Raw genomic sequence first — 56934 nt, 5'->3', positions numbered from 1 at the left:
CACAGCAGGACGCTGCGATCAGGTACTTCTCCGACGCGGTCTCCTCGGTCAACGCACTGCGCGTCGGCGATGTGGATGTGGTGTGGTCGCTGCAGGCCCCTGAGCTGCTGCAGACGCTTCCCGACGATTTCGATGTTCAGGTGGGCACCACCAACGGCGAAGTAGTACTGAGCCTCAACAACCGGCGCGCCCCCTTCGACGACCCGGCTGTGCGCCGCGCGGTAGCCTACGCGATCGATCGACGCGCACTCAATGACGTCGTCTGGTCTGGGATGGCCACCGACACCGGTGGCGCACCCGTACCGCCGACAGACCCGTGGTTCACGGGGCAGGATTACTATCCCTTTGATCCGGACAAAGCCCGCGAGCTTCTTGCCGGCCGCGAACCCGAGATCACACTGACCATCCCCTCGCTGCCCTACGCCCAGGACGCGGCGGAGCTGATTTTCTCGCAGCTATCCGATGTCGGCTTTCACGTGAAGCTGGAGACCGTCGAGTTCCCCGCCGTGTGGTTGGGTCAAGTGCTCAAGCAGGCGGATTACCAGGCCTCGCTCATCGCGCACGTGGAGCCGCGGGACATGCAGAACTTGTTCGGCAATCCGGAGTATTACCTCGGCTACGACTCTGAAAAGGTACGCGAGGATTTCGCCCTCGCCGACGCCGGTGACCAGCAAGAGCAGGTCGCAGGGATGCAGGCAGCGGTGAACACCATCATGGCGGACGTGGGCGCCCTGACGTTGGTCAATGCCCCGAACATCGTGGTCACTGCACCCGGAGTGACCGGCGTAGACCCGAACGTGGTCACTGACGGTCTCGACCTAGCGGGGGTGAAGAAGAAATGAAGCAGATCGGACTCGCTCTGTTGCGGTTCGTGCTCATGCTGTTCGCCGCCAGCGTGATCATCTTCGTGCTGCTGCGCGCAGTTCCGGGCGACCCGGCGCGCATCGCGCTCGGCGTGACCGCAACGGACGAGGATGTCGCGGCGTTGGCGGCGCAGCTCGGCACCGACCGGCCGCTTGTGGTGCAGTACTTCGACTGGATCGGTGGCCTGCTCACCGGTGACTTCGGCGTCTCCCTGTCCAGCCAGCAGGACATCACTCCCCTGGTGTGGGACCGGGTGCAGGTCTCGCTGATCCTGACGGTGTCCGCCATGGTGCTCTCTTTGCTCATCGCCATCCCGCTGGGCACATTGTTGGCGCGGCGGAACTCGGCGATGCTCGGGGCTCTGACGCAGATTGGCATTGCTGTGCCCAGCTTCCTTGCCGGCATCCTCGCGATCGCGGTGTTTTCCGTGTGGCTCGGCTGGCTCCCGGCGAACGGCTGGTCGCCGCCGAATGCGGGATTCGGGAAATTCCTCTCCCACCTCGTGCTGCCAGTGGTGTCTTTGACGCTGGTGCAAGCGGCCATCCTCACCCGATACGTCCGCTCTGCCGTCGCAGAAGAAATGGATAAAGACTACGTGCGCACGGCACATTCCATCGGGCTGTCCACGCGCGAAGCCCTCTACCGGCACGCACTGAAAAACGCGCTCTTGCCGGTACTCACCGTTGCTGGTCTCCAGATGAGCACGCTCATTGTGGGCGCCGTCGTCATTGAAAGAGTCTTTGTCATTCCCGGTGTCGGCTCGATGCTTCTCGACGCTGTAGCCACCCGCGACCTGACTACCGTCCAGACCATCATGATGCTGCTGGTCGTGTTCACCCTGGCCGTTACTCTCTTGGTGGACCTGCTCTACCGGCTGGTCGACCCGCGTTTGAGGAGGCAAGCATGAGACGTTTCCCTGCGACCTTCTGGGTGGGCGCGGTGCTGGTCGGTATCGTCGTCACGCTGGGGCTCATCGCGCTGGTGTGGACGCCGTACAACCCTGTCCAAGGGAACCCCGAACAGCGACTGGAGGCGTTTTCCGCCACCCATTGGATGGGCACGGACCAGTACGGCCGCGACATGCTCAGCCGCATCATGGACGGTGCCCGCATCTCGCTGCTGGTCGCGTTCGGCTCGGTCGCGTTGTCAGCACTGATCGGAGTGCCGCTGGGCATGTGGGCGGGCATGTCCCGCGGCTGGATTGAGACACTCATCATGCGCTCCAACGACCTGCTGTTGGCCTTCCCCGCTTTGCTGTTGGCCATCGTGTTCACCGCGGTGTTCGGCGCGTCAATGTGGATCGTGGTGCTGGCGATCGGCATCGCGGGCATCCCCGGCTTCGCACGCGTGGCGCGGGTAGGCACACTGCAGGTCATGGCGCAGGACTACATTCTCTCCGCCCGGGTCTCTCGCGTGCCCGGCCCGGTCATCGCGTGGCGGCACGTGCTGCCCAATATCGCTGCGATCCTCATTGTTCAGGTCTCCGTCGCGCTCGCGCTGGCCATCCTCGCTGAGGCCGGTTTGTCCTTCCTCGGATTGGGCACGCCCGCCCCGTACGCTTCCTGGGGCAGGATGCTGCAGGCTTCCCAGGCCTATCTGGCCACCGCACCCCACCTTGCGCTATGGCCTGGGCTGGCTATCGCGGCGACAGTCCTTGGGCTCAATCTGCTGAGCGACGGCCTCCAGACCGCCTGGAAGGTGAAACGATGACAACTCCCTTGGTGCATGTAGAAAGCCTCTCGATCCCCCGGATCCTGGAGGACATTTCCTTCGACATCTCCCCCGGTGAGCGCGTGGGCCTGATCGGTGAGTCCGGCTCCGGCAAATCCATGACCGCCATGTCCATCATGGGCTTGGTCGACCCGCGGCTGAAGGTCTCCGGTTCGATCACCGTGCATGGCCAAGAAGTGACCCGCAGCATGCGCGGCACCACCGTGGCCATGGTCTTCCAGGAACCGATGACCGCACTTGACCCGCTCATGACGGTCGAGCGCCAAGTCGCTGAGGCCAGCTCGCTAGATCGCGCGCGCGAACTCCTGCGCGAGGTCGGCATTGAGCGCACCGCCGCCTATCCGCACGAGCTCTCCGGCGGCCAGCGCCAGCGCGTGCTCATCGCCCTAGCTATTGCCGGCGACCCGGACCTGCTTATTTGCGACGAGCCAACCACAGCCCTCGACGTGACCGTTCAGGCGCAGATCCTCGATCTGCTCGACCGCCTGGTCCGGGAGCGCAACATGGCGCTGCTGTTCATCACCCACGACCTTGGCGTCATCTCCCGGATGACGGACCGGATCATCGTGCTCAAGGACGGGCGCATCGTTGACCCCGACGCGGACCTGAAGAATCCGCAGGTGGACTACACAGCACAGTTGGTCGCGGCGTCGCGGCCGGGGGAACCGGCGCTGGTGCGCGACGCGGATAAGCCGATCGTTGAACTTGACCACGTCACCTGGCGCCGCGGTGACACGCTCGCGCTTGATGACGTCTCTTTGACCGTCCGCAAAGGCGAGCGCCTCGGCATCGTCGGTGGATCGGGCTCGGGCAAGACTTCGTTGCTGCGACTCATCGCAGGTCTAGGTGAGCCAGATAGTGGCACCGTGCGTGTCGACGGCGGCTTGCAGATGGTCTTCCAAGACCCCTACTCCTCGCTGAATCCGCGCCGGAAAGTGCGCGATTCGATCCGTGAATCCGGCACCGATAAGCAACGCGCGGATGAGGTGCTGGCCCAAGTCGGCCTGGAGGGCACGGGCGATCGTCTTCCCAACGAGTTCTCCGGCGGGCAGCGCCAACGCATCTCCATTGCGCGCGCCGCTGCCCCGCGCCCGGAAATCCTCATTGCCGACGAGCCAGTTTCGGCGCTCGACGTGTCAGTGCGGGCTCAGGTGCTCGAGCTTCTCGACGACCTTGTGGTCCACGACAAACTCACCCTCATCTTCGTTTCCCACGACCTGTCCGTCGTACGGCAGGTGTGCCCCACGATCGCGGTGCTGCACAAGGGCCGCATCGTGGAGACCGGCCCGACCGAAGACGTGTGGGCGAACCCGCAGCACAAGTACACGCGCAAGCTGCTGGCCTCCATCCCTGCGTTCGAGTATTAGCGCTCAAACGCAGGAAGGAGATCGCCGCTAACGCAGAACGGTGACCGATCCGTCCTGGTTGACGTTGACCTTCGCAGACGTCGCCGCGGCCAGGTTGACGCGCTGCCAGGAACCGCCCTCCGCTTGCCAGTCCAGCGGGTTGCCCGGCGCGGTGGCGGTCTGCGCAATGACCTGCGCGCGCTGGTGGTAGTTGAGCTCGGGGAAGCTCGCCGCGATGAGCGTCGGCGCTGCCTGCGGGACGATCATCGGGGCGTCGGTGCGGTAGATCGGCTTGAAGTCGTAGGTGTTCCACTTCGTGGTCTGCTCCACGGCCGTCGCGGTGGGCACATACGGTTTATCGGATGCCACCAGCTCCGGAATGGACTTGCCGGTGCGCCACTGCATCTCGGCGCGCAGCTCAGCGGCAGCCTGGTCGAACGCGTTGCGCATCTTCGGGTCATTCAGACGATCCGCAGCAGCAGCCTGGCCGGACATGCGCCCGCCGATGACATCGAGCGGGTAGTGCACCCCCAGCACGATCCGGCTGTGACCGGCTTCAGCACCACGGTAGTGGAGCTGCGGGGCAGCCTCCGGGACCATGTACGCCAGCAGCGAAGTGACTAGCGCAGCCTGGTTGGTGTGGCCGGACGGGAAAGACTTCGAGGTCAGGTACAGGTCCTCCCCCGGCGGGTTGTAGCGCTTGATGCGATCCGGGGCGACCACGTGCGGGCGGTTGTAGTTGAAGATCTGCTTCTCGGCGAAGGTGGAGCTGGCGATGCCGCCGGAGCGGGCCAGGTAGCCGTTCCCCAGCAGGTACTGCGTCTTGGGTAGGCGGCCTTCGCGCAGGGCGTCGCGGAACTGCTTGCCGAATTCCTCGCCAAGACCCTCCGACAGCGTCACCAGCAGCTCGTCGGAGGAGGCGACAGCGTCGACCTGAGCGCGGCGCACCAGCTCCGGGTCGGAGGATGCAGCATTGTTGATGGCGATGACCTGCTGCAGGTTGGAGTCCATCACGTCGGGGCGGTTGTCGCGCAGGGACGGGAAGAGGCGGTTGACCTCGGCGTAAATGCCGTACTGGTAAGGCGAGATATCGGAAATGTAGCCGGCCAGGTAATCCGGGCTGAACGGCACCGGTTGCGGGGCGCCGCTGGCCTCGCGGGGAACCTGTCCGGTCGAGGATCCGGTGTTCGGATCGCGCAGCTGCGGCACTGTGACCTTGGAGTTCGGCGGGAGGTTGAAGTTCACGTGACCCAACGGCTGAGCGTGAGCCGGGGCGGCGGTGAGCGAAACAGCAGGAACGGCAACGGCCAGTGCGGTGGAGAAAATGGCAGGGAGGAGACGCTTCATGCGATGAGAGTAACCCGGCCCCGCACACCCTGCAGTACTTCCCTACCCTGGGGGTATGGCAGAGATTGTTGTGGTCGGTTCCATCAACGCAGACCTGACCGTGGGTGTCGCGCGCCACCCCCATCCGGGCGAGACTCTTCTGGGCACTGGCGGGGGCATCTCCGCTGGCGGCAAGGGCGCGAACCAGGCCGTTGCCGCCGCGCGGCTGGGCAGTTCCGTCGCCATGGTCGGCGCTGTCGGCGACGACACCAACGCCGAGGACGCGACCGCTCTACTGAAAGAAGCGGGGGTAGATCTCAGTGGAGTTATCATCGGCACGGAAGTCACTGGCTTAGCCGTGATCACCGTCGCTGAGGACGGAGAGAACACGATCATCGTGGTGCCGGGGGCGAATGGGGAGATGGGGGCTGGTGCCGTCGAGAAGCAAAAAGCTCTCATCGAGACAGCGGAACTTGTCCTGCTGCAAGGCGAAATCCCTGCTGACGGTTTCAAGCGCTCGGTCGAGCTGAGCCGTGGGCGCGTGGTGATCAATCTAGCGCCGGTCATCGACGTCGACCAAGACGTTCTCCTGCGGGCCGATCCGCTCGTGGTGAACGAGCATGAGGCTGCCGGCGTGCTGGAGATGCTCGGCCACGCCTCCCCAGACGACCCGCAGAAGCAGCTGGACGCGTTGATGCAGGCTGGCTTTGCTTCCGTGGTGATCACGCTCGGCGCAGACGGTGCACTCGTCGCAGCCGACGGCATGAGCGAGAAGATCGACTCTCCGCGTGTGCAGGCGGTGGACACGGTCGGGGCGGGCGACGCGTTCACGGGTGCGCTGTGCCACCAGCTCGTCCACGGCGCAGACATCGTGGACGCCGCGCGCTTCGCCGCGAAGGTCGGCGCATTCTCCGTGACCCGGCACGGAGCCCAAGCCTCCTACCCGCTAGCAGGAGAGCTCTAGCAAGCCCCGGCTAGCGGCAGATGTAGAACAACAGCGCGGGGTCGAGGACGTGCTCTTCGGTGTACTCAAACATGGCATCCAAAGTCTCGAACATGGTGTCCATGCCGGATAGTTTAACCCTGCGAAGCACCCTCGCCGTGCATTGCGTCATAAATCCCACGGAACAGTTCTGCGCCGTGGGCATAGATCGCGTCATGGGCCCAATCGGGGTGCGACCAGACCTTCATGTTCCCAATCTTCGCTGCGTTCTCGCAGGCCATCTCGAAGGGAATGAACATATCTTGCTCGTATAGAGCAACTACTGCCGGGACCTCGTTGACGTAGAGCTGCTCCTCGTTGAACACCCGGGAGAAGTCCGTCTTCTGCGCGAGCTTGTGCACCTCTTCGCGGAACGGGATCAGTGCCGGATCTTCGTCGAAGTGGTGTTTGAAGAAGTAGTTGCCCAGCAGGTAGTACGGCTCGTCCAGGTTCGTCGGGTCTGCGTCAAGCCGAAAGCCCGGCCGTCCGGCCATCGTGCGTTCCGCCGCCCAGTTCGGCGCCTGCCCCGGCCAGCCAAAGAGCGTTTCGTGCAGCACCGCCCACAGCGGGTTGCGTTCCAGCGAGACAAAGTCATTGACCATCGCCAGGAAGTCTTTGCGCAACCGCTTGTCCGCGTGACGACGGTCAAACGGCTCCTCCAACAAAATCGCCAACGAATGAAAACCCTGCTCCTCGCCGAGCGCAACACCTACGAAACGGAAACGGTTCGCGGTGAGCCGCTCACCCGTGGGCAGGAATTCCTCGACGTTGTTCAAATGGTCGCAGATCTCCCGGACGCGCTCTTGCGCATTCGGCACCGTGGCGTAGAAGTCCTCGATGCGCGCGTGGAAAAGGCCGAGTGTGACCTCGTTGTACACCTCGGGCGACCAGCCCAGCTGCGGCAGCGCCCCGGTGAGATACGCGTGGCCGATGCCGCCCGGTGCCCACGAGAGGTAACTTCCAGTGCACAGCGCGCCGAACGAGTTGCCCAGCACGTCCCACTTCGCAAACCCCAGGTGCCGGCGCAAATCCTCCGCGTCAGCGACGACATCGGGACAGCGGAGTTTGGACAAGATGCGTTCGTCGATAAGCTCCGGCGTGCCGCGGTCGATCTTGCCGGAACGACCCGTGCCGCGTTCATCCATGAGGAAGATGCGGTAGTGCTGCAACGCCTCCGGAATCCAGCCCTGCATGAAGCGCGGTGCGGGGTTGCCGGGGCCGCCTTGGAGAAACAACAGTGGCGGAAGGCTCTCTCCGTCCCCGTGCGCGTAGAGCTCGCGCGCGAACAGCTCGAAGGTGCCCAACTCCGGGCGCTCGCGGTCCCACGGGACCTGAAGCGTATGTTCCCGCGTACGCGCGTTCGGGGGGATGATTGTGGAGATCATCAGATAAGTATGCCAGAACCTGGTTGAATCTTGAGCACACCTAAAACCCAGGAAGGCGATACTTCATGTCCAGCACGAGAAGCACACGGCCCTCCGGCAGCCCCCTGCCGAAGCCGATCCGCTCGGTGATGCACCCCGACGCCAGCCGAAAGGCCCGCGACAAAGACAAGTACCCCGACGGGATGCACCCCGGTCTGATCCGCGGCATCAGCGTTGAAGAGCAGCGCTACGAATTCGGAGTGGACAAGGTCGTCTTCGGTGTCGCGGCAGCGCTCATCGTGGGATTCATCGCGTGGGGTGTCTACAGCCCGGAATCGGTTTCGGAGACAGCAGGTGAAGCATTCGCCTGGGGCATGGAGCACGCCGGATGGCTGTTCAACATCGTGATGTTCGTCTGCGTGCTTCTCGTTGCGGTGATTGCGCTCAGCCGCATGGGCCAGATCCGTCTGGGCAAGGACGACGAGGAACCGGAGTTCGGCCGCTTCTCGTGGGTGGCCATGATGTTTGCCGCAGGCATCGGCGTGGGCATCTTCTTCTTCGGCCCGTCTGAACCGCTGCAATTCTTCCTCGATCCACCACCGCTGACAAACGAGGCCGGCACCGAGACCGCCATGCACCAAGCGCTCGCCCAGTCCAACTTTCACTGGGGTTTGAACCCGTGGGCGATCTACTCCCTCGTGGGCGCGGCCATCGCCTATTCCACCTACCGCCGCGGCCGCCCGCTGTTGATGTCCTCACTCTTCGCGCCGCTGATGGGCGAGTCGAACAACGGCACCATCCTCAGCCGCACCATCGACATCATGGCTGTGGCCGCCACCCTGTTCGGAACCGCGGCATCGCTCGGTATCGCCGCCCTGCAAATCGGGGAAGGTCTCGGCATTGTCACCGACCTCGAAGTGGGCAACCCGATCCTGCTGACCATCATCGGGGCCCTCACCTTGGGCTTTGTCATCTCCGCGGTCTCTGGTGTGTCCAAGGGCATCCGCATCCTGTCGAACACCAACATCACGCTGACTTTCGCGTCAATACTCTTCATCTTCCTCACCGGCCCCACCCTGTTGCTGATCAACCTGATCCCCTCGGGCACGCTGTACTACTTCCACGAGTTCTTCAACATGGCGTCGCGCTCGCTGTCCTGGGGCGAAGAGACGCTGGCGTTCCAATCCGAGTGGACTGCGTTCTACTGGGCATGGTGGATCTCCTGGGCGCCGTTCGTCGGCACGTTCCTGGCAAAAATTTCCCGCGGCCGCACCCTGCGCGAATTCATCCTCATGACCGTGGCCGTGCCTACCGGCATCCTCATCCTGGCGTTCAGCATCTTCGGCGGCACTGCGATCTCCTTCTCACGCGAGGGCGTCCCCGGGTTCGACGGCGAGTCCACGCCAGAACAAGTGCTTTTCTCGCTTTTCGACGCGCTTCCGCTATCCAACTTCACCCCCTACCTGCTCATCGCTATCCTGGCCGTCTTCTTCATCACCACCGCAGACTCTGCTTCCGTGGTCATGGGCACCATGTCCTCGAAGGGCGACCCGGAATCCAACAAGATGGTCTCCATCTTCTGGGGCCTGTGCATGATGGGCGTGGCCGTGGTGATGCTGCTGGCCGGCGGCGAGGATGCCCTAAGCGGCCTGCAGTCGCTGACGGTGTTGATTGCCCTGCCCTTCTCGCTGGTGGTGTTGGGCCTGTTGTTCTCCTTCGTCCGCGACCTGACCACTGATCCGCACACCATCCGTGACCGTTACGCGGAGTCCGCGCTGCAGTACGCGGTGTGGCACGGCCTTGAGGATTATGGCGACAACTTCGAGCTGGTAATCAAGGAGTCGCGCTACGGTGACGGTGCAGGCAAGGACTTTGACTCCTCCGATGACAAGTACACCAGCTGGTACGAGCGTTATGACGAAGACGGCAACCGCGTCGGCTACGACTACGAAACCGACACATGGGAAGACGGCTACACCCGCGAGGAAGTCGACGACCGAGTCGACGAGGACGACCCTGATTCCGATGTCGAATCCGAAACGGGCGAACAAACGGCAGACTCCGAACGTTAGACAGGCATGAGCTTGCCTTACCACCGGCTCGCGCGGACACACCGGCTGGGAAAGTACACGCCGTGGCACCCGTTCATCGAGCTGATCCTGCTGACAGCCTTTAGTTTCGCCTTGATGCTCGCGTTCATCCTTGTCGTCGGGTTCGCACTGGTGGCTGTCGATTATCCGCTTCCACTGAGGGGTACCTTCGAAGAACTCGACGAATCCGACCCGGCAATGAAGTTCCTGCTCTACGGCAGCCTGGCTGCCATGATCCCCGCCCCGTTTCTCGCTGCCCGTATCACTGGGCGCCGCCCGCGTGCTCTGTGGTCGGTGGACAACCGATTCCGGTGGGGCTTGTTCGGGCGGGCCGCGCTCGTAGTCGCTACCTTTCACATCGTCACATCGCTCCTGGATGCCGTTTTCGCCTCCACCGGCACCTTCTTGCCCGATTTTGACGAGCGTTCCCTCATCATCCTGCTCATCGTGGCCGCCTACACCCCGTTGCAGTGCGCCGCGGAGGAGATCATCTACCGCGGGGCATTACCGCAGATCGTCGGGGCATGGATCCGCAAACCCTGGTTGGCGTACCTGCTGCCCATTCCCTTCTTCGTGTTAGCCCACGATTACGACCCTGCCGGCCTGTTCTTCGTCGCCATCTTCGCCGTCTTCGCGTCCATCCTGGTCCACCGCACCGGCGGCTTGGAGGTGGCCATCGCCTTCCACGCGGGCAACAACATGTCCGTCGAGTGGTACGCCCTGATGGGAATCGACGCCGACATCACGGAGCGCCCCTCGCTGATCTTCATTTCCGAACTGTCCACGTGGGTCCTGTTCGCCATTCTGCTCATCGTGTTCTGGAATTTCTCGCCGCCAGCCCGCGAACCCGCCCCGGCCCGACCCCAGCCCGGTGTGCACTACCCCGCCGTTGCGCCACCTCCGTACCCGCCGCACCCTGCACTGCAAGGCCACGTTCCGCCGCACCAGATGCCGCAGCCGCAACACCCCCAACAACCGGTTCCGCAGCCCCTGCAGTATCCCCCATCGCGGAATCCTCTACCGGTGCAGTACCAGCAGCCACAGTATCCCCCGCCTGCGCAGTACCCGCCTGTGCCGCCGTACTACAGGTGAAAGCGCTCAAGGACCTCGTAGCGGGGCCCTCCGCCGCGACCTTCCCCGAGGTGGGATTGGACAAGACACAGTTCATCGCAGGTGAATTCCGGGCCGCGGTAGACAGACAATGCGCGGACGATGTCCGGGATGGCGTAAGGGTCGCGGGAGCGTTTCCCGGCCCTGCCGACCGTCATGTGCGGCCGCTGTCTCACATCCATATCCGGCAGGGCGCACTCGGCCATGAGCTCTTTGATCGGGTCGCCCCCGAGCCCCATCCACAATGTCCTCTGCTCAAACGCCCCGGCGCCGGAGACGTGCAACGTCGGCGCGGTATGGAAAGCGCTCACCTGTGCGAGGTGCTCACTAATCTGAGCTCCATCGTTCGGCTGATCGCCGTAGAACGCCAGGGTCACGTGCCAGTTGTCGGGGTCGGTCCAGCGGATCTCCTGCCGGGAGAATTTCCTGATTGGACGCAGCGCCGCAACGAGGTGCTCGCGCGCTTCCTCCGAAGGAAACAGTGCAGCGAAGAGCCGGATCACTATTCCTCGTCGGTCGACAGCGCCGCGACGAACGCTTCTTGCGGCACGGTGACCGAGCCGATGTTCTTCATGCGCTTCTTACCGGCCTTCTGCTTCTCCAGCAGCTTGCGCTTACGGGAGATGTCACCGCCGTAGCACTTGGACAAAACGTCCTTGCGCAGCGCACGGATGTTCTCGCGGGCGATGATCTTCGAGCCGATGGCGGCCTGGACGGGCACCTCGAACTGCTGGCGCGGAATGAGCTCTTTGAGCTTCTTGGTCATCTTGTTGCCGTACCACTGCGCGGAGTCGCGGTGGACAATCGCAGAGAACGCATCCACCGGCTCGCCCTGGAGGAGAATGTCGACCTTCACCAGGTCTGCTTCCTGCTCGCCGGCATCCTCGTAGTTGAGGGAGGCGTAGCCCTTCGTGCGGGACTTGAGCATGTCGAAGAAGTCGAAGATGATCTCACCGAGCGGCATGATGTAGCGCAGCTCCACACGCTCCTCGGAGAGGAACTCCATGTTCTTCATGGTGCCGCGCTTGGACTGGCACAGCTCCATCGTCGTGCCCACGAATTCCTGCGGGACGATGATGGTCATGTTGACAACGGGCTCGTAGACCTCCTGCAACTTGCCGCCGGGCCAGTCGGAGGGGTTGTGCACGAGCTGCTCGGTGCCGTCTTCCGCCACCACGCGGTAGGTCACGCTCGGCGCGGTGGAGATCAGGTCTAGGTCGAATTCGCGCTCGAGGCGGTCGCGGGTGATTTCCATGTGCAGCAGGCCCAGGAATCCGCAGCGGAAACCGAAGCCGAGGGCGACGGAGGTCTCGGGCTCCCAGGTCAAAGAAGCGTCGTTAAGCTGCAGCTTTTCCAGGCTCTCGCGCAACGTGGGGAAGTCTTCCTGGGACACGGGGAACAGCCCCGAGTAGACCATGGGCTTGACGTCTTCGAAGCCCTCGAGCGGCTCGTCGGCACCCTTGTTCGCCCAGGTGACAGTATCGCCCACACGGGTCTCGCGGACGTCTTTCACGCCGGTGATGAGGTAGCCGACCTCGCCCGGGCCGAGCCCCTTTGCCTTTTGCATGGTCGGCGAGACAATGCCGATTTCCAGGATCTCGTGCTGGACCCCGGTGTTCATCATCTTCACCTTTTGGCCGGACTCGAGCTTGCCGTCCATCATGCGGATGTAGGTGACCACACCGCGGTAGGTGTCGTAGACAGAGTCGAAAACCAGCGCGCGGGCGGGCGCGTCGGCGTCGTTAGTTTCACCGTCTTCACTCCGTGAGGACGGTGGCGGAATCAGTTCCACGACCTTATCCAGCAACTCCGGCACACCCATGCCGGTCTTTCCTGAAACGCGCAGCACCTCATCCGGTTCGCAGCCGATGATGTGGGCGATTTCCTCGGCGTACTTTTCCGGGTCAGCGGCCGGCAAGTCGATCTTGTTCAGGACCGGGATGATCTCCAGATCGTTCTCCATGGCCATGTAGAGGTTGGCCAGGGTCTGGGCTTCAATGCCTTGGGCTGCGTCGACAAGCAAAATGGCGCCCTCGCACGCATCGAGCGAACGAGAGACTTCGTAGGAAAAGTCCACGTGGCCCGGGGTATCGATCATCTGCAGGATGACCTGTTCCCCTTCGTGGGGTCCGCTGGTTGGGATCCACGGCAGGCGGACGTTCTGCGCCTTGATGGTGATGCCGCGTTCGCGCTCGATATCCATGTTGTCGAGGTATTGGTCGCGCATATCGCGCGCGTCGACAACATTGGACAGCTGCAGGATGCGGTCCGCCAACGTCGACTTGCCGTGGTCGATGTGCGCGATAATGCAGAAGTTGCGGATCTTGGACGGATCCGTGAACGTCTCCAACGCGAAATTTGTTGCCCTAGCCACGCAGGTCACCTTACCGCAGTGCCGGCAACCACAGACTCAGCGCCTACCCGGCCCGAGAGCTCTGCCACGGACACCATGATTCACCGACGCATAAATGCTTGTTCCGGAATCTGTCGGGCATTAGGCTAGGTGGCTATGAAGTTGTGGCGCCGCGAATCGGCAGATTCCGCGGACGAACGCGGCCTTCTCCGGTGGGTGAAAAACCGGGACAAACGGGATAAAGAGGCCTCGCCGCTGGATCAAGGTCTGGACTTGATCAATGAGCGCCTCGGGTACACCGAGGCGAACCAGCACCGCCGCGCAGCCCGCACCCGTGTCGTGCCCACCGGCGACATTGCCCGCAGCATTTTCTACGCTCCCGACATGGACGGCCAAGCCGAGCCCGGGGAGGTCGTGTGGTTCAACGTGCCCACCACCCCACCGAAGGAGCGCTCCATGCTCGTTGTCGGCCGCGACCGCCACGACGTGCTGGGCCTGCTCATCTCCGCCGACGAGAACCACGCTGACGAAAAAGACTGGATGCCCATCGGTTCCGGCGAGTGGAAACCCTCCGGCGAGCCGTGCTGGGTGCGCATGGATAAGACGCTGTCCATTCCGGAAACAGACCTGCGCCGTCGCGGTGCCCTATTCCCGGCGCGGCGCTTCGAGCGCGTGGCTGAGCACTTGCGCAAGCGCTTCGACTGGGCATAGCTCGTCTTCACCGTTTTGGGTGCGCGGGGGTCGCACTGCTAGGGTGTTCACGTTGTTTGCACCGTTTGCCGTTTCACGTCGGCATGGACCGCGGGCAGGACCTTGGGTTCGCGTGAGGTGCGTACAGAATCGCACAAGATCATCACAAAGCTAAGAGGTATTTTTCATGGCTAACATCAAGCAGCAGAAGAAGCGCGTTCTCACCAACGAGAAGCGCCGCCAGCGCAACAAGGCAGTCCGTTCCGCAGTGCGCACCGAGATCCGCAAGTTCAACGAGACTGTTGAGGCCGGCGACAAGGCAGGCGCTGAAGAGCAGCTGCGTGTTGCTTCCCGCAAGCTGGACAAGGCAGTGTCCAAGGGTGTCTTCCACCGCAACAACGCTGCCAACAAGAAGTCCAACATGGCCCGCGCCCTGAACAAGCTCGGTTAAGCTCCGGCTGCGTTCACCGCTTACCCGCCCTCCGCAACTGCGGTGGGCGGGTTTTTGCTGAAAGTTTGATGAATTCGCGGGGGTTAAAGTGACAGCCCGGGGGCCCCGTCGTATAATCCCCTCATGAATTTTAAACGACGGGGTGCAGCAGCACTCATGGCGGCTGCACTCAGCGTCGCAGCAGGGGTGCCCGCAGCGGGTGCGCAAAGCTCTTCGGACATCCCTAACCTGTCCTCCCAGACGAACCTGAACCAGCTGACGCAGATGTCTTCTGACCTGTTGGATTTCCTGCCCAAGGCGGGTGCCGGGGCCGGCTCGCAGACGATCAAGCGCACCGTCCAGGTGGGGGGAATGCAGCGCCACTACACCGTGGTCGTTCCCCAGGGATATAACCCAGGCCAGGCCTACCCCGTCATCATCGGTTTCGGCGGATGGCAGCACAACGCCGACCAGGCCCGCGGCTATGAGAAGCTCGAGTCTGCGGCCGGGAGCCGCGCCATCATCGTCTACGCCCAGGGCGTCAACAACGCCTGGGGCGGTGCACCGTACGCCAACACCTCGGTGAACACTGACGTCACTTACACCCGCGCGGTGGTCAACGACCTGGCGCGCACCCACAACGTCGACCGTAGCCGTGTTTACGCGGCGGGCTTGTCTAATGGCGGCGGCATGGCGCTCGCTCTGGCGTGCCATGCCCCTGACCTGGTCGACGGCGTGGCCGGTGTCTCCGGCGCGTACTACAACCCGACGGTGACCAACTGCGCCTCAGGCCGTGTGAAAACACTCATCATGCACGCCGACAATGACGACATAGTCTCCTACAACGGCGGAAACCGCCACGGCGGGCAGTACCGCGACGTGCGCAGTGTCTTCTGGGACTTCGGCGGGAAGAACGGCTGCAACATGAACAGCGTGAACAACCGCCGGGTTGGCAACACCACTGTCTTCGACCCGCAGGGGTGCAAGGCGAAGACCCAGGTGCAGAAGGTCAGCGGCGGCGGCCACACCTGGTTCACCAACCCGAGCGCCACCCGCGAGACGGTGAACTTCTTTCTGGGCTAACCCGTTACCCCACGGATGACTAATCCGGAGCCGGCCGCGATGAAGAACGCGCCGGCTCCGATGTCTATGGAGGGACCAGCACCGAGCAACTTACGGCGCACTCGTTTGGTGGACACCACGACGCTGATGAGCAGGAAGATCAGCAGTGCGGGCAGCCATAGTGCCACGATCACCAGCAGCGCCGTGCCAAGCGACGGACTCGGCGGCAGAAGCGGGGCAATGAGTGCTGCGAGAAACAGAACGATTTTCGGGTTGGACAAGTTCGTGGCCAGCCCTGTGAAGAATGCCGCGCGAACTGATCCGAGACGATCTACTGCGTCCTGAAGATCTGCAGGCGGCTGGCCGCGGTCACGCATGCCCTGCCGCACCATCGCCACCCCCATGAACACAATCCAGGCTCCGCCGATAACCTGCAGCAGCACCAGCACGCGCGGAAACGCCGTCAACACCGCCGCCGCGCCAAGCACAGTGAGAGTGATCCACATCAACGCGCCCAGCGAGATACCGAGCGATGCCGCCGCGGCGTGCTTGCGCGACCGAGTGGCCAGCCGCGTGATCAGGACGACATCCGGCCCCGGGGTGATCACCCCGGCGAGATTGAGCAGGAAGAGGACCGCGAAGTCGGCGGGATTCACCCGCCCATCAACTCCACCAAGTCGTCGCGGCCGAACATCCGAGCAGTGTCGATGGCGGAGGGGGCGCCAGCGTGCGGGTCAGCTCCAGCGTCGATAAGCACCTGCACGATCGCGTCCTCCTTCTTGAACACAACGCCTGCGAGCGGAGACTGCCCACGCGCATTTTGCTTATCGACGTCCGCCCCGCACGCAATCAACCCGCGCACCACCTCCAGCTGGCCCGCGTAGGCGGCGAGCATGAGCAAACTATTGCCATCCTGGTTGCTCAAATCCGGGTCAACGCCCTGGTTAACGTAGTCCAGCAGTGTCATGTCGCCGGTACGCGCCATGTTGAACAGGCGGGTGGCGAACTCTTGAACATCGTCTGGGATCTGCTGGTTGTCGGTCACGGTCCGCAGAATAGCACGCACCGTTAGGCGGCGAGCTGGGCGATGCGGCGCACTGCGTCCTCGATGGCGAAGTCCGGGTCACCACCCTGGCCTTTGACCTCCGCGTCGAGTTCCGCGACGATGATGACCGCCCGGCTCACCGCGTCCCCCGACCAGCCGCGGGCAATCTGCATTGTCTTCTTGGCCACATACGGGTTCATGCCGATGGTGCGCGCGACCTGGTCCGGGTTGCCGCGAGTCTGGTAGAGCTTGGCGATGTCGCCCACCTTGTGCGCCAACGCTGCCGCGATCGCTACCGGGCTTATGCCCAATTGCAGCGCGCGCCGTGTGCTCGCCAGTGCACGGTCTGTGCGCCCGGCAACGGCTTGGTCGGCGATATCGAAGCCGGACACCTCGGCCACGCCGGTGTAGTAGGCCCGCACGTCGGCGACTGTGATCTCACTGTTGGTGCCGCTCGCGTCTTTGGTGTCGGCCACCAACTGCGCGATCGCAGAGGCGAGCTCACGTAGATCCGAGCCGACCGATTCGAGCAGCGCCCCGACGACGTCGGGGGTGGGGCGGATGCCGTGGCTGCGGAATTCGTTCATCACCCAGCCCTGGCGGTCGCGCTGATTCAGCGGGTCCGCGGCATGGACTTCCGCCACCTTGCGGAACTTCTGCACGTAGGACTTATTGCGACCCTTTCCGCTGTGCACGATGATCAACGTCATGCCCGGTGCGGGATCCACGGCCGCTTGGAGCAGCAGCTCGGTGGGCTCTTTGCCGGCGAGGTCGGTGTCTTTGATGACTACGACGCGCTCTTCGGCGAACAACGAGGGGCTGGTCGCCTGCAGCAACTCACCCTCGGTGACGTCCCCGGCGCGCAGAGTGGTCACCTCGGCGGCTGGGCTGACCTGGGCGATGATGTTCTGCGTCGCGCGCTCAGCGAGGAAGTCATCCTCGCCGACGACGAAGTGGACCGGGTGGAGCATGACCGTCATTGTATGCCCTCCCGTCCTGTGTAGATGACCGGAATGCCGCTGCGGGTGAACACCGGCCGTGACTGTTGGCCAGCTTCCCGATCAAGCACGACCACCAATGTCGTGCCGGGTGGAACCGGCTCCACGTCCTCTTCTGTGTTCACGACATGTGCCTGTTCTGCGTCAACATCCCCTGGATCGTGCCACCCCGGGGAGTTCGTGGTTCCTCCGGCTACTGCGATGGTGAGAACTACCGCCCCGCACGCCACGGTCAGTCTCGGCCGCCTGGCCCAAAAGCCCGCGATGATCCATCCGTAACACACAACCACCACCAGTGGCGCGGCGCGGGCAGTCGCGCCCGGTAGCCCCGCACCGATCTCAGCCACGGTGCGGATCCACCCCGCCATCGGCGCTACGAACCACAGCACCGGTGCCGCGAGGGCAGAATGAATCTGCGCAAGGATCGCTGCCGCCATGCCCAGCACCGTCACCGCCCCCGTGACGGGGCTGACCACAACGTTGGCTATCACAGACACCACAGAGACCCGCCCCACCATCCCCGCGATGATTGGGGCGGTAGCCAGATCGGCTGCCAACGCTACCGATAGTGCCCGGTTGAGAATGTCCGGCCATCCAAGGGGTGCGAGCATCCGGTAGAACAGCGGTGACACCGCGACGATGCCGGCTGTCGCCGCCACCGATAACGCGAAGGCGAAGTCCACGGCGAGATCCGAGTCGACCAATACCAGGCCGATGACGGACAGGCACAGTGCGTGGATGGGCTCGGCCCGGGTTGAACTAATGACCGCCACAAACCCGACCAGGCCCGACACGGACGCCCGCAGCACGCTCGGCTCCGGTCCGACCAGTCCCGCGTAGACGAGCAGCGCACACCCAGCGGCGACGAGCTGCACGCGCAAACCCGCCCGCATCATCCGTGCCGCCAATAAAGCCGATGTAGCGACGTACATGCAGTTCGCTCCGCTCACCGCGCTCAAGTGGCTCAAGCCCGTGTCGACATACGCTTGCTGCTCTGTGGCGGATTGCAGTGAGACATCTCCGAGAACCATGCCGGGGATGAGGCCTTGGGCATGCTCGCCTACAGCGTTCTCGACAGCGACCGCGAACTTTTCCCGCACGTCCCCCGCCCAGGCGGCGAACCCCGTTGGTGGCCCGAGCACGGCCACGTCCCCGTTGATGACAACCGTCCCCACCCCGGGTCGGCTGCTCTCCCCCACCTGGCCCGACACCTCCACAAGGGATCCAGCAGCAGCGCCATCCGGTACCGTCTCCGTGAACACCGGAATCGCCGCGGGATACCCGTTCACGGACAGCTTCACCAGCCAGCCTCCGCCGGTCACTTCCCGTGGTGTGCCGCTGATGGTCCCGACGACAGTGTGCCCGATCTCATACGCCTGCGCTGCGACAATCCGCGCCCATGTCACCGCCAGCGCGCAGGCGCCTAACCCAGCAGTGAGCATGGCATGCCCCGGTTGTCGAAGCGCGAGAGCTGCCAGTGCGATGGCAACCACGAGAAGCGCTCCAGGCTGGATCCCGAACATAATGGCCACGAGAGTCACGGCCCACACGGTCGCGGCGGCGGGCACAAGACGCAGCTCGGACATTCTCCCCTCCCCCTCTTGCCCGGTTCTCGTTAGAGGGTCACTAGGTCCTTGACCGCGTCGAACTTCGCCGGGCCGATGCCCTTGACATCCATCAACTGCTCCACAGCCGTGAAAGGCCCGTTGGCTTCCCTATGAGCGACGATCGCCGCGGCAGTAGCTTCACCAACCCCGGGCAACTCAGTCAGTTCACCGGCAGAAGCGGAATTCAATGAGATCCCACCGCCTGAATCACTCCCGCTTCCGGCTCCCCCGGGGCCTCCCGCTGGGTCGCCTGCAGGCGGGAGCGGTGGGGATTCCCCGTGGGCAAGGACGTGGATTTGTTGACCGTCGACAAGCAACTGGGCCAGGTTGAGCGTCATCGTGTCCGCCTCGGGGAGCGGGGATGCCTGCTCCAGTGCATCTGCCACGCGTGCGCCGTTGTCGAGCGTGACCAACCCTGGATTCGCCACAGCCCCCACCACCGACACGACGATGGTTTCGGGACTAGCCCCCTCTTCGGTTTCGGACGCTGACCACTGCGGTTCCAAGGATTCTGCTGACGATGGCCCGTCGCGCAGCAAGAACCAGCCGATGACAAGGGCGGCCACGACAGCCACCGCTACCCCGGCCTGCCGGGGCGTGACGGTCAGGCGCGCTTCGGGGTACTCGACGCGCATGACGTCTTCTTCCCCCGTCGGCCGTGTTAGTTCTTTGAGGCGTTCAGCTGCCTTCGTCGTGGTCATGCCGCTCAAGGTATGCGCGTGTCAGTGCTACGTGAAGCCCCCATCGCTTTTCCTGTGGATAACCGTGATGACACGTCACCGAACCGCTGACGTTATCCACAAAGCCCAAGAACTCCACAGCTCTGAGGGCCCCTGAGCGCTAATCGACGGCAGGTGTGGCAAACAGGACCGTCAACCCGATCGCACCCTCACCTGTGTGCGCGGTGATCACATCGGTCATCGGGTACACCCCTACCGTGGAGCCTTCCGGAAGAGCCTCCTCGAGCGCATCGCGCAGCGCGTCGACCGCCTCCTTGTCACCGCTGTACTGGACTGCAGCCCAGACAGCCATGTCGTCAGCGCGCTGCGCCACATGACCGACGAGTTTGCTGAACGCCTTCGACTGCGTGCGCGTCTTCATAGCCAGCTCCAGCTTGCCGTCGTTCAGCCGCAGAATCGGCTTCGTGGCCAGCAGTGCCGCAGACAGGACAGCTGTGGTGGCGGAAATGCGGCCGGAGCGACGGATCTCGTCGAGCTGCGGCAGGTAAAGCCACGTCTCGGTCAAGGCGAGAGTCCCTTCGGCGGCGGCCACGCATCCGTCAAGGTCCGCGCCCGCACGGGCAAAGGCCGCGGCGATGACAGCGGCCGTCCCCACGCCCATGCCGGCCGAATTAGTGTCCACCACGCGTACGAGGTCGCCGAAGACAGCTGAGGCACTCACCGCCGCCGACCATGTCGAGGACAGACGCTTCGACAAATGCAACGCGACAATCCCGTCGTCCCCGCCACGTTCCAGCTGGCGGGCATACGCGGCAGCGAGCTCCAGGGAACTCAGCCCGGACGTGGTGTCTTCCTTGTCCTCATCGTCATTCATGACGTGCAGGTCAAGAACCGTAATATCCAGCTCGTCTGCCATGTCCTGCGGGATACCAGACGCGCTGTCAGTGACCACCCGGATAGCCATTAGCGCGCCAACCCTTGATTCCAGGCCTCCAGGTACCACTGCACGTCATCAGGGTTGACGGGAGAAACGAATCCGTCGGCAGTCTCGGCGCCCTCGAAGCGGGGCCGGGCCATCAACTGGGAGGTGTTGGTGTTGTTCAACCCTTTGAGCAGGGGGTACTGGGGGACGTCGAGGCCGAGCAGGTTGGACGTCAGCGCCGAGATCGTGCCGCCGTGGGCAACAAAAAGAACTGTGTTGCCGTCCCAGTCCTGGAAGGTGTTCATCAGATCGTCGATAAGCGGGCGCGCACGCGCCGCAACGTCGAGACGCGACTCGCCGCCCGGCGGAGCCCAGCCTGGATTGTGGCGCCATGACGCGCGGGCACCTGCGAACTCCGCGTCGACGTCGTGGTGCGTCATCCCCTGCCACGACCCCAAGTGCGTCTCACGCAGGCGCGGATCCAGCTCCACGTCAATGCCGAGCTGCTCCGCGATGATCTCCGCGGTGTCGCGGGCGCGAATCAGATCAGACGAGACGATTTTGACCACCGGGTGCTCATGGTCTTTGACCCACGCCGCGGCCGCACGCGCCTGCTCAACGCCGTTCTCCGACAGCGGCGTGTCCAGCTGCCCCTGCATGCGCCCGCCGGCGTTATACGTGGTCTGGCCGTGGCGCAGCATGATCAGGCGTCGGGTGGGGGTCATGGCAGGGTTCCTACAGATCGTCGCTGGCAGGGCCCTCGCCGGCGAGCGGAAGGTCCTCAATGGATTCGAGGTTACGCACCCCCGCGTCGTCGGTGAACTGGCCGGGGCGCTGCGGCGGCTCGATGCCTTCAACCTCAATGAGCGGGCAGTCCGTGTACAGACGATCCAAACCGTAGAACTCGCGCTCTGCATCGCGCTGCACGTGCACCACGAACAAACCGTAATCCAGCAGCACCCAGCGGAACTCGCGGTTACCTTCGCGACGCTTTGGCTCGGCACCAGCTTTAGTCAGCGCATCTTCAATCTCATCGACAATCGCGGCGACCTGGCGCTCATTATCACCCGAGACGATCACGAAAACATCGGTGATGGCCAAGACATTGGAGACATCGATGACGGCGATGTCTCGGCCGAGCTTCTCATCAGCCGCCTTTGCGGCGACAACGGCAAGTTCGCGGGCAGTATCGGAAGCAGTCAAACGTTCAGGTCCTTACGTGCGGTGATGGGCAGTGTGTATTCTCCCATGTGGCGGGTAGTCATTTCCACCCGACGTACATGTTGTTCTTTGCGATGTACTGGACAACCCCGTCCGGCACCAAGTACCACACCGGGCGTCCGTCAGCGGCGCGTTCACGGCAGTCGGTCGAGGAAATAGCCATCGCGGGGATCTCGATGAGATGCGTGCGCTCCTGGTGCACCTCCGGCAGCATGTCCTCCGCCAACTCGTATCCGGGGCGGGTGACGCCGACGAACTCGGCGAGGTCGAACATTTGCTCCCAGTCACGCCACGACATGATGGAGGCCAACGCGTCAGCTCCCGTGATGAAGAACAAGTCATCCCCCGGGTAGAGCTGGGCCATATCGCGCAGCGTATCGACGGTGTATGTCGGCCCCGGCCGATCCACATCCACACGGGAGACGTGGAAGCGGGGGTTCGACGCAGTCGCAATGACCGTCATCAAGTATCGGTCCTCCGCGTCGGAGACATTCCTGTCAGCCTTCTGCCACGGCTCACCCGTGGGCACGAACACCACTTCTTCTAAGTCGAAGATGTCGGCGACTTCGCTAGCCGCCACGAGGTGGCCGTTATGGATCGGATCGAAGGTCCCGCCCATGATGCCAATCCGGCGTGGGCCAGAAACACCACTCCCACCACCCGAGCCAGAGTTGCTTGCCTCTGGGCTGTCGTGGTGGTGGGAGTTCTCGGTGGGAAAGGCTTCTGAATTCATTGAGGCCAATCTAACCAGAATCTGCGCAGGTTAACTCACCTTGTAGGGCTCGAGAGTGCCGTCCGGCATCGAGTACCACCTAATCCTGGATGAGGGGAACATCGCTTTGAAGACAGCCATCATGCCGCCAACGACGAGCAGCACTGAGGCAACAGCCGTGACAACGATTGGCGCTGGGTCCGGTGCTGGTTTCTTTGCGATGCCCGGTGCCGGGGTCGGCATGGAAATCATGCCCGGGGACTCAACGGGTATTCCTTTCTTGTACTCGTTGCCCACCTTTCCGTACACCTCATCCTCAATGACCAAAACTGCGGGTGCAGGCGTGTCCTTATCCGGCGAATCCGACTCCGGCTCCGGCTCCGACTGAGACGAGCCTGACGAAGACACCGAAGACGAGTCAGCGTTCCGCTTAGCGGAGCTGGACGAGACGGAGCTAGACGGGGCCAAGCTAGACGGGGCGACGGAGAGACCCTCCGAGGTGTCCGTAGCCTCCTCAGCCTGTGCAACCGACATCAGCGACATGCTCGTTACTAGCGCAACTGTCGCCACTGCAAGCTTACGTGCAGATCGCATACAAATTCCTTCTATTCAGGGGGTGCTTACGGATAACCAAGTGCGGTGAACCTACCGGTATCTTACTCGACCAACCCAAGATCCGAAACGGCCTGAAATTAATTTGCCCCATTGGGATGGGCTGATGCAGTAACGGCCGTGGTTACCGCCCCCTGCGGCCTTGCGAAGCTCGTCGCGCCGTTACCCCCGCGGGGGCAAAACTCCAGTCAGACTCGCGTGTGCCCAGCCCCCTCGAGGATCCACTTTGTGCTGGTCAGCTCTGGTAACGCCATGGGTCCGCGGGCGTGCAGCTTCTGGGTGGAGATTCCAATTTCTGCCCCCATTCCGTACTGCTCCCCGTCGGTGAACGCGGTGGACGCGTTGAGCATGACGGCCGCTGCATCCACCTCCGCAGCGAACTTCTGCAAAGTAATCGCATTCAGAGACGCGATGGCTTCGGTGTGCATCGTCGAAAAGCGCGCGATGTGCTCGATCGCGCCGCCGACACCGTCGACAATCTGCACGGCAATATCCATGGAGAGATACTCCTCGGCCCAGTCCACGTCCGTCGCCGGAGCAATGTCGCGCGCACCAAGCGCCGAGAGCTTATCGACGTCTCCGTGCACCCTCACCCCAGCCTCCTGCAGCGCAGTAATGATGCGGAGTTGGTCGGTAGCGGGCAAGGCAGCGTCGATAAGCGCCGTCTCTGTGGCATTGCACACCGAAACACGCCGCGTCTTGCCGTTGAGCAGCATCTCGATGGCGGAATCCAGATCCGCGTCGCGGTCGATGTAGAAGTGGCAGTTGCCGGTACCCGTCTCGATGGCAGGAACGGTCGCATTCGTCACCACAGCTTCGATCAGGCGAGCGCCGCCGCGGGGAATGACCACGTCCACAAGCCCGCGAGCGGTGATGAGGTCCTGAACCGAATCGTGCGTATCGCACGGCAAAAGCTGAACGATCTCACGCGGCAAGCCGCGGGATGCCGCGACGTCCTGGAGGATGCCGACCAGTGCGGCGTTAGACTGGCGCGCCGACTTCGACCCGCGCAGCAGCGCCACATTCCCGGATTTCAGCGCCAAGCCGAAGGCATCGACAGTGACGTTGGGGCGCGCCTCATACACCATGCCCATCACACCGAGCGGCACGCGGACCTGCTTCATCGTGATGCCGTTGGGCATGATGCCGCCGCGCAGCACCTCCCCCACCGGATCCTTCAAACCTGCGACCTGGCGCAGGCCGCTGGCGATGCCTTCGATGCGTTCCGCGCTCAGGGCCAGCCGGTCGATGAGTGCCTCATCCAAGCCCTCCTCGCGGCCAGCTTCGATGTCGCGCTGGTTCGCCGCAAGAATGTCGTCGGTGCGCGCAATCAACTCGTCGGCCGCGGCGTGGAGCAGCGCGTCCTTCTCCGGCGTTGGCAAAGTGGCCAGCCTGGGTGCGACGGCCTTCGCGGCGCGGGCTTTCGCGAGGACATCGTCGCGCTCGGCGGCGCGCTCAGGTGTAATAGTCATGCTGACCAAGACTAGCGCTAGTACCCAGCCTCCACGTCGACTTCGGTCGGCATCTCGTCACCGCGTTCGAGCGCTTCCCAGTTGGACAATGTCAACCCACCGATGCGCTCCTTGCCCACGCGCGGAATATTCGCCACATGCGGCGTGATCAGGCAGTTGTCCAGCTCCCACAGCGGGTGATCGGCCGGCAGCGGTTCCGGGTCAGTGACATCCAGCGCCGCGCCGCCAATCCTGCCGTTTTGTAGTGCCTCCACAAGGTCTTCGGTGGCCACGAGCGGCCCACGGCCCACGTTCACCAGCACAGCGGTGTCCTTCATCTGCGCCAACACGTCAGCGTCCACCATGCCGCGGGTGTCCTTCGTCAGTGGGGCGAGCAGAACCACCACGTCAGCGCGGCCCCACACGTCGCCAGCATCGGCCATGGCGATAGTCTCGTCGGCGCCGTCAACAGGACGGCCGGAGCGGTTCACTGCAACCACATGCCGGCGGAATGGAGAGAGGAATTCAATGAGTTTCTTACCGATTCCACCGGCACCAATGACCGCCACTGTCATGTCCTCGATAAGGTAGCGCGTCTCGTAGGCGATGTCGCGAGTGGTCGACCCGTCGGGTTTCACGCGCGGGAACTGGTGCAAGATGCCCAGGATAAGCGCGAGGGTGGTTTCGGCGACCGTATCGTCATACAGCCCCGCGGCATTGGCCCAGCGCACACCAGAATTGCGCATCACCCCGGCCTCATCGAGGGCATCAACACCCGCCCACGCGAACTGCACGAACTGAACACTCTCCGGCAGCTGCTCCGGGAAACCGTCCGCTCCCCCGTGATAGACGAGCACGTCCGGATCGGCATCGATGCCGACGTGCTCGTGACCGGCAGCCTCGAGCTCGGCAACGGCACGGGGCCACGGTTTGGGCAGCATAGCGAACTTCATGGTTTCGAGCCTATAAGAGTTTTGAAGTGCGGGAGGCACGGTGGCTCGTGAGCTACTGATAGATGCGGGCGGTCAGGTTACGGGCGCACCTACATTTTGATTATCGCCTTTTGACCCCACCGCTCGAATCTGACCTGCGGAAACGCTGCGCCAGCGCAGCGAAAGGCGATATTAAAAACTAATGCCCCCTTCACCGCCCATTCGTGTATCGGCAGTGGTGATTTACCGTCAGAACGAACCTGCCTACAGACGCGACGCGTAGTTGGACAGATAGTCCGCGTGAACAACAGCCCGGCGCTGGTGCGCAGGCAGCTCGTCAGTGTGCTTGCCCAGCATCGTTTGCAGCTCGGCAGCACCGTAGGCGACTTCACCACGGCCAATTGCCTGTCCGTCGGGCCCGAGAATCTCCACGATGTTCCCGGCGTGGAACTCGCCTTCGACACTGGTGATGCCGACAGCGAGCAACGACGTTCCGCCACGTGTGACAGCTTTGACCGCGCCTTCGTCCAGGCGCAGGATGCCCTCGGCGTCAGCGGCGTAGAGTGCCCAGAACTTCCACGCGGACAGGCGCGAATCGGGCCGGGTGTGGAACACGGTCCCTACCTGGGCATCGCTCAGCGCCTCTTCGATCTTCTCCGCGGAGGTGAGCAGAACCGGAACTCCCCCACGAGTAGCTAAGCGGGCTGCCGAGACCTTCGAGGCCATGCCGCCGGTGCCAAAGCGCCCGCCGTCTCCTGCGACGACCCCGTCTAGGTCTTTGCCGCTGCGAACCTCATCGATGAAGTTCGGGGCTGGGTCGGCGGGGTTGCGGTCGTAGAGGCCGTCGACGTCGGAAAGCAAAATCAGTGCGTCGGCGGAAATCAGCGTGGCCACGATCGCGGAGAGCCGGTCATTGTCGCCGAAGCGCATTTCCGACGTCGCCACCGTGTCGTTCTCATTCACAATCGGCACCGACCCCAGCTGCCGCAGCCGGTCGATGGTGCGCTGGGCGTTGCGGGCGCGTTCACGCACACCGGCGTCGGACTGGGTGAGCAGCACCTGGCCAACCGTCCGGCCATAGCGGGCGAACGATTGGCCCCACGACTGCGCCAAGTGGATCTGGCCGGCGGCGGCAGCGGCCTGCTTCGTCGCCAAGTCCTGCGGACGGGTTTTCAGCCCGAGCGGCGTCATTCCCGCCGCAATCGCACCCGAAGAGACAACAATAACGTCGCTGCCGCAGGCGATGCGGGATTCGATCGCGTCGACTATGCGGTCGATCTTGGCTTGGGAGACGGCCGATGATTCGTCGACAAGCGAGCTCGTGCCCAGCTTGACCACGATGCGCTTGGCCGTGGCGATGTCGCGGCGAAGATTCATTTAACCCTGCCAGCGCTCACGGTCGGCTTCGCGGCGGTCAAGCAGGTCATCGCCGAAGTCGTACTCGTCGATGAGTCCACGGCGGGCCTGGGATGCGCGCTTGCGTTCGGCTGCCGACGCACGCTGCGTACCACCCAAACGCGCGTCCTGGCCGCGGCCTGCGAGCGTCGGATCGCCACCGATGGACGGTTCCCAGTCGAAGGAAATGTCGCCGATGGTCACGGTGTCGCCCTCGTTCGCACCGAGCTCACGCAGCTGGTCCTCGACACCGGCCTTGTTGAGGCGGTCCGACAGGTAGCCCACAGCCTCATCGTTCTCGAAGTCGGTCTGGCGGATCCACCGGTCGACCTTCTCACCGACCACCATCCAGGCACCCGGGAACTCGGGGTCTGGGATGACGGTGATTTCGTCACGGTGGTCCACAGCGCGCGGGCGGATGACCTCACGGTGCGTCGCCGTTTCGACCTTGGGGCGGGTAGCGCGCGATTGCTTGACGACGTCCCACAGCGCCCACTTCAGCTCCTCCAGCCCCTCATGAGTAACCGTGGAGATGGTGTAGATCGGCCAGCTGAAGCGCTCTGCGAGGTCGTCATGGAGGAACTCGGCCAGTTCGCGGGCGTCCGGAATGTCGATCTTGTTGAGGACAATGATGCGGGGGCGTTCCCGCAGGTCGCCCAGACCCGATTCGTGGCTCTCGGTCTCGATGAGTTCGGCGTAGGAATCCAACTCTGCCTCCAGCGCCTCAATGTCGGACTGCGGATCGCGGCCCGGCTCGAGCGTGGCGCAGTCAACGACGTGGACGAGCACGGCGGTGCGCTCGATGTGGCGCAGGAAGTCCAGGCCCAGGCCCTTGCCTTGGCTCGCGCCGGGGATCAGACCCGGCACATCAGCAATGGTGAAGGTGTCGTGTCCGACATCCACCACACCCAGGTTCGGTTGCAGGGTGGTGAACGGGTAATCCGCGATCTTCGGCTTCGCCGCCGACAGAGTGGAAATGAGCGAAGACTTGCCCGCCGACGGGAAGCCGACTAGGCCGACATCGGCCATGGACTTCAGTTCCAGAATGAGGTCGTGCGCTTGGCCCGGCTCACCTTTGAGCGCGAACCCGGGCGCTTTGCGCTTGGCGGTCGCCAGCGCGGCGTTGCCCAGTCCGCCATAGCCGCCCTCAGCGGCGATGAACCGCATGCCCGGCGCATTCAAGTCAGCCAGGATCTCTCCGTCCGCATCGCGCACGACGGTGCCCACCGGTACCTCGAGCACCAAGTCCTCACCGCGGGCGCCGTTGCGGTTGTCGCCCTCGCCGTTGCCGCCGCGCTTTGCCTTCAAGTGCGGGCGGTACTGGAAGTCCAAGAGGGTGTGCACCTGCGGGGACACCACCAGAATAATGTCGCCGCCGTGCCCGCCATTGCCGCCGTCGGGCCCGCCGAGCGGCTTGAACTTCTCGCGGTGCACGGAAACACAGCCGTGACCGCCGTCGCCGGCCTGCAGGTGCAGGACAGCTTGATCAACGAACTGTGCCATGGTGATGCTCCTTTCACACGGTGCTGCGTGTGTTCTCTTGTTGACATTAAGCGAAAAGCGCCGGGAAAACCCAGCTGGGTTCACCGGCGCATGACGCTCAAGCCGCGTTTAAGCGGTTGCGGAAGCGGACTTATCCTCGACGACCTCATCCTCAACAAGGTTGGCCTCGTTTGCGGCCTCGAGGACCTCGGAGGACACGCCCTCACCGTCAGCGGGGACGATGTTGACAATGCGGCGCTTGCGCTTGATGCCGAACTGGACGGAACCCTCGGTCAGAGCGAACAGTGTGTCGTCGCCGCCGCGGCCGACGTTGTCGCCCGGGTGGAACTTGGTGCCGCGCTGACGGACGAGAATCTCGCCGGCCTTGACCTGCTGGCCTCCGAAGCGCTTGACGCCGAGGCGCTTGGACTCGGAGTCACGACCGTTCGCGGAGCTGGATGCACCCTTCTTGGTTGCCATGTGTGTATCTCCCTACTTGATGCCAGTGATCTTCAGCGTGGTGTTGGGCTGGCGGTGGCCCATGCGACGCTTGTAACCGGTCTTGTTCTTGTACTTGAGAATGTCGATCTTCGGGCCCTTGCCGTGCTCCACGATCTCAGCGGAGACGCTGACCTTTGCAAGGTCATCGGCGGTGGAGGTCACGTTGGCGCCGTCGACGAGGAGAACCGGGGTGAGTGCCACAGAATCGCCAGCTTCACCCTCGATCTTCTCGACCCGAATGAGGTCGCCTTCGGCAACCTTGTGCTGCTTACCACCGGTTTTGACGATAGCGTACATAGCGGGTTACCCCTTTCTTCTACTCGTCCGGCACCGGCATGCCACAGCACCGAATATCATGTGAGATTCTTTGAGCGTTTTAGGGTTTCTACCAGGCAGCCCTGCCCGCATGCTCCAATACAGCAAGGCGCGCCCCAAAACAGCGACTGTCAAAGACTACACCGCACCCAGGACAAAAACCAAACAGCTCCGGGAACCTTTCTTGTCTTCGGAGCATTACACTGGCGGAAGACACACGCGGTTTTTCGCGCTCACCTGTTCAAGAAAGGAGGTCCCGACGATGACTGAGTCTACTGAAACCATGAATCTTCCGCCCTTCAGCTCCCTTTTCGCTGAGAGCGCCCCGTCCGAAGATGCGCTTGCGCGCATGCTCGACATCGCGGTCGACCCCGCAACACCCGAACCCGACGGCGATCTCGTTCCCGACTCCGACAGCCTCGTGCCGTACGAGGAGGAGGGCGACATCGACCTGGCGGATTTCGACGAGCCTTCGCTTGACGACGGCGCGCAAGCCCCTCCTCCGTCCGACGATGCCGGCGCAGCTGACGATGCCGACGAGATCGACTGGCCGGAGCCCGACCAGCCGGACGAGTTCGCTGACAGCTCGGCTGATTCCGGCGATCTCGGCTCCGATGATCTCGACCAGTTCGGTTCCGATGACTTCGGTTCTGACGACTTGGACGATTTCGGCGCTGACGACCCGTTGGCAGGGCTTTAAGGAGGGCGCGTGGATAGGGACACAGAAAAGCAGCTGGTCGCTCGCGCGCAAAACGGCGATGAGAAAGCATTCGCTGAACTTGTCCGCGACGCGAACCGACGCATGTGGGCGGTGGCGATGTCGGTGACGGGCAATCAGCACGACGCCGAGGACGCCATGCAGAACGCCATGATTTCCGCGTGGAAGAACATCGAACGGTTCAAACCGGAGGCGAGGTTCTCCACGTGGCTCTACCGCATCACGTCCAACGCTGCGTTGGACATCATGCGCAAAAAGCGCGAGCTTCCCGACGATGAGGCCGGTGCGGAGGAAGCTGATAGCGCTGCCCCCATCCAGCAGCGCGTGACCACCACGATGGTGGTGCGTGAGGCCCTCGAGTCGTTGGACCCGGACTTCAAGGAAGTCTTGGTGTTGCGTGAATACGCGAGCCTGTCGTACGACGAGATCGCCGCGCACCAGGGCATCCCAGTCGCAACAGTGAAAAGCCGCCTTAACCGTGCGCGCGGCAAACTAAAAGAAGCCCTCGTGGCCAGCGGCGCTGGCCCGTAGGGCGTTTCTTATTTACGGTACCCCCGCGAGCAAATGTGCTCGCTGGGCCATTAGCGGAATCCGAGTTCCTTCAGTGAGTCTTGGATGAACGCATTCTTCTGCGCATCATCGTCGCCTCTGCTCGAGAGATGCACAGCGAACTTCTTATCCGGATAGTAAATGATGGCATTAGGACCCGAGTACTTGTCGGGTTTGACCATGTAGACGACAGGCCCTCCGCCCTTATCTTCTTCGACTGTGAAGTCGTCTTTGCCATCCATACGCTTCATGATGTCGATGGCCGCGGTGGCGTTGTCGTCCCTGAGAATTGTGGCGTACGAGATGCTTTCTGTATCGCCGTCCCGTGGAATGTTGCACCAATGCGATTTCACCGAGGTATCTTCAATCCATCGAATCCACTCCTCAGCTGCATCTTCCTCCACTTGGCACGTTTTCACCAGATCTTTGAATTGCTGAGGGAGGAAGCCATCATCACCGATGAGCTCACCCATTGGAATGTACTTAGCATCAGGTGCGGAAGACGTTGAGCTAGTTGGCGAAGATGCCGCCGCTGATGACGTTGTGTTATCTGCGGGTGCGGTCTCAGACTCGTTGACAGAAGGTGCTGTCGACGATGCCTCGGTCGACCCGTCAGTGTCATCCCCACCACGAGTCACCGCCCAGCCACCAATACCCAACAGCGCAACGGCACCCAACGCACCAGCGGCAATCAACGGACCCTTACCGCCCTTGTTCTGCTGCGCACCACTTGACGGCACCGACGCAAACCCAGACGCCTGACTCGGACCCTGACCGTACGGGCCACCGCCACCGGCGGCACCGGCCCCAGCGAACTGGCCCGGCTGACCAGGCATGCCAGCCTGGTCTCGCTGGCCCGGCCGTGGCGACTGCGGAAGTTGCGCCGTCTCACTTTGTCCAATCGGCCGGCTCACACCGCCCGGGGCAGGCTGGCCTTGGGGACGCTGCGGGCTTTGCGCCGCTTGCGGGGGTTGGGCTGGGCCGCCAAACGGATTCGCACCCGGAGCAACAGAACGCTGACCCCCACCCCGAGCCGACTGCGTAAACCCACGCAACGTCGCCACCAACGCACCACGACACACAACCGTCTTCGGATCATCAAGACGCATCACACGCCCAACACGACCCAACTCATCCTGTACAAACGGAATCCGCGACGACCCACCCGTCAAATAAATCGGCGTATCCGCAGACGTCACCCCAGCCTCACCCAACACAGCACGCGTCATCTCAGCCGCACGCCCAATCGGGGAAGAAATCACCCGGTTGAACTCATCACGGGTAATCAACACATCCCTCTCCCCCGACGGCGAAGAAATGGTGACGGTTGCAGACGAGGTGTCGGAGAGCATCTCCTTCGCTTCGCGGATGTTCTCCTGCAGAGCGTTCATCACGGACGTGGGCGCGGTGCGCAAGGAATCGGCCAGGTCGGGGTCGTCGTGGTCGATCTGCTCAATGACCCAGCGGTAGACAAGGTTGTCGATCGTCCTGCCGCCGAGACTGTTGTCGCCCTTCGCGGCAACGACGCGGTAGTCGCCGTTGTGCTCCGCGCGCAGCACCGCGATGTCCAAGGTACCGCCGCCGAAGTCGAACACAGCCACGTGCTGGCCTGCGGGGACTTGCTGCTGAGCGGCATAGTGGATGGCTGCGGCGCGGGGCTCGGAGATCATGCGCAGCTTCGATGACGGAATTCCGGCGCGCTCTGCCGCATCCACCAAATTCCCCACCGCATTGTGCGACCACCGCTCCGGATGCGTCAACGTCACCGTATCCGGATCCACGCCAGCGTGCTGAGACTTCGCGCGGTCCACAATGTCGCCGATCAGCGCAGCAAAAACCAACTGCGCCTGGACATCATCACCCTCCAATTCAATCGTCTCGTGATCAATAAACCGCTTCGGGGACAGCACCAGGCGCGAAGGGTCGCGCCGCCCGGCGAGCAGCGCCGAGTCGCCGCTGACCACGTTTTTACTGTCAGAATCGACATAGATGGCCGATGGCATCAGGTTGGAGCGGTGGCTCAACGCCACAGCTTCGATCGCCCCGCCCGCCGGACTCGTGTGGGCGGCCGCCGAGTTAGAAGTACCGAAGTCAATTGCTAAATTCCACGAACCGGCCATGCCGTTTCCTCCTTAAACACAAAGACGGGCATTAGTCTAACCCGTGCTGGCTATCTGGTCATCTGTTTCCAAGCTGATTGGTAGGCCACAATCAGGCGTTCGCGCGCGTCATCTTCCGCGGCGGACAGCGGGGTCATAGCAAGCTCACGTAGCTCGCCGAGTTCGCTGCGGAGGACGTCAATGACGCGCTCAGGTGGGGCGTCGGCACGCAAGCCGACTTTCTGTGCCGGGGTGGAACCTTGGATTGCTGCCCGCAGCCGCGGGATGAGCGTTGAGTTCGGCGAATCCGCCGCCGTGTTCTTGAAACTGCGGTAGAGCATGACATCCTTCATCGCCGGCTGCGATTCCAGCACGGACTGCACCCACAGCGCATGGTCGCGCGACTCCGGCGCATTGGACAGCGTGTCCAGGGCATCGACAACGCGTACTGCGCGCTGCAGAGTGGCAAAATATGGCATTTCTTCGGTGATGATCGTGGTCAAGCGCTCAATTCCCGATGTTCGCTTCATCCACTCCAGCAGCCCTGCCGGCCCCTGCTCTGCAGCCACCGTGCGGCCATACATGAGCCCGTACTCGCCCATGACGTCCAAGAGATGGTCGCGCTCGTCCGCGGTGAAGCCTTCCACGCTTGTCGACGGATCCTCCGCCTCAACAAACTCCAGCATCGCATCGCGGTCCAGGCCGGCCAGCGCTGCGACATCGCGGACCACCGCACCAGTGACCCGACCCGTCAAGGCAGATTCAGCCAGCAAACCCGACAACGGGACCATCGCGCCGACCGTGCCGCCCATTTGCTCTGCGATACGTCCCGCGTACGCCTGCGCGACTTCCAGCGGGTCCTTCTGACCGAATGCGCCCGCGCCGAATGAGTCGGCCCTGGAGACCACACCCACCACCGTCAACGGGGTCATTCCCAGATCAGCCACGAACGCGCGTTCGTCGTCGCGGGGGGCGGAGTCAGACAAGAAGACCACGCAGTCGGCCCAGGAGGAGGCTCGTTTGGTGTCCTGGGAGCCGTCGATAAGCATGCGCCGCGTGCGCGCCTCGTTTTCGACGGTGAGCGTCGCTGTACCCGGGGTGTCGATGATGCCGAGCGTGGCCAAACGCGCAATCGGGATGAACTGGCGGACGAAATCAATTTCGTCGAGCGGGCGGCCCAGATCCGCCAACGGCTCCCCGGCGAGCGGAACGCTCTGCACCTTGCCATCGAGACCGATGATCTCCGCGCGGGCCGGCGCGCCTTCGTCGTAGACGCTGACTGCCATCGTGCACTCCAACGACCCGGTCGCCGCGATGCGGCTCTCCGTCAACGCGTTGACCAGTGTGGACTTGCCCGACTTCAAGCGTCCGATGACCGCGACTCGTGGCGGACGCGAGACCAACTCGCGCAGCTCGGCTGCAGGCCGCTCGAGGTGCGGTCCTCCCTGACCGAGGGCGTCGATGCTCTGGCGGAGAAGAACGTTGAGCGCCTCAGCGCCGTTCTGGTGGGGCTGGCTCATAGTGGTCTCCTTAGAGAGTCTGGAGGTGGGTCTTCAGCTCGTTGATCGTGCCCGCAATGATCTTCTGGTTCTTGGACAGGCGCGTGATCTTCTCTTTGCGCTCCGTCTCCGTCTCGCGGGCGGCGTTACGGGCTTGCGTAATGTGCTCTTGCACCTCTTTTTGCCGGTGGCGCAAGTGCGAGCGGTAGCGCAGAACCATTTCGGTGCGGGCGGAGGCGATCATCGTGTCCAACAGGCGGGTAATGGACATGCGCGTCGTCTGCGTGATCTCGCGCAACCACTGGATCAAGTGGGTCTTGCCGTTGCGCAGAGCACGGAAGCTCATGTTCACACCGACCCAGACCACACCTGCCAGCGGCGCGAACGGAATGATGAACGACAACGCGCCGGCACCGATCGCACCCATGGTGAGCATCGAGGGATCCATCAGGTCCTTCGTCTTCTTGTCCACCTGACGGCCCTTCACGGCCTCCGGGGCAATAGAGCTGACCGCAGCGCTGAGCACCGAGTGGACAATTTCCGGCCGGTCCGGAAACAACTGCTCTGCCCGTTCCTTGATGCCGTCGAGCTGCTTGTCCAGGGTGCTGCTGATCAGTTCCGTCAGCTCCGCCTCAATCTGGCTGGTGAACACCTGCGGCTTCGAGCGCAGGACGCGCATGCCCTCTTTGTTGATGCGCTGCGTCCATCCGTTGCGCAGCGCTTCGATGTCTTGGTCCAGCTCGTCGGTGATGCGGTTACGCATGAGCTGGATATCGCGGGCGAGCAACTGCTCCCACTCGGAGGCGTGCTCTTTGAGCTCCTCAAGCTCTTTTTGCTCCTCCTCCAGCTTGGCCACTCCCTGCGTGGGCTTCGCGTTCAGTTCGATCTCACGGGCGATCTGCTTCTGAATACCGTTCAGCGTGGTCATGATGGATTCGATGGAGCTGCGCAGACCCAGCGCCTTCGGGTCTTTCAACATGCGGTGGATCTCGTTGCGGAGGTCCACGATGCCGCTACGCTGGGCAATCGCCTCCGCACGCTCCGGGTCCGTGGCTGTCATATCCACCGAATCCATAGCGCGCAGGCTAGAAACCCCGATCACCGGGACATCGGCACCGAGGTGCTCGCGGATGAGCCTGCGGTTGTCCTCCACAATCGCCCGCCACCTGCGGATGTTCTTATCCGTCTTGGTCACAGCGACGATCACGGCGCCGACCTCCTGGCGCGCTTCGGCGAGAATGTCCATCTCCGGCTTCGTGATCGGCGTCGACGCATCGCACACCATGAGCAACACGCCCGCACGGTGAGCTTCGCTGAAGGACGCCTTCACCGCGTGCTCGTCAAGACCACCCACGCCAGGCGTATCGACGATGGTCGTGCCTGCAAGTGCGGGCCATTCCAACTCGATCGACGCTGCCGTAGCCAGCTCATCGTCGTCGCTGCCGCTACGTGAGCCCTCCATGCCGTCGATGGTGACGTAGCGCGGCAAATCGGCGATGTCAATGGGCTGGCGCCCGTCGCCGCGGTTGAGTTCGACGCGCGGGGAGATCGGCCCCTCCCCTGCCGGGGCGACACTGACGCGGATCGGGGCGCTTGTCGACGTCAACACGTCCACCGGCAACAGCTCCCGCTGCCCCACAAGCGCGTTGACAAGGGAGGACTTGCCTCGCTTGATCTCGCCGACGACAACGACTGTGCCCGTGCGGAAAGGTGCGTCCAAGAGGTTCTCAGCCACATCGACGGCAGAATTCTGGCCGTAGCGACGTGCAATGTCCATCGCTCGGTCGAGTGATTCCCGCGGACTTCGTCGCTGCGGCGATGCCTGCTGAGCAGTGTGCTGAGCAGGCTGAGAAGTGGTCGGTTCCATGACGGCCATTTAAGCCCAAATTATCTCTTGCTGCGCATTCTTCAGCGCAGAGAAGAAGTACCTTCTCAGGTATAAGCAGTTCTTAACCTGGTGTTTTGACATTTTTGGTTGAAAGTTTGAGAAAAACTTCAAACCTTCCGGGAACCTTGGGCATAGGCTGCGCATTACACAGGTGACTGGACAGAACGTCAGGTCACAACAGCCCGGGAAGCCCGGACCGCAAGACCACCGAAACTACACACAACACACGAGAGGAACGAACAATGTCCGACCAGGGAAACGCTCAGAACAACACCCCGAACACCCAGAACCAGAACGCACCCCAGAACGCTGGCGCTGAAGAGCAGACCGGTGTCCCCACCCAGTTCGAGTACACCGACGCCGAGGGCAACGTCCACACCGGTGACATCCAGGGCGGCCAGGACACCACCGGCGACGGCAACCTGGACACCTTCCACGCCGACATGGACGGCGACGGCGTCGCAGAGACCCGCATCTTCGACCGCGACGGTGACGGCAACGTCGAGCGCGTCGAGGTTGACTTCGACGGCGACGGCGCTCCGGACTACGCCGCGCAGGACACCAACCGAGACGGCCAGACCGACGTCGAGCACTTCGACACCGACGGCGACGGCATCATGGACACCACCGTCCGCGACGTGAACTACGACCACCAGGCTGACAGCGTCGAGTTCGACACCGACGGCGACGGCGAGATGGACACCCGCTTCTCCGACACCGACAAGGACGGCAAGCTCGACTCCTTCGCCTTCGACACCGACGGCGACGGCCAGATGGACTACCGCGAGTACGACTTCGACGGTGACGGCCAGATCGACTCCACTGACGGCACCCCGTCCGGCCCGAACCAGGAGCAGCGCGAGTTCTTCGAGAACATGGCGGAGGGCGCACCGGCTGAGCAGGGCGCACCGGCTCCGGCTCCGGAAGCTCCGGCTGAGGAAGCACCAGCTGAGGAGGCACCTGGCGCTGCCGCACCAGCACCGGCACCGGCACCGTCTGACTCCGACGACATCGCTCTCGACGACCTCGAGGACGAGGAGGCTGCTCCGGAGCGCGCCACCGAAACCGACCCGGCAATGTCCAGCGAGGCTCACCCGGAGGGCGGCGTGGTCGTCGACCTGGACGGCGACGGCTACGCAGACGCTATCGTCTACGACACCAACAACGATGGCGAGATCGACGCCATGGAGGTTGACTCCGACGGCGACGGCATCACCGACACCCTGTTCGTCGACTCCGACTTCGACGGCAAGGTCGACGAGCAGCACTCCGACACCGACGGCGACGGCATCACCGACGAGGCCATCATCGATGTCGACGGCGACGGCTACGGCGACTCCCTGCTGACCGACACCACCGGCGACGGCTACTACGACACCGAGGAAGCCATCGACACCTACAACGAAGCACCGGAGTTCCCGGACTCCGAGGGCATCGACTTCGACGCACCGACCGACATGGCCTAAGCACGACCGCTAGCTAACGGCTAAGCCCCCTCCCGCTGGGAAGGGGGCTTCAGTCATTGGCGGGCGTTTAGTGGGAGCCGCGATTTAACGGCCCCCACCGGTTCTCCTCGGTTCAACTAGCTGGTGCGACGGGTAGCGCGCCGACGCCCGCGGGAGCGGGTTTGGGCCGGCTGGTCGCTTTGCTGCGGCGCAGCCTTGCCACTCGACTTCTTGGCCGGATCCTGGCGCTGCATCGGCTTCTCGTTCACCGGCTGCCGTGCCGTATCGCGCCCAGCCGTGGTGCGACGGGTCGCCCGGCGACGACCGCGGGAGCCGCGCTCCGGCGCACGGCCCGGATCAGACGTGCGGGGCTGCGCGCTTTCAGCGGAATCGTCCGGTTGGTCATCTTCCGCTTCAGCCTGCTCGTAGTCCTCCCGGCGCGGGCGGTGATCCGACGTGGAGTTGCCGCGAGTGTTGCGCTTGCGGCGCGGCGATCGCTCGAATTCCTCGACAGCTTCCTCGTACGTCTTCGCCGGTTCGGACGCGTCCTCGTCGTCCCGACCGGAAGAATCCTCGGGCGTGTCCTGGGCGTCGGTGGTCTCCTGCTGCGGGCGACCCTTGCCGCGGCCGCTGCCGCGTCGACCGCGGCGGCGGGAGGAGCGTCGCTTCGGCCGGTCCTCATCGGAGGAATCGTCGGTATCGCTTGTGTCGCTCGTGTCGATGGGTTCGACTGGGTCGTTGGTGATCACGACAGCGTCGGCAAGCTCTTCGAGCTGCTCCACGTCCTTCTCTACGTCATTCTCGGTGTCCCGCCCGGACTCCTGGGAAGGATCATCGTCACGGCCCTGCATGGCCAGAGCTGCCGGGTGGCCCGCCGGATCCTGCGCCGGCTTGCGGCGGCGGGATTGGTTCCCGCGGCGGCCGCCACGACCCGAAGCGTCGTCGCGTGAATCGGTTGCGCTGACGGGATCGTCGGAAAGCACAATGCCCCGGCCGTCGCAGCACTCGCACTTCGTCGAGAACGTCTCCACGAGCCCTGTGCCGAGGCGCTTGCGCGTGAGCTGAACCAGGCCCAACGAGGTGACCTCGGAGACCTGGTGGCGCGTGCGGTCGCGGCCGAGTGCCTCCTTGAAGCGGCGCAGCACCAGTTCCTGGTTCTCGGGCAAGATCATGTCGATGAAGTCGATGATGATCATGCCGCCGATGTCGCGCAGACGCAGCTGGCGGACAATTTCCTCGGCCGCCTCCATATTGTTCGACGTGACCGTCTCCTCCAGCGAACCGCCGGAACCGGTGAACTTGCCGGTGTTGACGTCGATAACAGTCATGGCCTCGGTCCGGTCGATCACCAAGGTGCCGCCGGACGGCAGCCACACAGTGCGCGACAGAGCCTTCTGAATCTGCTCGTCGACACGGTAGACCTCGAATACGTCCTGGCCGTCGTGGTCGCCCCGGTCGAACAGCTCGAGCCTGTCAGCGAGATCCGGGGCGACGGACTCGACATAGTTGCTCACCACGTTCCACGGCTTCTTGCCGTCGACAACGAGCTGCTGGAAGTCCTCGTTGAACAGGTCGCGGACGACCTTGACCAGCAGACGCGGCTCCTCGTACAACGTGACCGGTTTGGAACCCTTCGACTTCTTCTCCTGCTCCGACTGCTGCCTAATGGTCTGCCATTGGGTGTGCAGACGCTTCACGTCCGCGGCAATGGCCTCTTCTGGCACGCCTTCAGCGGCCGTGCGGATGATCGCCCCGCCCTTACCCGGAACGACCTTGACCAGAATGTCCTTCAACCGCTTGCGCTCCGGGGCCGGAAGCTTGCGCGAAATTCCGGCACTGTGCCCGCCCGGCACGTAGACCAAGTAGCGGCCCGCCAAGGAGATCTGCGTAGTCAGGCGCGCGCCCTTGTGGCCGACTGGGTCCTTGGTCACCTGCACCAACACCTGGTCACCGGACTTGAGCGCCTGCTCGATGCGGCGCGCGCGACCGCCGAGGCCGGCAGCCTTCCAGTCGACTTCGCCAGCGTAGAGCACGCCGTTGCGGCCCTGGCCGATATCGATGAACGCAGCTTCCATGCTGGGCAGTACGTTCTGCACACGCCCCAGGTAAATGTTGCCGATCATCGAAGCACTGTCGTCGGAGTCAACGAAGTGCTCCACCAACAGGCCATCTTCCAGGACGCCGACTTCGGTGATTTTGCCGGGGCCGTCGTGACGCGAACGCTCCCGCACGACCATGGTGCGCTCGACCGACTCGCGGCGCGCAAGGAATTCCGCCTGGGACACCACGCGCGAACGGTTGCGATCTTCTTCGCGGCGCTCAGTGCGACGGCGGCGCTGCGCTTCTAGACGCGAAGACCCCTTGATGGCCTTCGGCTCGTCGATCTGCTCGGGCTCGGCATTGTCCTGCTTCTCGGTGCGCTTGCGGCTGGTCTTGCGCGAACTACGACGCTTCGATTTGGACCCGGAGTCCTCGCTGTCCTCGCTCGCCTCGCTGGATCCTGCGTCGGCAGCGTCGCCCGGGGCGTCCTGCGTCTGCTCGGTGCCCTTCGCATCGCTTTCCGACGAGCGACTCGCCCTCCTCCGCGACGACCGCGGCGCCGCCTTGAACACCGGCGCGTAGAGGCCCGTGGCGGAATCTTCGTCATCATCCTCCGGGGCCGGGGTCACGTCAGGTTCGACGTCGTACAAGACTTCAGCGTCATCCGTCTCGTCGGTGTCGTCGCTGTCTTCGTCAGCGGGTTCCGCAACCCCGGCAGACTCGAGATCAGCCTCGACCTTCTCCTCGATCTGGTTGATCTCGTTGGCCACATCCTTGCGGACGCGCTCGCGGATCTTGTCGTCGGAGGAGCTGGGCTGGGACTCCAAAGCGTCAAGAAGCTGCTCGGTTTCCGCGCGTGTCAACGAGGACTGCGCCACCTTCACCATGCCCAGCTCGTTGAGCGCGACGACCAGGTCCTTCGAGGACATGCCCAGCTCTTTCGCCAAGGCGAAGACTCGGGTCTTCTCACCGAGACGGGAACGGTCGTACAGCGGAGTAGCGGACTGTTCAGCTGCCTGCGTTTCGTTATGCTGCTCTGAACTCGATGTCGACTTCTTAGCAGCACGCCGTGATGATTTCTTGGCCGTCTTTCTCGCCGTCTTAGTCGACTTCTTTGCTGTTTTCTTGGTGGATTTTACCGCAGATTTTTTCGTTGTCTTTTTCTGCGCCGGCGCCGCGGAGGACACCTCAGTGGTGGTGTTTTCGTCGCTGTCAGCCACGGAAAGAACATCTCCTATTGAATTGCCGCGCGTGAGCGACTATCCCCGCCGGGCGCTGGTGGGAACAACCAATAGCAGGTTCTCTCCCACCGCCGCCGCACAGCGCTGCTAGCTTCTAGCCGACAGTCAGCTCCGCGCAGTGAACGATTCTCGTACAAAGCTTGATGAACATTCATATGCCACGAAAGGCATATAGTTCAGCAACCATTGTGGCATACGGAGCTGGGTGTGGTGGGAAGCCGGGCGGGGTAGAGACGTCGATAAGCTTATTGCTGGAAGCCCTGACCCGGCACCCATGTCCGCGAAACCGCGAGACGCGCCGACGCGCCCGGGTCTTCGACGTTGGACACGCGGTAGAAATCCATGATCACACGGTCCTTCTGCACGCGCGCAATGCCGTAACCGTGCGAATCGAAGTCGACGTGGTTTACCCACGGGTTCGCCGAGTACATGACCTGCTCCACCAGGTGGGTGACCGGGTTGTCCTCAGGCGTGTACGTGCGGGTGTACTGCGTGACAATCTCGTCCACATTGGGCGCGGTGATCGAAGAGCACACCATCTCCGCGCCGATTTCCAGCCCGTTGTGCTGCACGGAGTGCGCCCACTCAGAGTGAATGTCGCCGGTGAGGAACAGCGTGTGCGCCTTGGTGTTGGTGAGAATGTTGAACAGCTTGGCGCGCTCAGCGCGGTAGCCGTCCCACTGGTCAGTGTTCACAGCCAGGCCGGCGGACTGGGTGAACTCGTCGATGGCGTAGTTCGCGGTACGGTTCTGCTCAGTCGTGTTCGGCAGGTGGCCGATCTCCATGCGGGAAATCATCACCGAGTTACCCAGCACATTCCATGTGGTGTCGGCGGATTCGACCTGACCCTTGAGCCAGTTGAACTGCTCCGAGCCGAGCATGGTGCGCTCCGGTGCGTCAATCTTCTTGCTGAACGTTTTCGCCTGCTCATCGCGGTAGGAGCGCAGGTCCATCATCGTCAGCTGCAGCAGGTTACCGAAGCGGTACGAACGATAGATGTGACCGCCTTGCGACGGGCGGGTGGCGCGCACCGGAAGCCACTCGAAGTAGGCCTGGTGCGCGGCCGACTCGCGGACCTTCCACTCACCTTCCTCGCCAGGGGTGTGGTTCTCGGCGCCACCAACCCAGGAGTCATTGGCAGTCTCATGGTCGTCCCACACAACCACCCACGGCGCTGCAGCGTGCGCGCGCTGCAGGTGCTCGTCAGTGCGGTAGCGGCCGTAACGGATGCGGTAGTCCGCCAGCGTCACAATCTCGTGCGCCGGGTGGTGCGGGCGGGAGACACCGGACTTACCGGCGTACTCCCCCGTCGGGTACTCGTAGATGTAGTCACCGAGGAAGACCACGACATCGACCCCGCCAGCTTCGGCGCGCTCAGCCATGTCACGGTACGCGGTGAAGTAGCCGCACTCGTAGTTGGCGCAGGACGCAACAACGAGCTTGTACTCGTTGATGTCAGCGTTGGACGCGGGCGCGGTGCGCGTCTTGCCCACCGGAGAGATGGTGTCTTTGTAGCGGAAGCGGTAGAAGTACTCCGTCCCCGGCTGCAGGCCACGCGGGTCCACCTTGACGGTGTGGTCGGTAACTGCGGTAGTGCGGGCCGAGCCACTGCGGACAATGTTCGCGAACGCGTCGTCGGTGGCAATCTCCCAGGTCACATCCGCATCTTCACCTTTTTCAGATCCCGGCGCAGCCTCTGGGGACACACTCACGCGGGTCCAGATGATCACCGAATCCGGCAGTGGGTCACCCGAAGCAACGCCGTGCATGAACACCGACCACGGCTTAGGGGCCGGGGCCTTCGGCAAACGCGCCGAGGACAGTGCAGAAGAAGAGGATTGCGCGTGAGCGACTGCTTGCGTTCCGACGGCAGCGGCTGCAGCAGCCGTCGCCGAACCGGCCAGAAAACGACGGCGGGGAAGATTCTGGGAAGTCATGCACTAAGAATCAAGTCCCCGATGAAGAGCTGCAACCGGAGCAGCAGTTCATCGGGGACTGTTCGGCACGAGTTCACGTGCCATTAACCGAGTGAGGCTTTAGAGGTTCGGGAACCAGATCGCGATCTCGCGCTCAGCGGATTCCGGCGAGTCGGAGCCGTGCACCACGTTCTCACCGACGGTCAAGGCGAAGTCACCACGGATGGTGCCCGGGGTGGCCTTCTCCACCGGGTGGGTGCCACCGGCGAGCTGACGCCACGCGGCGATTGCAGACTCGCCCTCGACGATGCCAGCGACCAGCGGAGCGGAGGTGATGAAGTCCACGAGCTCACCGAAGAACGGCTTGTCCTTGTGCTCCTCGTAATGCTTCTCAGCGGTCTCGCGGTCAGCGGTACGCAGGTCCATCTCGACGAGCTTGAGGCCCTTGCGCTCGATGCGGGTGATGATCTCGCCGACGTGGCCGTTTGCCACACCGTCGGGCTTAATCAGAATCAGAGTGCGTTCAGTCATGCGTTCCAGCCTACGGGATGACGCTACAGCTCGCGCACCACGGCTGCTGCATCTTCGTAGCTGGTGTTCCGGAACCACAACTGCACCTGGCGGGCCGCCATATCGTGGTTGCCCTCCTTCTTCATGCGCTCAATGGTGGCGCGCTGCTCGCTGTCGAGCTCGATCGACGTGCGCTCCATCTGCCGGTACTTATCTGCCAGGCCGAGCACCAGGAACAGGGCCGCGGCCGCAAGCGCGGCGACGGAAATCCAGGTGGGCAGATCCAGGAACACGCCGACGATAGCGACCAATGAGAACACGGCCGCAAAGATCAAGGAGGCAGCTTGCATGAACCACACCCTACTTCACAGTGTTTTCGCTGGCCCGGCGAGCGTTGAAGCAGCAGAGAAACGTTAACCGTTTCTCACTAGAAAGAAAAAGCGACTTACCTCACATTCAGGGGGCTAATTGTTTTATTATGCGAAGTACTGCCGCGGACCCATCTTTCCCCGCGGCATCCATGCGCGAGACCATTGACTGAAAGGCCAGACTCCATGATCTATTCCAGCCCGTACCCGGACCTTGAGCTGTTCGGCGGCTCCGTCTACGACCTCATCTTCAACGACCTTTCCGGCGATGACGCCCAGCGCACCGCGATCACCGAGCTGACCACCGGCGACACCGTCACGTACGCACAGCTGCAGGAGATGGCAGACGCTATCGCCGGGTATTTGGCTGACCGCGGTATCGGCCCCGGCAACGTGGTCACGCTGCAGATCCCGAACTCCATCAACTTCGCCGCAGCCTTGTTCGGCATTTTCCGCGCCGGGGCCACGGTCAACCCGATCGGCGTGCTGCTGAACGACGCTGACGTGGAGAAGGTGGCCACAATGGCCGGGGCAGACCTGTTCATCGGTGTGGCCGACGTAGGGCATGACAAGCATGTGTGGGATCACGAGTTGGCGGGAATCGTCGAAAAGCGACTGCCCGCACCCGAGCTGAGCGTCGATGGCAGCGCGCTCGCGTCAGTGCCGTTCTCCTCCGGCACTACCGGGTTGCCGAAGGGTGTCATGCTCTCCCACAGCAACCTCACGTCCAACGTCCTGCAGGCCGTGTCCATGCTCGAGCGCAACGGGATGGACAAGCACGTCAACACCCTGTCTCCCCTGCCGTTTTCCCACATTTACGGCATGACCGCGCTACTGCTTGCACCGCTGCAGCTGCGCTGGAACGTGCACACTCTGCCGAAATTCGACTTGGATGTCTTCCTGAGCGCGCACGGCGACCACGACATCGAGCTCACCTTCGTCGCTCCCCCGATGGCCGTCGCACTGGCAAAGCACCCCGCCGTCACCCCGGAGGGCTTTGCCGCGAACAAGATCATGTTCTCGGGTGCTGCGCCGCTCGATGAGGAAGTGGCCCGCGCCGTCGAACGCCGCCTGGGCACCACGTTTGTGCAGGGCTACGGCATGACGGAAACCTCTCCCGCGGTGTGCATTGGCATCCACGGCGAGACCAACCCCGGCTCCATCGGCTTCCCCGTACCGAACACCGAGTGCCGCATCGTAGACATCGAGACCCTCGAAGACCTCCCGAAGGGCGAGTCCGGCGAGCTGCTCGTGCGCGGACCCCAGGTCATGCGCGGTTACCTCAACAATGAAGAAGCCACGCGCGAAACATTGCTTGACGACGACTGGCTCCGCACCGGCGACGTCGCCCGCGCCGCAGACAACGGCCACCTCTACATCGTCGACCGCGCCAAGGAAGTGATCAAGTACAAGGGCTACCAAGTCGCACCGGCTGAACTCGAAGCACTCCTGCTCACCCACGACGCGGTTGCAGACGCCGGGGTGGTCGGCGTCGACCGCGACGGCCTGGAAATCCCGCGCGCGTTCGTCGTCCTGCAACAGGGCGCGTCCTTGAGCGAGGAGGAGTTGATGGACTGGGTCGCCGAGCGCGTTACCCCGTACAAGAAGATCCGCGCGGTGACGTTCATCGACCAGATCCCGAAGAATCCGACCGGCAAGATTCTGCGCAAAGAACTGCGCGATATTCCGCTGGAAAGCTAAGGGGTTGATGGGAGAAATCCCACAGCGAATTGGCGCTCGAATCGTTTGATAAATTCTGCGATAAAGGTCACAATTAAGGGCGGAATTGTTTCGCTCCACATTTTTGAGAAAAGAGGGCAAAGATGGCTGACAGCCAGAACCCAGTCCACGAGCTGCTGGATCCGAAAACCGACTACTACCAGGTATTCGCCGACGTCGAGGGCGAAGATCTGGAGTGGTGGAAGAAGGCCCGCGACTTCTGTGACTACGCCCGCCCGTATGTGAACGAGGGTTGGGAGAAGGCCGAATACCAGCTCCACGTCGTCGAAGAAGCCGGTAAGCGCGGCCTGGTCCGCGACGGCATCGACATCGAGGGCGAGCCCCACATGTCTGTACGCGCTGCACGCCTCATGGCGTTCGAGCTCGCGCGTACCGACGCATCCCTCGGCACTGCTTTCGGTGTTCAGGGTGGTCTGGCTATGCAGTCCATCGCCATGTGCGGCTCTGAGGAGCAGAAGGCGAAGTACCTCAAGGCCATGTCCAAGCTGGAGATCCGCGGCGCCTTCGCGCTGACCGAGCCGGACCACGGTTCTGACTCCATCGGCCTGGAGACCACCGCCGAGCGCGACGGCGACGAGTGGGTCATCAACGGCGAGAAGAAGTGGATCGGCCACGGTTCCGTCGGCCACATCGCCGTTGTGTGGGCGCGTGACACCTCCGATGGCCAGGTCAAGGGCTTCATCGTCGACCAGGACCAGGACGGCTACGAGGCTGAGACCATCACGGGCAAGGCGTCCCTGCGCGGCATCCCGCAGGCGCACATCAAGCTCAACAACGTCCGCGTCTCCGAGGACCGTCGCCTGCCAAACGCGAACTCTTTCCGCGACACTGCGAAGGTCTTGGCCGGCACCCGCATCTCCGTGGCATGGGCCTCCCTGGGTCTGGCCACCGACTGCTACGAGAAGGCCCTGGACTACGCGCAGCGCCGCACCCAGTTCGGCCGCCCGCTGGTGAAGAACCAGATCATCCAGCAGCGCCTGGCTGACATGCTGCAGGACCTGACCTCGATGTTTCTGTACTGCCGCCGCCTGCTCGAGCTGGAAGAGTCCGGTGAGATCACCGAGCAGCAGGCCGCCCTGGCCAAGGTCCACTGCACCCGCGCGGCCCGCAAGATCTCCGCTGACGCACGCGACATGTTCGGCGGCGTGGGCATCCTGCTGGAGAACGACGTGGCCCGCCACCACGCCGACATTGAGGCGCTGCACACCTACGAGGGCACCGACACCATGCAGTCCCTCATCGTGGGCAAGTCCATCACCGGCGTCGGCGCTTTCGCTGGCTAGGCCCCTGCCCCCTCTGGTGACTCCCAGCTGCATCGCGACCGGCCCCCGGCGCGGTGCAGCTTTTCTAGCTCTCATTACCTGTTCCACTTGACCGAAGAAGCGAGAAAACTCATGACACAGACCGACGAGAACCTCACCGGCGTTGCCGCCCTGCTGAACCCGAAAACCGACTACTACCAAGTCTTCGCCGATGTCGATGGTGAAGACCTCGAGTGGTGGCAGAAGGCCCGCGAGTTCATGGAGTGGGCCCGCCCCTCCCTCAACGAGTCGTGGGAGAAGGCCGAGTACAACATCCCTGCTGTTGAGGAAGCTGCCCGCCGCGGCCTGGTCACCGACGGCATCGAGATCGACGGGCAGCCCGGGATCTCAATCCGCGCCAACCGCCTGATCCAGATGGAGCTGGCGCGTACCGACGCGTCTACCGCCACCGCCCACATCGTGCAGTCCGGCCTGGCCATGCGTTCCATCTCCGAGTGCGGTTCCGAGGATCAGAAGGCTAAGTACCTGGGCCCGATGTCGCGGATGGAGATTCGCGGCGGCTTCGCCCTGACCGAGCCCGACCACGGCTCTGATTCGATCGGCCTGGAGACCTCCGCGCGCCGTGAGGGCGACGAGTGGGTCATCAACGGCGAGAAGAAGTGGATCGGCCACGGCTCCGTCGGCCACATCACGGTCGTGTGGGCCCGCGACGAGGAAGACGGCGAGGTCAAGGGCTTCATCGTCGACCAGGACCAGGAGGGCTACTCCGCCGAGACCATCACGGGCAAAGCATCCCTGCGCGGCATCCCCCAGGCGCACATCAAGCTTAACGACGTCCGCGTCTCCGACGACCGCCGCCTTCCCAACTCCCACACCTTCCGGGACACTGCCCGCGTGCTCACCGGCACCCGTATCGCGGTGGCCTGGGTCGCGCTCGGCATGGCGATCGACTGCTACGAAAAGGCCCTCGACTACGCCCAGCTCCGCGTGCAGTTCGGCCGCCCGCTGGTGAAGAACCAGATCATCCAGCAGCGCCTGGCCGACATGCTCCAGGACGTCACCTCCATGGCGCTCTACTGCCGCCGCCTGCTCGAGCTCGAGGAAGCCGGCGAGCTCAACGAGAAGCAAGCCGCCCTGGCCAAGGTCCACAACACCCGCGGCGCCCGCAAGATCTCCGCCGACGCACGCGACATGTTCGGCGGCGTGGGCATCCTGCTCGAGAACGATGTCGCCCGCCACCACGCGGACATCGAATCCCTGCACACCTACGAGGGCACCGACACGATGCAGTCCCTCATCGTGGGCAAGTCCATCACCGGTGTGAGCGCGTACCGCTCCTAACCTGAAGGGGCGTGGCACCTGGCCAGCCCTCCCCTGCTGGCCCGTCCCGGCCCCTAATCCTCGAACAGTAGCGCTCGGAACGGGCCCTTAGTCGAGCTCGACTTCCAAGAGTGTCCCGTCCCGGTCCGCCACAACGGTGACCGGGTGACCACCGAAGAGATCACCGTCGTCGAATTCGATAAGTATCTCGCCTTTCTCCGGGACGATCACGCTCGTCGGGCGGAAACGCCTAGCGACGTCCCGCACTCTCCATTCCCGCGCGGGAGTGCGGCGGCCCTCAGCTTCGGCGACATCGTGGCGCCATTCGTTTGCCCTGGGCAGGGCCTCAGTGGCGGCGAACTTGCGGGCATCCTTGAGAAACTTTCGCGTGATAACGCGGTTCAGAACGTGCACGGCTGATGCGAACCGTTCTTCGTGCTGAGTCAGCCCCTGAGAGAGTGGATCCGGATCCTCATAGGGGATGCTGACATTGACACCGAGTGATTTTGCGTGCCCTTCGAAGGAGCCAACGAAGCCTCGTTGAATGGTCAATTGGCCAAGCTTTGTATTGATCACCCCATTCTTGGCCGCACCTGTGGCGATGTCCTCCAGCTCCGGATCCGATTGAGGAGAGATCACGTCCCACACCGAGAAGAGAAGCGCGGTCCCTTGCGCCCGATACTTGGAGAAAGGAGACAATGCCCCTTTCGCCCGGTACACCGTGAATGGTTTCAAATCTGCCATTTCACCGGGATCGAATGACATCTTCCCGTTCTTCGTGCGATTAACCTGCGGGTATGCGATGTTGATCTCACCTGTGTGCACCGCACCATCCGGAAGCGTTCGCACAACGAGACCATCCACATGCTCAAGTTTGACGCTAACGCTGTCCTCACCGAGAAGGTTGTTTCGGGCTCCCCGCGCAGGCACCTCAGTGAGAACGAGGAGGAACTCCAGTTCATCCCCCTTCAACAGTGATTTCACGGCAGGTTCATTCGGGAATTCGCTGTAGAAGGAGAGCACGGCGCCGATTTTAACCGCGACGGTTCAGTACCGAGTCGGTGTGACCGTCGGCAAGCTTCTTTGGCTAGTGGAACTGGCTTGCTGCATTTATCCCAGCGGTCTTCAAGGGAACGCGGCTAGGCTCGGCGAGAGTTCTCGCTTCCGTGTTTCTGAGAGGAATTCGTCATGAACTCAATCGGCAACCCCGCTCCTCTTCCCGCAGACCGCATCGGCCTGGGTTGCATGGGCTTCAGTTGGGGTTACAGCAGACCTGGTCAGCTGGACGACAATGCAAGCGTAAGCACCATACGTGAAGCCTTCGATGCTGGAATCAGGCACTTCGATACCAGCGACATGTACGGAGCCGGCCACAATGAAGAACTCGTAGGCAAGGCCTTTGCAAACAACTCGGATGTCTACATCGCTACGAAGGGCGGCATCGTCGTCGATAGTGTCGAACCCTTGCAGATGCATGTTGATGGTTCCACCCGGTACCTCCGCGATGCCCTCGACGCGTCCCTGCGCCGGTTGAATCGTGAACATGTGGACCTGTACTACCTGCACCGCCTCGATGGAACCATTCCGGTGCAGGAACAAGTTCAGGTGCTTGCCGACGCTCAAGCCGCCGGGAAAATCCGCAATATCGGAGTGAGCGAACCGACCTACGACCAGTTAGTCGCTGCTTCCGAGGTAGTCACCATCGACGCGGTCCAATCTGAACTCTCAGTCTGGACCCGCGACCCGCTGAAAGACCAGCCCTCTGAGCACGCAGACAGCAAGACCAACGTCCTGCAGTGGTGTGAAGACAACGGGGCGTCTTTGGTGGCCTTCTCCCCGCTCGGCCGCGGTTACCTCACCGGCACGTTGAACACGTCCGAACTCATGGAGGGCGATTTCCGTAGTTGGATGCCACGTTTTACCCCGGACGCGCAGGAACGCAATGCTGTCATCCTTGAAACTCTTCAGCGCATCGCGGAAAAACACGGAGTGGCAACATCCCAGGTCGCTCTTGCCTGGGTGCTCAGCGTCAGCCCAGCGGTGAAAGCGATTCCAGGTAGCCGAAGCATTGCCCACATCGTCTCCAACTATGAAGCAGCGAACGTGCAGCTCGACGCCGATGACATCGCGGCGATCAATGACTTGCCCGAGCCAACCGAATCCCGGTACTGATGCCCCCTCAAGATTCGGTTGACTGTCTCATTGTCATCGATGCCCAAAAGTGGATTCTTGATCTCTGCGAGAATCAGTCCGTTCGCTCCAACCTCATCAGAAAGATTGCGGACACAGTTGATACCGCGCGCAACCACGGGACGGATGTGCTGTGGATCCAGTTCCGCACAATGGATGACTCTGACGGCGGCCTGCTCGGTAAAGCGCGTCTCTTGTCGGAATGCGGTTACCGGGAATCTGACCCCATCATCACCAAGTTCGGGATCGACGCCTTCTCAGACACCTCCCTGGACCAGGAATTGGGAGCCCGACAAACCGGACGCATTGCACTCGCTGGGTTCTCGACAGCTCACGCCGTGCTCGCTACCGCCTCCACGGCAGTGCGCTTGGGATATGAAGTGATCGTTTACGGTTCTGCCTGCAGTGCCCCGACAAAAGGCGAACACGAGCACGCGCTACAGCAATTGTCCAAAATAGACTCAGTGACCGTTCTTTGACCTTGTAGAAGTGGCGCACCTACGAAGGATGCAGGTAAACAGCCACATCGTTGAACATCCCGGGGTTAAGTAGCAGAATGTGTGTCTGATTTTCAGCGTTTGCGCTGGTCAGGATATGTAAATCAGGCTTGAATAGGGTTCTGGACCTTATTCGGGCGGATCAAACCTGAAGCTTGTGCCTAGTCGGCGTCTGTAGCCAGGTGCGAGTACACCGCAAGGTCGTTGTACTCGCCACGCAGCAGCTCGGCATCCCTATAGATTCCCTCAAACGTGAATCCGGCTCGCTCCGCGACCCGACGAGAAGCGTGGTTATCCACTGCGGCGCGTAGCTCGACGCGGTGGATGCCAGCCTCATGTGCGTGCTGTGTAACGGCACGCACCGCATCGGCCATGACACCGCGCCCACGCGCCCACGGGGCGGCCGTGTAGCCCAGTTTAGCCTCGTGACCGGACTGCTGCCGCATTTCAATGTTTCCGGCATAGCGCCCCTCCACAACGATCACCCACCGCGTCACCCCGGTTGGAGGAGCGTCCATGAAGGACCGCAGATGATCCTGCGTGTACGGATGCGGGACATGTGTGAAGCGCACCGTCAGTTCGTCTTCGACGGATTCCAGAATGTCGTCAGCGACGTCGGGGATCTCATCGACCTGGTCCCACGGGACAAGTTCCATGGGTAGTGACGTTATCAATCCCGATGCGCACGTGGTGCTCGACATCAGCCAGCAGCCGCTCGCCCGCGGTTACCAGCATCGAACGTTTCCCGCAGCGCGATTCCCATGACACAAGCTGCATGATCAGCGACGAAACCCGACGGCTAGCGCTTACTGTCTTTGCAGATCGTTGAAGATCTGCTCGTTGAAATCGTAGACATACGGGCCCCATTTTCTAATGGCCGTGGTCAAAGCGGCGTCGTCTAAACCCATGCTCGTATCTACCACCCCGCACGTGAACATCTCGATGTGGTCGCCGTTATCGTATACGTAAGCTACGGGAGCCGCCTCTTGCATGTTCAGCCAGTTGATCGAGTGCGCAAGCGCCTCCCCCAAACCGGGCCGGGACGGCAGCGACGACGCGATGATGAACCGGAGCGCACCGTCTGCGACTTCGATGTCCATTTGCTGGCCGCCGATGCTGGTCTCTACGAATTGCCCAGTGTCAGTGGTGCGTACCTGCGGCATCGCACCAGTTATCTGCGTCATGCTGCGCGCCACACGGGTCGCAGTGACTGGGGGTCCGACCTCGTCGTCGGGAGTGCATTCGTCGTTGTACACGTCATAAATGTCAGAGTTCAATTTGAACTGTTCGGGGATGGCCACAGGGACCGTGACATCGATGAACCCGTGGCTAGCCATCTCGCGGTACCACGTATCAATTTCGCGAAGGCAGGTGTTCCACCACGACTGGACTTGCCCTGACGTGAGGCTTTCGCTGGCAAACATCGTCGATTTCGCCATCACCCGGTCCTCATAAAAGACGAACCGGCACATCCCGAAAGCGGGCATCTGCGGCGCATTGCTGAACACCAGAACCTCGGGTTCTTCGGAGACCACCCCCGGCAGCAGGAAGGTCGCCTCGATCGAGGCATGCTCGTCATTGAGCGCGATGAACGCTGCCATTCCATCCACCGGATATTCGCCGGTGACCTGAGCCCTCTCGTCGCCGGTGAGAACGTGTCGGCCGAGATACGCTAACGCTACAGCGCACGCATTCAGGGTGAAGGGGATCTGCATTGTCGTGTGCTCCTGCTACTCGGATCGGATCGCTCACATAAGCGTATCTAAGTACTCGCACCACATGCGAAAGAACCGGCTCCCAGGTAGAAACCCGGGGCCGGTTCTCGGAGGTCGCATGCAGTGCCTTGGGGCGTGCTAATTGTTCAGCGGCTTACGCGTGGTGGCCATAGCCACTGCGCGGTCGTGGTTCTCCTGGCGGGCCAGAACCTTGGCGGCTGCCTCGGACTGGCGCTTACCCAGCTCCTCCTCGGAGGCAGTGCCTTCACCGGCGAAGACGGAGGCGAGGGCCTCGCCGATGGCGGCGTCGGTCTCGGAGCCCTCGGTGTACTCGAGGGTCTCGTTCGTGAGAGGGAGTTCGGCGTCGGCCGGGGCGGTGTAGCCGTCGGCAAGCTTCTTCACCAGCTCCAGCGCACCCTCGACGACGTGGTCCGGGGACTGGATGATCTCGTCGTTGTCACGCCAGAAGTCGATGTTCGCAGCCGGCACCGGCTTAACGGTGCCCAGCAACGCGTCGAACGCGACCTTGTGCGGGTTCGGCACATCGAGTTCCACCAGGCGCTCCAGCAGGCGCACCGGGCCGGACCAGCCGGGGAACAGGCCAACGTTGCGCTCCGGGAAGCCCACACGGGTCTCGGCGTGGATGACGGACGCGTCGGTGTGCAACAGGATTTCCATGCCGCCGCCGAGCGCGACACCGCGAACAGCGCCGACAACCGGGTACGGGGCGGTGCGCAGTGCGCGGAAACCATCGATACCCTGCTGGATCGTGCGGCGAAGCGCCTCATTGTCACCCTCCGGGCCAGACAGCTTCGCAATGGTGCCCAGGTCGGCGCCGGCGGAGAACGCACGCTCCTCGTCATTAGCGATGACCAGGCCCTTGAGGTCCCACTCGTGGGCGTGGGTCAGCAGCTCTGTGACGTTGTTAGAGTTGGAGTTCATCGGGGTCTTGTAAGTGAAGACACCGAAGCCTGCGTAGTCGCCCTCACCGAGCTTGTACACTGCAGCGTCATCGTTCTCAGCGACGACCTCAGCACCGTCGACCAGCTCTGCAACCTTGATCACGCCTTCGCGCTCCGGGAAATCGGTCAGGGTACCGTCGGTGCCCAGCACCTTGCCGTCGGCGTAGAACCCGCCTGCGTTCTTGGCGGACTCGAGGAGGGCGGGGGTGTCGTCGAAAAGCGAGGCGACGTAGTCAATGCCAATGGAATCAGCGAGCTCGAACGGGCCCTTCTTCCAGCCGTAACCGAGCTGCATGGCGATGTCGATCTGGTCGACGGTGTCGGTGATCTCCGGAGCGGTGTCGCAGCAGTACTTGATGAAGGTCTTGAAGACCTCCTTCGCGTACTCACCCTCCGGGGTGCCGGAGTCCATCAGCTCCTTGGCGTCCTTCGGCACCTCGAAGGACTCCTTCGGGCGGTAATCGCCGGCCGCGAAGTCGTAGACCTCGTCGCGGCCGCGGTAGAAGCCGGACTCGGCGGTGCGGCCGGTGAAGCCCTTGTCCAGGAGGGTCTTGAACTCCTCGCGCTCGACGATGTTGTATTCGTGGTACGCGTCCGACTCCGGCAGGGCCTTGAGCAGCGAGCCCCAGATGCCCGGGACGAGCTGGATGCCCACGTAGTCGAACAGGCCGAAGATGCCGGTGCGTGGCACGCCGAACGGGCGGCCGAAAGCGACGTCAGCCTGCTCCGGCTTGATGCCCTGGTCGAACGCGGTCTTGGCGCCGACAGCCATCCAGAAGTTGCCGATGCGGTTGGCGATGAAGCCCGGGGTGTCGCGGCAATCCACGACGACCTTGCCCATCTGACGCTCGAGCACGTGGTGCATCTGCTCGTTGATCTCGGCAGAGGTCTCCGGGCCCTCGACGTACTCGACCAGGCGCATCACGCGCGGCGGGTTGAAGAAGTGGGTGATGGAGAAGTCGCGCTTGAACTCCTCAGACGCCTCACCCAGCAGGACCTCCAGCGGAATGGTGGAGGTGTTGGAGGACACCGGGGTGCCCGGCTTGCGGTGCGCGTCGACCTTGGCGAAGGTGTCGCGCTTGACCTGGATGTCCTCGAAGACAGCCTCCACGATCCAGTCGACCTCGCCGAGGCGGTCCAGGTGGTCCTCGGTGTTGCCCGGGGTGACCAGCTTGGCGTACTCAGGGCGCTGGAAACCGTGGCGCTTGATCTGGGTGTCAATGCCGTTCTGGGCGCGGCCGTCGCGGTCACCTTCCTCATTCGGCAGGTCGAGCAGGTGAACCTTGATGCCTGCGTTGGCCATGTGCGCGGCGATGCCGGCACCCATGGATCCAGCGCCGAGCACTGCAGCAGTTGTAATGTCTTGAGCCTTCGAAGTCATGGTTTAAACCTCCAGTACGAGAGCGATGCCCTGGCCGCCACCGATGCACGCGGTGACCAGGCCCAGGCCGCCGCCAGCGTTCTTCAGCTGGTGGATGAGCTTGGTGGTCAGGATGACGCCGGTAGCGCCGATCGGGTGGCCGAGAGCGATAGCGCCACCCTGGATGTTGGTCTTTTCGTTGTCGAAGCCGAGGCCGTCTGCGACAGCGATGCACTGTGCGGCGAAAGCCTCGTTGGACTCGATGAGCTTGATGTCGTTCAGGTCCAGGCCCGCCTTGTCCAGAGCCTTCGGCACAGCGCCGATCGGGCCGAGACCCATGGTGGCCGGGTCGCAGCCAGCCAGGCCCCAGGAGACGATCTTCGCCATCGGCTCCAGGCCGAATTCCTTGAGGCCGGACTCGTTGGTCATGACGGTGGCAGCAGCAGCGTCGTTAATGCCCGACGAGTTACCCGCGGTGACGGTGCCTTCCTTGCTAAACGACGGGCGCAGCCCCGCCAACTTCTCCAGCGTGGTCTGGCGCGGGTGCTCGTCCGTGGTGAACTCGCCGACCGGAACGATCTGCTCTTCGAACTCGCCGTTGGCGATTGCTGCAGCGGCGCGCTCCTGGGACTGCAGGGCGTACTCGTCTTGGCGCTCACGGGAAATGCCCACCTTGGCTGCGATGTTCTCGGCGGTGATGCCCATGCCACCGTTGCCCATCGGGTCAGTGAGAGCACCGGTGAGCCAGTCGATCAGGCGTCCGTCGCCCATCTTGCGGCCCTGGCGCATGCCCTCGACGGAGTACGGAGCCTGGGACATGATCTCCACACCGCCGGCAATGGAGAGCTTCGCATCATCGGTCATCAGCTGCTGGGCAGCGGAGATGATGGCCTGCACGCCGGAACCGCACAGGCGGTTCACACCGTAGGCGTGGGAGCTGTTGGGCATGCCCGCCTCAAGGGAAACCGCACGGGAAGTGTAGTTGTCGCGCGGGATGGTGGTGACCACGTTGGCCCACACTGCAGAGTCGAAGTTGTCAGCGGAAACGCCGGACTCCTCGATCACAGCCTTGGCGATGTGCGCGCCGAGGTCAATGGTCGGCGTCTTCGACAGCGAGCCGCCGAAGGTGCCGATCGGGGTGCGCTTGGCCTGGGTGATGTAAACAGCTTCAGACATGGAGCTCCTTAGTAACTTGTCGTGGATTACACATCCCCACAAGTATAGGAAAGATCACACCACCAGATCACGGAAAACCAGCCGATTCCCAATGACCGCTCAGCTCTGGAATACTGCTCGCACTTATAAGCCGTTCCGCACGTCTTTGACCAGCAGTGATGTGCGAGCAGTATTCCGGAAAACCTCGAGCAGTATTCCAGGTCCTTAGGTCCCCAAGTGCTGCGTGGTCAGCAGTCCTCGGCGCTGACGCTCCAAAATGTCCGAACGCATCTGGACAACCAGGAACCACACGATGGCGAACATGATCCCCACAGCGCCGACGGACCAGTGGATGAAGAAACCGACCACAATCAGCGGTACCTGCAACCCCAGGTTCAACCACAGCGCGCCCGGTCGGCGCTGCACGAACGCGGCAATGAGGTGGGCGAAGCCCATCACGGTGACGAACACCCAGTTGAAGGTGGTCCACAGCGCGCCTTCCTGGATTTTCAGAATCACGGTCAGGCAGAGGAAGATCGTGATGGCCTCCATGATGAGGGTTCCGGACATCACTCCGGACAGGCCCTTCATCGGGTCCTTGACCGGCTCCTGGCCGGGGCCGAGCGGGCCGTACTCGATGTCGTCAGATCGACGAGACTCGCGCGGCTTGCGAGGGCTTCGTGTCATTGCGGATCCTTTCCAAACATCGCGCGTGCTTCACCCGCGGTGACCACCGAGCCGGTGATGAGCACGCCTGAACCGGATTGCACGCCAACTGCTTCGAGGGCTTCTTCGGCGAGTTCGACTGCCAGCGAGTAGGCCGACGGCAGGTGCTCTTCGACGTGGACCCGCTCTTCGCCGAAGACATCTCGGGCGATCTCGGCGAGCTCAAAGGCGTCGGTGGCGCGCGGGGAAGACGTCTGGGTGATCACTACTTCGCTCAAGACCGGCTCGAGGGCTTGGAAGATACCGAGGGCGTCCTTGTCGTCGAGAATGCCGAGCACTCCGACCAGCCGCGCGAACTCGAAGTCGCGCTCCAAGGCTGCGGCGAGTGCGCGAGCGCCGTGGGGGTTGTGGGTGGCGTCGATGAACGTCGTCGGGGTGGAGCGGACGCGCTCCAGGCGGCCCGGCGAGACCGCCGCGGCGAACCCGGCGCGCACCAACTCCACGTCGAGAGTTTTGCCGGCACCAGCGCCGAAGAACGCCTCCACGGCGGCCAACGCGACTGCCGCGTTGCGC

General features: G+C 63.0%; 52 protein-coding genes (2 of these 52 only partly in view). 18 read left to right on the top strand and 34 right to left on the bottom strand.

All coding sequences use genetic code 11. The annotated features are described in order from the left end of the window. The 4 genes in view from HMPREF0291_RS05630 to HMPREF0291_RS05615 are tightly spaced (at most 8 nt apart) and all read left to right on the top strand, a layout consistent with a single transcriptional unit that may run on beyond the window. A protein-coding gene (locus HMPREF0291_RS05630) for an ABC transporter substrate-binding protein (protein WP_040423556.1) crosses the window boundary here: on the top strand, positions 1–842 show its 3' portion. It extends 640 nt beyond the left edge of the window; only the last 842 of its 1482 coding nucleotides appear in the window; the start codon falls outside the window, past its left edge; the stop codon is at positions 840–842. Continuing rightward, positions 839–1771 carry an ABC transporter permease gene (locus HMPREF0291_RS05625; protein ID WP_005289267.1) on the top strand — a complete coding sequence of 311 codons (933 nt, stop codon included), beginning with the start codon at positions 839–841 and terminating at the stop codon, positions 1769–1771. The genes HMPREF0291_RS05630 and HMPREF0291_RS05625 overlap by 4 nt, the downstream gene beginning before the upstream one ends. Beyond that, a complete protein-coding gene (locus HMPREF0291_RS05620) occupies positions 1768–2574 on the top strand; it encodes an ABC transporter permease (protein ID WP_005289264.1) in 807 nt (268 codons plus the stop codon). The genes HMPREF0291_RS05625 and HMPREF0291_RS05620 overlap by 4 nt, the downstream gene beginning before the upstream one ends. 8 nt (positions 2575–2582) lie before the next feature. Beyond that, positions 2583–3962, top strand: a complete 1380-nt coding sequence (locus HMPREF0291_RS05615; RefSeq protein ID WP_040424283.1) for an ATP-binding cassette domain-containing protein — start codon at positions 2583–2585, stop codon at positions 3960–3962. Between the two features lie 27 nt (positions 3963–3989). Here HMPREF0291_RS05615 and HMPREF0291_RS05610 read toward each other — a convergent pair whose 3' ends face one another. Next, positions 3990–5288, bottom strand: coding sequence for an acid phosphatase (locus HMPREF0291_RS05610; protein ID WP_005289257.1), 1299 nt, complete (start codon positions 5286–5288; stop codon positions 3990–3992). 55 nt (positions 5289–5343) lie between these two features. Here HMPREF0291_RS05610 and HMPREF0291_RS05605 point away from each other — a divergent pair, with 55 nt between their 5' ends. Further along, on the top strand, positions 5344–6231 hold the full coding sequence (locus HMPREF0291_RS05605) for a ribokinase (protein WP_005289255.1): 888 nt from the start codon (positions 5344–5346) through the stop codon (positions 6229–6231). A gap of 113 nt (positions 6232–6344) precedes the next feature. Here HMPREF0291_RS05605 and HMPREF0291_RS05600 read toward each other — a convergent pair whose 3' ends face one another. Further along, complete coding sequence (locus HMPREF0291_RS05600; protein ID WP_005289253.1) at positions 6345–7634, bottom strand: alpha/beta fold hydrolase; 1290 nt, start codon at positions 7632–7634, stop codon at positions 6345–6347. Between the two features lie 128 nt (positions 7635–7762). Here HMPREF0291_RS05600 and HMPREF0291_RS05595 point away from each other — a divergent pair, with 128 nt between their 5' ends. Beyond that, positions 7763–9685 (top strand): BCCT family transporter, encoded by a 1923-nt coding sequence (locus tag HMPREF0291_RS05595; protein ID WP_156774894.1) that lies wholly within the window; start codon positions 7763–7765, stop codon positions 9683–9685. A 6-nt stretch (positions 9686–9691) separates the two neighbouring features. Continuing rightward, on the top strand, positions 9692–10795 hold the full coding sequence (locus HMPREF0291_RS11290) for a CPBP family intramembrane glutamic endopeptidase (RefSeq protein ID WP_005289247.1): 1104 nt from the start codon (positions 9692–9694) through the stop codon (positions 10793–10795). Here the strand turns inward: HMPREF0291_RS11290 and thpR are convergent. Together thpR and lepA are read right to left on the bottom strand one after the other, a co-directional pair. Then, positions 10786–11316: an RNA 2',3'-cyclic phosphodiesterase gene (gene thpR / locus HMPREF0291_RS05585; RefSeq protein ID WP_005289244.1), complete on the bottom strand. Its 531-nt coding sequence runs from the start codon at positions 11314–11316 to the stop codon at positions 10786–10788. The two genes, HMPREF0291_RS11290 and thpR, sit on opposite strands and share 10 nt — an antisense overlap. Beyond that, positions 11316–13187, bottom strand: coding sequence for a translation elongation factor 4 (lepA, locus tag HMPREF0291_RS05580; protein ID WP_005289240.1), 1872 nt, complete (start codon positions 13185–13187; stop codon positions 11316–11318). Before lepA ends, thpR begins: the two co-directional genes overlap by 1 nt. Before the next feature lie 135 nt (positions 13188–13322). Between lepA and HMPREF0291_RS11965 the strand changes: the two genes are divergently transcribed. From HMPREF0291_RS11965 to HMPREF0291_RS05565, 3 genes are all read left to right on the top strand, one after another. After that, positions 13323–13877, top strand: a complete 555-nt coding sequence (locus HMPREF0291_RS11965; RefSeq protein ID WP_005289238.1) for a type II toxin-antitoxin system PemK/MazF family toxin — start codon at positions 13323–13325, stop codon at positions 13875–13877. Positions 13878–14043: 166 nt separating this feature from the next. Continuing rightward, entirely contained in the window at positions 14044–14307 is a 264-nt protein-coding gene (rpsT, locus tag HMPREF0291_RS05570; RefSeq protein ID WP_005289234.1) for a 30S ribosomal protein S20, read from the top strand. A 123-nt stretch (positions 14308–14430) separates the two neighbouring features. Next, on the top strand, positions 14431–15369 hold the full coding sequence (locus HMPREF0291_RS05565; protein WP_040423554.1) for a CE1 family esterase: 939 nt from the start codon (positions 14431–14433) through the stop codon (positions 15367–15369). Here HMPREF0291_RS05565 and HMPREF0291_RS05560 read toward each other — a convergent pair. From HMPREF0291_RS05560 to rplU, 16 genes are all read right to left on the bottom strand, one after another. Then, on the bottom strand, positions 15366–16004 hold the full coding sequence (locus HMPREF0291_RS05560; RefSeq protein WP_005289229.1) for a LysE family translocator: 639 nt from the start codon (positions 16002–16004) through the stop codon (positions 15366–15368). The genes HMPREF0291_RS05565 and HMPREF0291_RS05560 overlap by 4 nt on opposite strands. Then, positions 16001–16333 carry an ankyrin repeat domain-containing protein gene (locus HMPREF0291_RS05555; RefSeq protein WP_050748870.1) on the bottom strand — a complete coding sequence of 111 codons (333 nt, stop codon included), beginning with the start codon at positions 16331–16333 and terminating at the stop codon, positions 16001–16003. The genes HMPREF0291_RS05560 and HMPREF0291_RS05555 overlap by 4 nt, the downstream gene beginning before the upstream one ends. Positions 16334–16416: 83 nt before the next feature. Beyond that, complete coding sequence (holA, locus tag HMPREF0291_RS05550; RefSeq protein ID WP_005289224.1) at positions 16417–17373, bottom strand: DNA polymerase III subunit delta; 957 nt, start codon at positions 17371–17373, stop codon at positions 16417–16419. Continuing rightward, a complete protein-coding gene (locus tag HMPREF0291_RS05545; protein ID WP_005289221.1) occupies positions 17370–18977 on the bottom strand; it encodes a ComEC/Rec2 family competence protein in 1608 nt (535 codons plus the stop codon). The genes holA and HMPREF0291_RS05545 overlap by 4 nt, the downstream gene beginning before the upstream one ends. A 29-nt stretch (positions 18978–19006) precedes the next feature. After that, the gene (locus tag HMPREF0291_RS05540) at positions 19007–19699 is read right to left on the bottom strand and encodes a ComEA family DNA-binding protein (protein WP_005289218.1); all 693 of its coding nucleotides are present in this window, start codon (positions 19697–19699) and stop codon (positions 19007–19009) included. Positions 19700–19838: 139 nt separating this feature from the next. Then, positions 19839–20642, bottom strand: a complete 804-nt coding sequence (locus tag HMPREF0291_RS05535) for a DegV family protein (protein ID WP_005289214.1) — start codon at positions 20640–20642, stop codon at positions 19839–19841. Further along, positions 20642–21325: a histidine phosphatase family protein gene (locus HMPREF0291_RS05530; protein WP_005289212.1), complete on the bottom strand. Its 684-nt coding sequence runs from the start codon at positions 21323–21325 to the stop codon at positions 20642–20644. Before HMPREF0291_RS05530 ends, HMPREF0291_RS05535 begins: the two co-directional genes overlap by 1 nt. Before the next feature lie 10 nt (positions 21326–21335). Continuing rightward, complete coding sequence (gene rsfS, locus HMPREF0291_RS05525) at positions 21336–21803, bottom strand: ribosome silencing factor (protein ID WP_005289207.1); 468 nt, start codon at positions 21801–21803, stop codon at positions 21336–21338. Between the two features lie 58 nt (positions 21804–21861). Next, complete coding sequence (nadD, locus tag HMPREF0291_RS05520) at positions 21862–22554, bottom strand: nicotinate-nucleotide adenylyltransferase (RefSeq protein ID WP_005289202.1); 693 nt, start codon at positions 22552–22554, stop codon at positions 21862–21864. A 30-nt stretch (positions 22555–22584) separates the two neighbouring features. Then, a complete protein-coding gene (locus HMPREF0291_RS05515; RefSeq protein WP_156774812.1) occupies positions 22585–23127 on the bottom strand; it encodes a hypothetical protein in 543 nt (180 codons plus the stop codon). Between the two features lie 206 nt (positions 23128–23333). Further along, positions 23334–24617: a glutamate-5-semialdehyde dehydrogenase gene (locus tag HMPREF0291_RS05510; protein ID WP_005289197.1), complete on the bottom strand. Its 1284-nt coding sequence runs from the start codon at positions 24615–24617 to the stop codon at positions 23334–23336. A gap of 17 nt (positions 24618–24634) precedes the next feature. Further along, positions 24635–25549 (bottom strand): D-isomer specific 2-hydroxyacid dehydrogenase family protein, encoded by a 915-nt coding sequence (locus HMPREF0291_RS05505; protein ID WP_005289195.1) that lies wholly within the window; start codon positions 25547–25549, stop codon positions 24635–24637. Positions 25550–25792: 243 nt separating this feature from the next. Then, complete coding sequence (gene proB, locus HMPREF0291_RS05500) at positions 25793–26905, bottom strand: glutamate 5-kinase (protein WP_005289192.1); 1113 nt, start codon at positions 26903–26905, stop codon at positions 25793–25795. Then, a complete protein-coding gene (gene obgE / locus HMPREF0291_RS05495) occupies positions 26906–28426 on the bottom strand; it encodes a GTPase ObgE (protein ID WP_005289190.1) in 1521 nt (506 codons plus the stop codon). Between the two features lie 108 nt (positions 28427–28534). Next, the gene (gene rpmA / locus HMPREF0291_RS05490; protein ID WP_005289188.1) at positions 28535–28885 is read right to left on the bottom strand and encodes a 50S ribosomal protein L27; all 351 of its coding nucleotides are present in this window, start codon (positions 28883–28885) and stop codon (positions 28535–28537) included. A 12-nt stretch (positions 28886–28897) separates the two neighbouring features. Then, entirely contained in the window at positions 28898–29203 is a 306-nt protein-coding gene (rplU, locus tag HMPREF0291_RS05485; RefSeq protein WP_005289184.1) for a 50S ribosomal protein L21, read from the bottom strand. Positions 29204–29483: 280 nt separating this feature from the next. On the opposite strand from rplU, the gene HMPREF0291_RS05480 reads away from it, so the two are divergent. Continuing rightward, positions 29484–29921: a hypothetical protein gene (locus HMPREF0291_RS05480; protein WP_040423546.1), complete on the top strand. Its 438-nt coding sequence runs from the start codon at positions 29484–29486 to the stop codon at positions 29919–29921. 9 nt (positions 29922–29930) lie between these two features. Then, the gene (locus tag HMPREF0291_RS05475; RefSeq protein WP_005289176.1) at positions 29931–30470 is read left to right on the top strand and encodes an RNA polymerase sigma factor; all 540 of its coding nucleotides are present in this window, start codon (positions 29931–29933) and stop codon (positions 30468–30470) included. Positions 30471–30520: 50 nt separating this feature from the next. Here HMPREF0291_RS05475 and HMPREF0291_RS05470 read toward each other — a convergent pair whose 3' ends face one another. From HMPREF0291_RS05470 to HMPREF0291_RS05460, 3 genes are read right to left on the bottom strand one after another with little or no spacing between them, the layout of a single operon-like run. Further along, positions 30521–32608: an Hsp70 family protein gene (locus tag HMPREF0291_RS05470; protein ID WP_005289173.1), complete on the bottom strand. Its 2088-nt coding sequence runs from the start codon at positions 32606–32608 to the stop codon at positions 30521–30523. 50 nt (positions 32609–32658) lie between these two features. Continuing rightward, positions 32659–34107, bottom strand: coding sequence for a dynamin family protein (locus HMPREF0291_RS05465; RefSeq protein ID WP_005289170.1), 1449 nt, complete (start codon positions 34105–34107; stop codon positions 32659–32661). Positions 34108–34117: 10 nt separating this feature from the next. Beyond that, positions 34118–35953: a dynamin family protein gene (locus HMPREF0291_RS05460; protein WP_050748869.1), complete on the bottom strand. Its 1836-nt coding sequence runs from the start codon at positions 35951–35953 to the stop codon at positions 34118–34120. Between the two features lie 263 nt (positions 35954–36216). On the opposite strand from HMPREF0291_RS05460, the gene HMPREF0291_RS05455 reads away from it, so the two are divergent. Beyond that, the gene (locus HMPREF0291_RS05455; protein ID WP_005289164.1) at positions 36217–37440 is read left to right on the top strand and encodes a hypothetical protein; all 1224 of its coding nucleotides are present in this window, start codon (positions 36217–36219) and stop codon (positions 37438–37440) included. 116 nt (positions 37441–37556) lie between these two features. On the opposite strand, the gene HMPREF0291_RS05450 is transcribed toward HMPREF0291_RS05455, so the two are convergent. The 4 genes from HMPREF0291_RS05450 to HMPREF0291_RS05435 all read right to left on the bottom strand — a co-directional run bounded on the left by HMPREF0291_RS05450 (position 37557) and on the right by HMPREF0291_RS05435 (position 43476). Beyond that, on the bottom strand, positions 37557–40679 hold the full coding sequence (locus HMPREF0291_RS05450; protein WP_005289161.1) for a translation initiation factor IF-2 N-terminal domain-containing protein: 3123 nt from the start codon (positions 40677–40679) through the stop codon (positions 37557–37559). 266 nt (positions 40680–40945) lie between these two features. Further along, on the bottom strand, positions 40946–42637 hold the full coding sequence (locus HMPREF0291_RS05445) for an alkaline phosphatase D family protein (protein WP_005289158.1): 1692 nt from the start codon (positions 42635–42637) through the stop codon (positions 40946–40948). Between the two features lie 99 nt (positions 42638–42736). Further along, positions 42737–43147, bottom strand: coding sequence for a nucleoside-diphosphate kinase (gene ndk / locus HMPREF0291_RS05440; protein WP_005289155.1), 411 nt, complete (start codon positions 43145–43147; stop codon positions 42737–42739). Between the two features lie 23 nt (positions 43148–43170). After that, positions 43171–43476 (bottom strand): hypothetical protein, encoded by a 306-nt coding sequence (locus HMPREF0291_RS05435; RefSeq protein ID WP_005289151.1) that lies wholly within the window; start codon positions 43474–43476, stop codon positions 43171–43173. 204 nt (positions 43477–43680) lie between these two features. Here HMPREF0291_RS05435 and HMPREF0291_RS05430 point away from each other — a divergent pair, with 204 nt between their 5' ends. The 3 genes from HMPREF0291_RS05430 to HMPREF0291_RS05420 all read left to right on the top strand — a co-directional run bounded on the left by HMPREF0291_RS05430 (position 43681) and on the right by HMPREF0291_RS05420 (position 47837). Continuing rightward, positions 43681–45195, top strand: a complete 1515-nt coding sequence (locus tag HMPREF0291_RS05430; protein WP_005289149.1) for an AMP-binding protein — start codon at positions 43681–43683, stop codon at positions 45193–45195. Between the two features lie 122 nt (positions 45196–45317). Then, positions 45318–46517 (top strand): acyl-CoA dehydrogenase family protein, encoded by a 1200-nt coding sequence (locus HMPREF0291_RS05425; protein WP_005289144.1) that lies wholly within the window; start codon positions 45318–45320, stop codon positions 46515–46517. 111 nt (positions 46518–46628) lie between these two features. Further along, positions 46629–47837 carry an acyl-CoA dehydrogenase family protein gene (locus HMPREF0291_RS05420; protein ID WP_005289141.1) on the top strand — a complete coding sequence of 403 codons (1209 nt, stop codon included), beginning with the start codon at positions 46629–46631 and terminating at the stop codon, positions 47835–47837. 87 nt (positions 47838–47924) lie between these two features. On the opposite strand, the gene HMPREF0291_RS05415 is transcribed toward HMPREF0291_RS05420, so the two are convergent. Next, complete coding sequence (locus HMPREF0291_RS05415) at positions 47925–48839, bottom strand: DUF2262 domain-containing protein (RefSeq protein WP_005289137.1); 915 nt, start codon at positions 48837–48839, stop codon at positions 47925–47927. Positions 48840–49004: 165 nt separating this feature from the next. Here HMPREF0291_RS05415 and HMPREF0291_RS05410 point away from each other — a divergent pair, with 165 nt between their 5' ends. Continuing rightward, positions 49005–49988, top strand: coding sequence for an aldo/keto reductase (locus HMPREF0291_RS05410; RefSeq protein ID WP_005289133.1), 984 nt, complete (start codon positions 49005–49007; stop codon positions 49986–49988). Further along, positions 49988–50485 (top strand): cysteine hydrolase family protein, encoded by a 498-nt coding sequence (locus HMPREF0291_RS05405; protein ID WP_005289128.1) that lies wholly within the window; start codon positions 49988–49990, stop codon positions 50483–50485. The genes HMPREF0291_RS05410 and HMPREF0291_RS05405 overlap by 1 nt, the downstream gene beginning before the upstream one ends. A gap of 179 nt (positions 50486–50664) precedes the next feature. Here the strand turns inward: HMPREF0291_RS05405 and HMPREF0291_RS11285 are convergent, their stop codons facing one another. From HMPREF0291_RS11285 to folC, 6 genes are all read right to left on the bottom strand, one after another. Continuing rightward, positions 50665–51159, bottom strand: coding sequence for a GNAT family N-acetyltransferase (locus tag HMPREF0291_RS11285; RefSeq protein ID WP_005289124.1), 495 nt, complete (start codon positions 51157–51159; stop codon positions 50665–50667). A 150-nt stretch (positions 51160–51309) separates the two neighbouring features. Further along, positions 51310–52218 carry a hypothetical protein gene (locus tag HMPREF0291_RS05395; protein WP_005289120.1) on the bottom strand — a complete coding sequence of 303 codons (909 nt, stop codon included), beginning with the start codon at positions 52216–52218 and terminating at the stop codon, positions 51310–51312. A 138-nt stretch (positions 52219–52356) separates the two neighbouring features. Continuing rightward, a complete protein-coding gene (locus HMPREF0291_RS05390; RefSeq protein ID WP_005289117.1) occupies positions 52357–54561 on the bottom strand; it encodes a 3-hydroxyacyl-CoA dehydrogenase/enoyl-CoA hydratase family protein in 2205 nt (734 codons plus the stop codon). Positions 54562–54564: 3 nt separating this feature from the next. Continuing rightward, the gene (locus tag HMPREF0291_RS05385; RefSeq protein ID WP_005289115.1) at positions 54565–55716 is read right to left on the bottom strand and encodes a thiolase family protein; all 1152 of its coding nucleotides are present in this window, start codon (positions 55714–55716) and stop codon (positions 54565–54567) included. A 204-nt stretch (positions 55717–55920) separates the two neighbouring features. Further along, positions 55921–56382, bottom strand: a complete 462-nt coding sequence (locus tag HMPREF0291_RS05380; protein ID WP_005289111.1) for a DUF4233 domain-containing protein — start codon at positions 56380–56382, stop codon at positions 55921–55923. Continuing rightward, positions 56379–56934 carry the 3' end of a bifunctional tetrahydrofolate synthase/dihydrofolate synthase gene (gene folC, locus HMPREF0291_RS05375; protein WP_083770350.1) on the bottom strand. It continues 878 nt past the right edge of the window, so 556 of the gene's 1434 nt are visible here — the last part of the coding sequence; its start codon lies off the right edge, out of view; it ends in the stop codon at positions 56379–56381. Before folC ends, HMPREF0291_RS05380 begins: the two co-directional genes overlap by 4 nt.

Origin of the sequence: Corynebacterium genitalium ATCC 33030, from assembly GCF_000143825.1 — a bacterium.
Taxonomy (GTDB): Bacteria; Actinomycetota; Actinomycetes; order Mycobacteriales; family Mycobacteriaceae; genus Corynebacterium; species Corynebacterium genitalium.
This window is presented reverse-complemented; position numbering and strand designations above follow the sequence as displayed.

Bases quoted from the DNA above. Each gene is read 5' to 3' on its own strand.
- HMPREF0291_RS05625 (WP_005289267.1), top strand. From the start codon at position 839: ATGAAGCAGATCGGACTCGCTCTGTTGCGGTTCGTGCTCATGCTGTTC.
- HMPREF0291_RS05620 (WP_005289264.1), top strand. From the start codon at position 1,768: ATGAGACGTTTCCCTGCGACCTTCTGGGTGGGCGCGGTGCTGGTCGGT.
- HMPREF0291_RS05610 (WP_005289257.1), bottom strand. From the start codon at position 5,288: ATGAAGCGTCTCCTCCCTGCCATTTTCTCCACCGCACTGGCCGTTGCC.
- HMPREF0291_RS05605 (WP_005289255.1), top strand. From the start codon at position 5,344: ATGGCAGAGATTGTTGTGGTCGGTTCCATCAACGCAGACCTGACCGTG.
- HMPREF0291_RS05600 (WP_005289253.1), bottom strand. From the start codon at position 7,634: ATGATCTCCACAATCATCCCCCCGAACGCGCGTACGCGGGAACATACG.
- HMPREF0291_RS05595 (WP_156774894.1), top strand. From the start codon at position 7,763: ATGCACCCCGACGCCAGCCGAAAGGCCCGCGACAAAGACAAGTACCCC.
- HMPREF0291_RS11290 (WP_005289247.1), top strand. From the start codon at position 9,692: ATGAGCTTGCCTTACCACCGGCTCGCGCGGACACACCGGCTGGGAAAG.
- HMPREF0291_RS11965 (WP_005289238.1), top strand. From the start codon at position 13,323: ATGAAGTTGTGGCGCCGCGAATCGGCAGATTCCGCGGACGAACGCGGC.
- rpsT (WP_005289234.1), top strand. From the start codon at position 14,044: ATGGCTAACATCAAGCAGCAGAAGAAGCGCGTTCTCACCAACGAGAAG.
- HMPREF0291_RS05565 (WP_040423554.1), top strand. From the start codon at position 14,431: ATGAATTTTAAACGACGGGGTGCAGCAGCACTCATGGCGGCTGCACTC.
- HMPREF0291_RS05555 (WP_050748870.1), bottom strand. From the start codon at position 16,333: ATGGCGCGTACCGGCGACATGACACTGCTGGACTACGTTAACCAGGGC.
- holA (WP_005289224.1), bottom strand. From the start codon at position 17,373: ATGACGGTCATGCTCCACCCGGTCCACTTCGTCGTCGGCGAGGATGAC.
- HMPREF0291_RS05545 (WP_005289221.1), bottom strand. From the start codon at position 18,977: ATGTCCGAGCTGCGTCTTGTGCCCGCCGCCGCGACCGTGTGGGCCGTG.
- HMPREF0291_RS05540 (WP_005289218.1), bottom strand. From the start codon at position 19,699: ATGACCACGACGAAGGCAGCTGAACGCCTCAAAGAACTAACACGGCCG.
- HMPREF0291_RS05535 (WP_005289214.1), bottom strand. From the start codon at position 20,642: ATGGCTATCCGGGTGGTCACTGACAGCGCGTCTGGTATCCCGCAGGAC.
- HMPREF0291_RS05530 (WP_005289212.1), bottom strand. From the start codon at position 21,325: ATGACCCCCACCCGACGCCTGATCATGCTGCGCCACGGCCAGACCACG.
- nadD (WP_005289202.1), bottom strand. From the start codon at position 22,554: ATGAATTCAGAAGCCTTTCCCACCGAGAACTCCCACCACCACGACAGC.
- HMPREF0291_RS05515 (WP_156774812.1), bottom strand. From the start codon at position 23,127: ATGCGATCTGCACGTAAGCTTGCAGTGGCGACAGTTGCGCTAGTAACG.
- HMPREF0291_RS05510 (WP_005289197.1), bottom strand. From the start codon at position 24,617: ATGACTATTACACCTGAGCGCGCCGCCGAGCGCGACGATGTCCTCGCG.
- HMPREF0291_RS05505 (WP_005289195.1), bottom strand. From the start codon at position 25,549: ATGAAGTTCGCTATGCTGCCCAAACCGTGGCCCCGTGCCGTTGCCGAG.
- proB (WP_005289192.1), bottom strand. From the start codon at position 26,905: ATGAATCTTCGCCGCGACATCGCCACGGCCAAGCGCATCGTGGTCAAG.
- obgE (WP_005289190.1), bottom strand. From the start codon at position 28,426: ATGGCACAGTTCGTTGATCAAGCTGTCCTGCACCTGCAGGCCGGCGAC.
- rpmA (WP_005289188.1), bottom strand. From the start codon at position 28,885: ATGGCAACCAAGAAGGGTGCATCCAGCTCCGCGAACGGTCGTGACTCC.
- rplU (WP_005289184.1), bottom strand. From the start codon at position 29,203: ATGTACGCTATCGTCAAAACCGGTGGTAAGCAGCACAAGGTTGCCGAA.
- HMPREF0291_RS05480 (WP_040423546.1), top strand. From the start codon at position 29,484: ATGACTGAGTCTACTGAAACCATGAATCTTCCGCCCTTCAGCTCCCTT.
- HMPREF0291_RS05470 (WP_005289173.1), bottom strand. From the start codon at position 32,608: ATGGCCGGTTCGTGGAATTTAGCAATTGACTTCGGTACTTCTAACTCG.
- HMPREF0291_RS05465 (WP_005289170.1), bottom strand. From the start codon at position 34,107: ATGAGCCAGCCCCACCAGAACGGCGCTGAGGCGCTCAACGTTCTTCTC.
- HMPREF0291_RS05460 (WP_050748869.1), bottom strand. From the start codon at position 35,953: ATGGAACCGACCACTTCTCAGCCTGCTCAGCACACTGCTCAGCAGGCA.
- HMPREF0291_RS05455 (WP_005289164.1), top strand. From the start codon at position 36,217: ATGTCCGACCAGGGAAACGCTCAGAACAACACCCCGAACACCCAGAAC.
- HMPREF0291_RS05445 (WP_005289158.1), bottom strand. From the start codon at position 42,637: ATGACTTCCCAGAATCTTCCCCGCCGTCGTTTTCTGGCCGGTTCGGCG.
- ndk (WP_005289155.1), bottom strand. From the start codon at position 43,147: ATGACTGAACGCACTCTGATTCTGATTAAGCCCGACGGTGTGGCAAAC.
- HMPREF0291_RS05435 (WP_005289151.1), bottom strand. From the start codon at position 43,476: ATGCAAGCTGCCTCCTTGATCTTTGCGGCCGTGTTCTCATTGGTCGCT.
- HMPREF0291_RS05430 (WP_005289149.1), top strand. From the start codon at position 43,681: ATGATCTATTCCAGCCCGTACCCGGACCTTGAGCTGTTCGGCGGCTCC.
- HMPREF0291_RS05425 (WP_005289144.1), top strand. From the start codon at position 45,318: ATGGCTGACAGCCAGAACCCAGTCCACGAGCTGCTGGATCCGAAAACC.
- HMPREF0291_RS05420 (WP_005289141.1), top strand. From the start codon at position 46,629: ATGACACAGACCGACGAGAACCTCACCGGCGTTGCCGCCCTGCTGAAC.
- HMPREF0291_RS05410 (WP_005289133.1), top strand. From the start codon at position 49,005: ATGAACTCAATCGGCAACCCCGCTCCTCTTCCCGCAGACCGCATCGGC.
- HMPREF0291_RS05405 (WP_005289128.1), top strand. From the start codon at position 49,988: ATGCCCCCTCAAGATTCGGTTGACTGTCTCATTGTCATCGATGCCCAA.
- HMPREF0291_RS11285 (WP_005289124.1), bottom strand. From the start codon at position 51,159: ATGGAACTTGTCCCGTGGGACCAGGTCGATGAGATCCCCGACGTCGCT.
- HMPREF0291_RS05395 (WP_005289120.1), bottom strand. From the start codon at position 52,218: ATGCAGATCCCCTTCACCCTGAATGCGTGCGCTGTAGCGTTAGCGTAT.
- HMPREF0291_RS05390 (WP_005289117.1), bottom strand. From the start codon at position 54,561: ATGACTTCGAAGGCTCAAGACATTACAACTGCTGCAGTGCTCGGCGCT.
- HMPREF0291_RS05385 (WP_005289115.1), bottom strand. From the start codon at position 55,716: ATGTCTGAAGCTGTTTACATCACCCAGGCCAAGCGCACCCCGATCGGC.
- HMPREF0291_RS05380 (WP_005289111.1), bottom strand. From the start codon at position 56,382: ATGACACGAAGCCCTCGCAAGCCGCGCGAGTCTCGTCGATCTGACGAC.